Here is a 55,575-nt window from a genome sequence, read left to right as displayed (position 1 = left end):
TTGCCGCCCACGTAGACCTCGGGCTCGCCGTTCTTGTCGGTGTCGATCGCGGTGAGCGCGGAGCCGAAGTGGTCGTTGCTGTCGGAGGTGCTGGGGACGCCCACGGTGTTCTGGGTGAGGGTCTGCGCGCCGGCGGTGGTGATGCCGGTCCTGCTGCCGCGCAGCACGGTGAGGGCGCCGGACCGGGCGGTGGTGGTCTCGTCGCCGGCGGTCTCGTACGGCGCGCCGACCAGCAGGTCCGCGGATCCGTCGCCGTCGGTGTCGGTGATCGCCAGGGTGCTGCCCCACAGGTCGCCCAGCTCGGCGATGCCCGGGACGCCGATGGAGGACTGGGTGAGGAGCCGGGCGGGCGCGGTGGTGTTGAGGCCCTTGGGGCCCCCGTAGTTCACGCTGACGGCATCCCGCTCGATGTCGCTCCGCGTCGCGGTGAGGCCGACGGCCAGGTCCAGGTACCCGTCGCCGTTGAGGTCGCCGAAGGCGGAGCCGGTGACGTGCGAGTGCCCCGCGTACTGCTTGAACGTGCCGCTGCCCTTGACCAGGCCGGTGCGACTGCCCTTGAGGACCTTGCTCTTGGGTTTGTCGCCGCGGTCGTCGCGGTCGCCGCTGACGATGACGTCGGCGAACCCGTCGCCGGTGACGTCCGCGACGAAGAGGGCGCGGGGGCCGCCCATCTTGTCTTCCTTCTCGATGTCGCGGAAGACGGTGGACGCGGGCCTGCCCGTGCTGCGGTCGACCGGCCCGTACAGGACGCTCAGGCCTACGGTGGGGCCGCCGTGGGAGCGGATGACGAGGTCGGCGGTGCCGTCGCCGTTGACGTCGCCGCTGCCGAAGGCGCCGTCGAGCAGGGTGGGGTCGGTGGCCGTGTGGTTGCCCGCGGGGAGGGTGGTGGAGGCGCCCGTGATACCGCTCGGGGAGCCCCAGAGGATCAGGTTCTTGTCGATCCAGCGGATGTACAGGTCGTCGTGGCCGTCGCCGTCGAAGTCTCCGTGGGCCGCGACCTCGTGCCACTTGCCGTCCTCGACCGGGTGGTCGGGGACGCCGGGGGTGGCCTGGCTGACGGCCGGCTGGTCGTACCTCAGTCCGGTGGCCGAGCCGTAGGCGACGGTGAAGGCGCCGGCCCGCTTGACGCCGTCGACGGTTGCGGTGTGGGCGCCGATCGCGAGGTCGGGGTAGCCGTCGCCGTTGAAGTCGGCGGTGTCACGGGCCGTGGACGGGGAGGCGGCCGGGGTCGCGGTGCCGGCGGTCGGGCTGGTGAGACCGATGACGGCGGCGATGCAGGCGGCTGTGGTGAGGAACGTGCGCGTGCGCATGGGCTGGGTGTCCCCCGTGGAACCGATGGGTGGTGGGGTGCGGGCCGGGCCCCTTGGCGGGAGGGGGCCGGCCCGGAGGCGTCGTGTTGCCTACTTGCCGAACCAGGCGCCGAAGTGGGCGCTGCCGTAGCCGCCGCCCAGGTTGAAGGACGTGGCACCGGTTCCGGTCAGGCTCGTGCCGCTGTTCTGCAGCTGCCAGACCCGGCCGACCCAGGTGTCCTCGCCGTTGCCGCCGACGTACAGCTCGGGCTTGCCGTCCTTGTTCGCGTCGAGGAGGGTGACCGCCCTGCCGAAGTGGTCGGACTTCTCCGAGGTGCTGGGGATGCCCGCCGAGTTCTGGGTGAAGACCTGGGAACCGGTGCCGGTCGGGCCGGTCTTGGAGCCGCGCAGCACGGTGACGGCACCGGACACTTCGGTGGTGGCCTCCGTGCCCGACTCCCAGGAAGCACCGACGACGAGGTCGGCGTAGCCGTCCTGGTCGATGTCGCCGAGGGTGACGTCGTTGCCCCAGCGGTCGCCCTTCTCGTTGACGCCCGGGACGCCGGCGGAGTCCTGGTCGTAGACGCGGGCGGGCAGGGTCTTGCTCACGCCGTCGGGGCCGCCGTAGGTGACGGTGATGGCGCCGGTCATCTTCGAGTCGAACGCCTGGGGCCTGCCGACGAAGTCGCGGTATCCGTCCCCGTTGATGTCCCCGAACGAGCCGCCGTAACGCGAGTTGAGCCCGCCGCCCTGGACCGGGCCGGCGGGGGTGCCCTTGAGGAGGAGGGCTTTGAAGTGCCCGCCCTGGGTGCTTGTACCCATCGTCACGATGTCGGCGATGCCGTCGCCGGTCATGTCACCTACGCGGACTCCACTGGCGGACACTTCGTCCATGGCCTGGGTGTCCCGGAACTGGGTGGAGGCCGGCTTCCCGGTGGCGCGGTCGAAGGGGCCGAGCCGCGTGGCCATGCCCCAGTTGGTGTTCGTGGTGCCGACCTGGGCGGGCAGGACGAGGTCGTCCTTGCCGTCGCCGTTGACGTCCCCGATCGCCAGCGAGTTCGTTTCGACCCTGGGTGACTGGATGGTTCCGGCGCCCGCCGGGAGGTCGGTTCCGCCCGAGATGCCGGACGCACTGCCCCACAGCACCAGGACCTTCCCGGAGGAGATGACCGCCAGGTCGTCGTAGCCGTCGGCGTTCAGGTCGCCGTAGGCCGACTCGACGCCCCCGGCGAGGCCGGTGGGCTCGCCAGGGATGCCGGGGGTGGCGCGGCTGATCAGCTGCTGCTTGTCGTGGCGCAGGCCGGTGGGGGAGCCGTAGACGACGGAGACGAGGCCGGCCCCCTTGATCCCGTTGACGGTGGCGCGCGGGGCGCCGACGGCCAGGTCGGCGTAACCGTCGCCGTTGAAGTCGGCGGAGTCCTCGGCCACGGACTTCGCCGTGGCCGCCGGAGCGATGGGTGCGGCCGTGGCGGGGGACGGGCCGGTGACGGCCAGCACGGCTGCGGTGCATGTGGCGGCCGTCAGGTACGTGGTCCTACGCATTGGATCCCCCCGGTGTCCGGTGGCGGCCGCAAGGGCCGTTCCCGGTACGCGACTTGTCGCTGGCGTACGTATGACCGGCGAGTGGGGGGCAGGGTTGTTGTGATCCAGATCACGATGCGCGGTGACGTGTGGAGGGTGGAAAAGAAGCGGGCCGGCTCCCCCCACCCAGGGGGAACCGGCCCATTCGCCTTGCGGTGGCACCGCCATGCAGCACCGCAGGACGCTCAATCACATCCCGGTTTAGCCGAAGCGGCCCGAGATGTAGTCCTCGGTCGCCTGCACGGACGGGTTCGAGAAGATCCGGTCCGTGTCGTCGATCTCGATCAGCTTGCCGGGCTGGCCGACCGCGGAGAGGTTGAAGAAGGCCGTGCGGTCGGAGACGCGCGCCGCCTGCTGCATGTTGTGCGTCACGATGACGATCGTGAAGCGCTCCTTGAGCTCGCCGATCAGGTCCTCGATGGCGAGGGTGGAGATCGGGTCGAGGGCCGAGCAGGGCTCGTCCATCAGGAGGACCTGGGGCTCGACCGCGATGGCGCGGGCGATGCACAGGCGCTGCTGCTGGCCGCCGGAGAGGCTGGAACCGGGCTTGTTCAGGCGGTCCTTGACCTCGTTCCAGAGGTTGGCGCCCTGGAGGGACTTCTCGACGATCTCCGCGAGCTCGGACTTCTTGAAGGAGCCGTTGAGGCGCAGACCCGCGGCCACGTTGTCGAAGATCGACATGGTGGGGAAGGGGTTCGGGCGCTGGAAGACCATGCCGACCGTGCGGCGGACCGCGACCGGGTCCACGCCGGGGCCGTACAGGTTCTCGTCGTCCAGCAGCACCTTGCCCTCGACGCGGCCACCGGGGGTGACCTCGTGCATGCGGTTCAGGGTGCGCAGGAAGGTGGACTTGCCGCAGCCGGAGGGGCCGATGAAGGCCGTCACGGAGCGGGGCTCCACGGTCATCGAGATGTCGTCGATGGCCTTGTGGGTGCCGTAGAAGGCGGACAGTCCGCTGACGTCGATTCGCTTTGCCATGGTGGTCACTTCGCTTTCATTGATCGCGTCAGCGACCGGTCTTGGGGGCCTTCCAGCGGGCGATGCCGCGAGCCACCAGATTGAGGATCATGACGAAGGCGATCAGGACGAGCGCTGCGCCCCAGGCCCGGTCGTAGGAGGCTTCACTGCCGACCTTGTACTGCTCCCAGATGTACAGGGGGAGCGAGGACTGGGCACCTTCGAAGGGGTTGTTGTTGATCAGCTGGGTGCCGAAGACCAGCAGCATGATCGGAGCGGTCTCACCCGCGATGCGGGCCACGGCCAGCATCACGCCGGTGGCGATGCCGCCGATGGCCGTGGGGAGCACGACCTTGAGGATCACGCGCCACTTCGGCACACCGAGGGCCAGGGCGGCCTCGCGCAGCTCGTTCGGGACGAGCTTGAGCATCTCCTCGGTGGAGCGGACCACGACGGGCATCATCAGGATCGACAGGGCCATCGCGCCGGCGAAGCCGGAGGGGCCGAAGTCGAGCATCAGGTACCACGTCGTCAGGATGAACAGACCCGCGACGATGGAGGGGATGCCGGTCATGACGTCGACGAAGAAGGTGACGGCCTTGGCGAGCGAGCCCTTGCCGTACTCGACCAGGTAGACGGCGGTCAGCAGGCCGATGGGGGCCGAGATCGCGGTGGCCAGGGCGACCTGCTCGATGGTGCCGATGAGGGCGTGGTAGACGCCGCCGCCGGGCTCGAAGCTGGTCACGCCGTTCATCGAGTGGCTGAGGAAGTCCCCGTCGAGGACCGTCATGCCGCGGCTGATGGTCGTCCACAGCAGCGAGAGCAGCGGGACGAGCGCGAGGACGAAGCAGACCCAGACGACGGAGGTCGCGACCCGGTCCTTGGCCTGGCGGCGGTTCTCGACGATCGAGCTGGCCGTGTACGTGATGATCACGAACAGGGCGGCCGCGAGCAGACCCCACTGGATCTTGCTGTGGAGGCCGAAGAGGGCGCCGAGGGCGGAGCCGAGCGCCGTCGAGACGACGGCGATGCCGGCCGGGGCCCAGCGGGGCAGGTGGCCCTGCGTCAGGCTGCTGGGGGCGGCGGACTTGGCGGCCCGGGAGGGGCGCGGGTCCTGGAGTGCGTGGCTCATCAGGCGTTCGCCCCCGAGAAGTCCTTGCGACGGGCGATGATCAGCCGGGCGGCGCCGTTGACCAGCAGGGTGAGCAGGAAGAGCACGAGGCCGGAGGCGATCAGGGCGTCGCGGCCGAACTCGTTGGCCTCGTCGAACTTCGCGGCGATGTTCTGCGCGAACGTGCCGCCGCCCGGGTCCAGGATGTGGCCGGAGATCAGGAAGCTCGGGGAGAGGACGGTCGCGACGGCCATCGTCTCGCCGAGCGCGCGGCCGAGGCCGAGCATCGAGGCGGAGATGACTCCGGAGCGGCCGAAGGGCAGTACCGACATGCGGATGACTTCCCAGCGGGTCGCGCCGAGGGCCAGTGCGGCCTCCTCGTTCATGCGCGGGACCTGCAGGAAGACCTCGCGGCTGACGCTGGTCACGATCGGCAGGATCATGATCGCGAGCAGGATGCCGACGGTGAAGAGGGAGCGCGCGACGCCGACCTGGGTCTTGTCGAAGACGTAGGTCCAGCCCATGTACTCGTCGAGCCACAGGTTCAGCCCCGCGAGCTGCGGCACGAGGAAGAGGGCGCCCCAGATGCCGTAGATGATCGACGGCACGGCGGCCAGCAGGTCGATCACGTAGGCGAGGGGGGCGGCCAGCTTGCGCGGCGCGTAGTGCGAGATGAACAGGGCGATGCCGACAGCGATCGGAACCGCGATGGCCATCGCGATGATCGAGCTGACGACGGTGCCGAAGAGCAGGACGGCGATGCCGAAGACGGGGGGATTGGCCGACGCGTTCCAGTCGAACGTGGTGAGGAAGTTGCCCTCGTTGTCGGCCAGCGCGATGGAGGTGCGGTAGGTGAGGAAGACGGCGATCGACGCCATGATCACCAGGAGCAGGATGCCGGAGCCCTTGGAGAGGCCCGCGAAGATCTTGTCACCGGCGCGGCCGGTGGACCTTCCGCTCTTGGAGACAGGCGGAGCCTTGTCTATCTGGGTGGGTGTGATGGAAGCCATGGTCTTTCCGGTCTGGATGGGGGGCAGGCCCCCTGGCGGCGGTGCACCGGATCCCCTGGGTGGAGGGGAGGGTCCCCGGGCCGGTCCGCCCCCCGGACGGGGGGAGCGGACCGGTGGTCCCGGGGGTCTGTATTAGGCGAGCTTCGCGATGACTTCGCGGACCTTGGCGTTGATCTCGGCCGGGATCGGCGCGTAGCCGTTGTCGGTCAGGACCTTCTGGCCCGCGTCGGACGCGGTGTAGTTCAGGAAGGACTTCACGGTCGGGAGGGTCTCGGCCTTGTTGCCCTTGTCGCAGACGACCTCGTAGGTCACCAGGACGATCGGGTAGGCACCCTCGGCCTTGGTGGCGTAGTCGAGCTTCAGCGCCAGGTCGTCGCCGGTGCCGGAGATCTTGGCGGCGGCGATGGCCTTGGAGGCGTTCTCGCCCGTGGCCTTGACCGGAGCGGCAGCGCCGGTGGCGACGTCCACGGTCTTGATGCTCTGCGCGGAGGCGTAGGAGAGCTCGAAGTAGCCGATCGCACCGTCAACGGCCTTGACCTGCGAAGCGACACCGGAGGAGCCGGAGGCGCCGAGGCCGCCCGGGGCCGGCCACTTCTTCGAGGACTCGTACGTCCAGGCCTCGGGGGCGGCGGTCTTGAGGTACTTGCCGAGGTTCTCCGTGGTGCCCGAGTCCTCGGAGCGGTGGAGCGCCTGGATCGCGGTGGCGGGAAGCGTGACGCCGGGGTTCAGCTTCTTGATCGCCTCGTCGTCCCACTTCTTGATCTTGTCGTTGAAGATGTTGGCGATCGTGGGGGCGTCGAGGACCAGCTTGTCCACGCCGGCGACGTTGAAGCCGATGGCGATGGGGCCGCCGACCATCGGAAGGTCGATGCCCTGACCGCCGGTGCAGATCTTCTTCGACTCCTCGACGGCCTCGGGCTTCAGCGCCGAGTCCGAACCGGCGAAGCCGACGGTGCCCTGGTTGAAGGCGACGATGCCCTCACCGGAGGAGGAGGACTTGTAGTTCACCTCGACGCCCGGGCAGGCCGCCATGTAGTTCTTGACCCACAGGTCGATCGCGTTCTTCTGCGCGGAGGAGCCCGAGGCGAGGAGCTTGCCCTTGGCGCCGTCGCACTTGATGTCGCCCACGGCGGCGGAAGGCTTGCCCGAGGCGCCGGCGTCGTTCTTGGTGTTGTCGTCCGAGCCGCACGCCGTGAGGACCAGGGCGCCGGACACGACGAGCGCCCCGAGGGCGGAGGCACGAAGCATGTTCTTGCGCTGAAGCTTCACTTTCGGGTGTTTCCTTCCAGAAGCCGCCGGCCGCTTTCTGAATCGGGGCGGCGTGCGAAGAGGACTACGTCGGTTGCCCGGGTGAATCCTCCGCCTTCGCGGCGACTCGCCCTTGCATCTCCGAAGTTAGGCAGATCAGGTGAAGCGGCCGACCGGGGTAAGTGAACGGACGGTGAACCGTGGCGGACGGGGTGGTGTGAGAGGCCCGTGACGCGACTGGGGGTCATCTTCTGTTATCCCGCCGTTACCGATGCGTGACCCGTCGCGGGTGCGTGCGGCGCCGTTGCGGGTGTGTGCGGCACTGTTGCCGGGGATCAGCCCCCGGATCCCGCGCCTCACACGCCGGCGGGGCCGGATTCGGCCGCCGGCGGCGCCGGGTGGGGGCTGGAGGGGTCACACGCCCGCGTGGCTGGAATCGGCAGGTTGCCAGATGTGCTGGAAGGTGGCGCGGGAGGCTTCGACCTCGTGGCGCTGGTCCGCGTGCAGGACGCCCAGGGCGTACGCCGTCGCCGGGGCGATGCGGGGGGTGCGGGCCGCCGTGGCGGAGGCGGCGGCGGCTTCCGCGGCGTCGCGGTGGCGGGTCAGGGCCTCGCCCGCGGCCGTCAGGCGGGCCACGTCGCCGCCCAGGGCCTCCTGGGCGTAGCGGTGGACGCGCAGCAGGCGGCGCACCTCGTTCCACGAGCCGTCGTGGTCCGCGTCGTACGGGTGCGAGGGCGAGGGGGCGGGGAGGGAGTGCACCGCCGTGGACAGGCGGGAATGAGCCACCTCGGCCAGGGGGACCAGGACCTCGCCCACCCGGCCGCCCGCCGCTACCGGGTCCAGCGGGACCTCGGAGGCCAGGACCGCCACCGCGTCCGCGACCGCGTGGAAGCGGGAGGAGCCGAGCGCCTGCAGGGTCGCGGAGTGGGCCCGGGTGCGGGCCAGGGTGAGCTGGCGCTCCAGCAGGGCGCCCGCGCGGGCCGAGCCCACGGTCAGCGAGCCCGCCGTCCCCCTGGGCGCCGGTACCTCGGGGCTCCCCGACAGCCGTTGCAGGGCGTCCATCAGCCGTGACAGCCGGGCCGCGTAGGCGTGCTCGTCGGCCAGCGTCGCCGAGAGCCAGACCAGCTCGGTGCGCAGTGAATCCGCCCAGGAGGAATCGGCCACCGCCCTGAAGGTGGACAGGGAGCAGGAGATCCGGCGCGCAGCCCCCCGCAGGCTGCGCGCCGCCTCGGTGCCCTCGGCGCCGCCGCTCGCCGCGCCCTCCTCGTGCAGGCGCAGGCCCCGCAGGAACGCGGTGGCCTGCGCACGCAGGTACGTACCGAGCACGGTGCCTGCCGCCGTCGCGGTCAGGTCATGATTTGGCTGAGCCACGCCGGCGCCTCCGGGCGTCAATGAGCATCTCCTGAACGTGCCGCAGCGGCTGGCCCTCGCTGTCCGTGCTGTGCCGGGTCCATTCGCCGTCGGGGCCCAGGTGCCAGGAGGTGGTGAGGTCGGACATGCCGGTTTCCAGCAGCCGGTCCAGTGCCGCGCGGTGGGCCGGGTCGGCGACCCTGACCAGTGCCTCGATACGGCGGTCGAGGTTGCGGTGCATCATGTCGGCGCTGCCTATGTACACCTCGGGTTCGCCGCCGTTGCCGAAGGCGAAGACCCGGGAGTGCTCCAGGAAGCGGCCGAGGATCGAGCGGACCCGGATGTTGTCCGAGAGCCCGGGGACACCGGGGCGGATCGCGCAGATGCCGCGGACCCAGATGTCGATGGGCACGCCCGCCTGCGAGGCCCGGTAGAGGGAGTCGATGAGCGCCTCGTCGACGATCGAGTTCATCTTGAGGCGGACGTACGCGGGGCGGCCCGCCTTGTGGTGGGCGGCCTCCTTGTCGATCCGGGAGATCAGGCCGTCGCGCAGCGAGCGCGGGGCCACCAGCAGCCGGCGGTAGGTCTCGCGGCGCGAGTAGCCGGACAGCCGGTTGAAGAGGTCGGAGAGGTCCGCGCCGACCTGGGAGTCGGCGGTGAGCAGGCCGAGGTCCTCGTAGAGCCGTGCCGTCTTGGGGTGGTAGTTGCCGGTGCCGACGTGGGAGTAGCGGCGCAGCGTGTCGCCCTCCTGGCGGACGACGAGCGACAGCTTGCAGTGGGTCTTGAGGCCGACGAGCCCGTAGACGACGTGGCAGCCGGATTCCTCGAGCTTGCGGGCCCACTTGATGTTGGCCTGCTCGTCGAAGCGGGCCTTGATCTCGACGAGGACGAGGACCTGCTTGCCGGATTCGGCGGCGTCGATCAGGGCGTCCACGATCGGGGAGTCGCCGGAGGTCCGGTACAGCGTCTGCTTGATCGCGAGGACGTCCGGGTCGGCGGCGGCCTGCTCCAGGAAGGCCTGCACGGAGGTGGAGAAGGAGTCGTACGGGTGGTGGAGCAGGACGTCGCGTTCGCGCAGCGCGGCGAAGATGTCGGGCGCGGACGCGGACTCGACCTCGGCGAGGTCGCGGTGCGTGCCGGCGACGAACTTCTTGAACTTCAGCTCCGGGCGGTCCAGGGAGGCGATCCCGAAGAGGGCGGTGAGGTCGAGGGGGCCGGGGAGCGGGTACACCTCGGACGGGTTGACCTTCAGCTCCTGCACGAGCAGGTCCAGGACGCCGGGGTCGATGGACTCCTCGACCTCCAGGCGCACCGGCGGGCCGAAGCGGCGCCGCATCAGTTCCTTCTCGAGGGCCTGGAGGAGGTTCTCCGCGTCGTCCTCCTCCACTTCGAGGTCCTCGTTGCGGGTCACGCGGAACATGTGGTGCGCGAGCACCTCCATGCCGGGGAACAGCTCTTCCAGGTGCGCGGCGATGACGTCTTCGAGGGGGACGTAGCGCTGCGGGGAGGCTTCCAGGAAGCGGGAGAGGAGCGGGGGGACCTTGACCCGGGCGAAGTGGCGGTGGCCGCTGACGGGATTGCGTACGACCACGGCCAGGTTCAGGGACAGGCCGGAGATGTACGGGAACGGGTGCGCGGGGTCCACGGCCAGCGGGGTGAGCACCGGGAAGATCTGGTTGCGGAACAGGGTGAAGAGGCGCGCCTGCTCCTTCTCGGTGAGGTCGGGCCACCGGATGAGGTGGACGCCCTCCTCGGCGAGCTGCGGGGAGATGTCCTGCTGGAAGCAGGCGGCGTGGCGGGCCATGAGCTCGCGCGAGCGGGTCCAGATGAGGTCGAGGACCTCACGGGGCTGCAGGCCTGAGGCCGAACGGGTGGCGACGCCGGTCGCGATGCGGCGCTTGAGGCCGGCGACGCGGACCATGAAGAACTCGTCGAGGTTGCTGGCGAAGATCGCCAGGAAGTTCGCGCGCTCCAGGAGCGGCGTGGCGGGGTCCTCGGCGAGCTCCAGGACGCGCTCGTTGAAGGCGAGCCAGCTGCGCTCCCGGTCGAGGAAGCGGCCCGGGGGCAGCTCACCGGCGTCCTTCTCGTCGTAGGCGTCCAGGTCCGCGTCGAGATCCGGTTCCAGGTCCACGTGCGGGCGGTGGGCGGCTATGGACCCCAGGCGGGCGTGGGCGCCGGTGGCGGCGCGCGCGGCCACGGCCTCGGGGGTCGCGGCGCGGGCGGCGGCGGCTGCGGAGACGTCGGCGGCCGATGGCGCGGAGGGGGACGCGAACTTGTTCGCCGGCTGCTGGGTGGGTACCTCGGAAGGGGCTGCGCTGGGCTTGTGGCTCATGACTCCATTCTTCCGCGCGCGCGGGAGGACAGGCGCGTCGGAAGTGTCGGCCGTCAGTCGGAGTCGGGGCTGCATGCGGTCAGCTTCGCGACCGCGCATTAATGCGCGGTTAATGGCGTATGGCTTCCAGGGTCCGGGAGGACGGCTGGGGGAGGTGCGGGGGTCGGCTCCGTGCCGACCGGGAGAGGGGGAGCCGCGGCTGCGCCGGCGAGGCGGGGGCTGTCACCGCCCGGGGTGGCCCCGGTGGGGTCGCCGGGGGGTCCGGCGGGCCGGGGGTGCGTCCGCGAAGCCCGCGCCGGGGGCCTGGGGGCCTGCGGGTGCGTGGGGGCGGGGGGTGTTCTAGCGTCGGTAGGAGGGAGGGATGTCCTGCCGAGTCGGTCCGGTACGGGGACCGGGCCCGGGGCCGTACGCGGCCGTGCGTGCTCGGCGCCGTTCCCGCGTGGTCCGGTACGTCGTGCTGGGCCCGGCACGCCCCGGTACGCCGAGGCAGGTACGGGTCGCGGTGCGGCCGCGCGGTGATCCCGGAGAGCAGGTACGTCCCATGCGCACGTCGACCCGTATCGCAGGTGTCCTCACCGGTCTGACCCTCGCCCTGGGCGGCGCGGCCCTGACGGCTCCCACCGCCCTGGCCGCCCCCGCGGACGTCTCGGCCTGTATCAACCACGTCGAGCGGGAGCTGAAGGGCGGCGAGGCTCCGGCATCCGTCCGCGCCTCCTGCTACATCGCGCTGACCGGGGCCCAGGACGAGTGTGTGACCGGCCTGACCGAGGGCAGCGGGGTGACCAAGGCGACGGCGGAGAGCGCCTGCAAGCTGGGCGCCGAGTAGCCGAGTAGCCGAGTAGCCGAGTAGCCGTGGGCCGGGGAAGGCCCCCCGGCCCACGGCTCCGGACGCGGGTCAGCTCTCCGTGCGGTACATCAGGTCCACCTCGTGGGTGGAGAAGCCGAGGCCCGCGTACACGGCCAGGGCCGCCGGGTTGTCGGCGTCCACGTAGAGCATCGCCGTGGGCAGGCCCGCCCCGGCCAGGTGGCGCAGGCCGATCGCGGTGAGGGCCTTGCCGAGGCCGCCGCCCTGCGAGCCGGGGCGCACACCGAGGACGTAGACCTCGCCCAGCTGCTGCTCGGCGTGCACCTTCGTCCAGTGGAAGCCGACCAGTTCGCCGTCGCGCTCGGCGAGGAAGAAGCCGGCGGCGTCGAACCAGGGCTGCGCGATGCGGTCGTTCAGGTCCCGCTGCGTGAGCGAGCCCTGCTCGGGGTGGTGGGCGAAGGCCGCCGCGTTGACGGCCAGCCAGGCGGCGTCGTCGGCGCCGGGCACGAAGGTGCGTACGGTCACGCCCGCGGGGAGGACGGCCTCCGGCAGGGGCGCCGCGTCCGCGCCGAGCGGGCGGCGGAGCTGGCGCAGTTCGCGGAACAGGGTCAGCCCGAGCACCTGCGCGAGGTGACGCGCCGCCGACTTGCCGCCGTGCGCCCACACCCGGATCCGCTTGCCGGAGGCGGCCAGCAGGGCGCTGCCCAGCGCCCGCCCGTGCCCGCGCCCGCGCAGCGCGGGGTGGACGACGAGCTCGGCGGCGGGGGCCTCCACCGGGTCGGTGTCCTCCAGTTGCCCGTACGCGGTGAGCCGCCCGTCGGCGGTCAGGAGGAAGTGGCGGATCCCCTCCCGCGCTCCGCCGCGCAGCTGGAGCCGGCCCTGCTCGGACACGGCGGTGGTGCCGTCGGTGCGGGCCGCGTCCTCGATCAGGGCGAGAACGGCGTCGGCCTGTTCGTCCGTCAGTTCGTCGAGGGTCTGGATCTGCCGTCCCGGCTCCAGGACCACTGCTGCGTCGTCAGTCATGGAACCGAGCCTACGACCACGGTGGGGGAGCGGTGGGGTGCGGCCCGGACCGGCGCCGGGACCGGCGCGCGGTCCGTCCCGCGAACGGCCTGCCGACGGGCCTGCGAAGGGGCTCCGAAAGGCCTCTGAAGGGCCCGTCCGACGGCACCGCCGCCGGCTCCCCGTCGGTTGCGTGTAACCAGCTCGATACCCGGTACCCCTGTCGCGCTACGCGCGTTGACTCTAGGCTTCGGCAGACCTCCCGAGATGTATCGCTGTCCACAAAGGGGAACAAATGTCAGCGACGCCACAACGGCACCGCCGAACCCGCCGGTTGGCCCTCTCCGCTCTCGCCGTGGCCACGGCCGGCGGTGCGATGATCGCCGCCGCCCTTCCGGCCGGAGCCGCGAGTGGTGACGGATACGGCCGTGACAACGGCCGCACCGTCGACGTACAGATGCTGTCGTTCAACGACTTCCACGGCACCCTGGAGCCCCCGCAGGGCTCCTCGGCCTACGTGAACGACGGCACCGCCACGCCCATACTCGCGGGCGGTGTCGAGTACCTCGCCGCCCGTCTGCGCGAGGCCCGCAAGGGCCACAAGTACTCCGTCACCGCCGCGGCCGGTGACATGATCGGCGCCAGCCCGATGGTGTCGGGCCTCTTCCACGACGAGCCGACCATCGAGGCGCTCAACGGCCTCGACCTGGACGTGAGCAGCGTCGGCAACCACGAGTTCGACGAGGGCAAGACCGAGCTGCGCCGCATGCAGTACGGCGGCTGCCACCCGGTCGAGGGCTGCTTCGAGTACGGCAAGGAGTTCGGCGGCGCCGAGTTCAAGTACCTCGCCGCGAACGTGGTGGACGAGAAGACCAAGCGTCCGATGATGAGCCCCACGTACGTCTGGAAGCAGGGGGACGTGAAGATCGGCTTCATCGGCGTCACCCTGGAGGGCACCCCCGACATCGTGACCGCCGACGGGGTCAAGGGCCTCAAGTTCGGCGACGAGGTCGAGACGATCAACAAGTACGCCGAAGAGCTGAACAAGCAGGGCGTGAAGTCGATCGTGGCCCTGATCCACGAGGGCGGCCTGCCCGCGAGCGGCGCGTACAACTACGACTGCAACGTCCCGGGCGCCGGCGCCGGCGTCTCCGGGGCCATCGTCGACATCGCGAAGAACGTCTCGCCGAAGGTCGACGCCCTGGTCACCGGTCACACGCATCAGGCGTACGCGTGCAACATCCCCGACCCGGCGGGCAACCCGCGCACGGTCACCTCGGCCGCCTCCTTCGGCCGGCTGTTCACGGACACCACCCTCACGTACGACCGCGCGACCAAGGACATCGTCCGTACGCCGGTCGCCTCGCCGCTGGTGGTCCAGAAGGTCGTCAACCGGAAGGATCCTGCCGGGGACATGACCACGCTGATCGAGCGCTGGAACGCGCTGGCCGCGCCGATCGCGAACCGTCCGATGGGCTACGTCTCGGCCGAGATCGCGGGCCGCGGCTCGAAGGAGTACGAGAAGCCGCTCGGTGACGTGATCGCCGACGCGCAGCTCGAAGCCCTGGCCCCGGCGGCCAAGGGCGGCGCCGAGCTCGCCGTCATGAACCCGGGCGGCATCCGTGGCGACCTCGCCTACAAGGCGGGCGGCAGCGAGGGCGACGGGGTGGTGACGTACGGCGAGTCGTACACGGTGCAGCCGTTCACGAACATGATGAACGTCGTGGACCTGACCGGCGCCCAGCTGGTCACGATGCTCCAGCAGCAGGTCAGCGGCCCGGTCAACGGTCCGGGGCCGAAGATCCTGCAGATCTCCAAGGGCTTCTCCTACACCCTGGACACCACCAAGGCGGGCGCGGACCGCATCGTCGTGGACTCGGTGAAGCTGAACGGTGCGGCCATCGACCCCGCCCGGACCTACCGGGTCGCGATGAACGAGTTCCTCGCGGGCGGCGGTGACGGTTTCACCGTCCTGAAGGAGCACAAGAACAAGCTGGTCGGAGCGTCCGACCTGGACGTCTTCAACGCCTACCTGACCGCGCACTCCTCGGCGACCGCGCCGCTGGCCCCGCCGGTGGCGGACCGGATCACGGTCATCAAGTAGCACCCTGAGCAGTACCTGAAGCAGTACCTGAAGCAGGATCTGCCTCTTGAGGGGCGGTGGGCCATCGGCCCGCCGCCCCTTCGGCGTTCCCGGGCGCCCTACACCCCGGCCAGGAAGCCGCGTACGGCCTCCGCGAGGCCCTTCGGGTCCTGGAAGGGCACGAAGTGCTCGGTGTCGAGGCCGGCGTACGAGGTCCCGGGGCGCCGGGCGACCATCGCGTCGGCCAGTTCCCGGGGGAGCACGTCGCTGCGCAGTCCGTGGACGAGCAGCGCCGGGCAGCTGCTCGCGAGCCAGACGTCCCAGCGCGAGGTGTCGTCCCCGGCGAGGGTGGCCAGAGTGGCCGCGGGGTCGAACGGCAGCCGCCAGCCGGTGTCGTCCGGGAGCGGGCGCAGGAAGGGCCCGGTCCCCTCGGCGAGCGGGCCGAGGGCGGCGAGGAGTTCCTCGCGGGTGGGCGCGGTGTACGGGAGGTCGTGCAGGAAGTCCCAGAAGGACGGGCCGTCCTGGCGCGGGCTCTCCACCGGGGCGTCGACGTTGATCAGGGCGGACACCAGGTCGGGGCGGGCGGCGGCCAGGTGGTAGGCGTTGATCCCGCCGAGGGAGAAGCCGAGGACGGGCACGGGGCCGCCGGGGGCGAGGTGTTCCAGCAGGGCGGCGGCGTCGGCGGCGTAGCCCGCGCGGCTGTACTCGGGGGCGTGGCCGGAGTCGCCGTGGCCGCGCTGGTCGGGGGCGATGACCCGCCACTCCTCGCCGAGGTCGGTGGCGAGGGCGGTGAAGTGGGCGCCCTCGGAGAGCCCGCCGTGGAGGGCCAGCAGCGGGCGGCCCGGCCCGCCGAAGTCCAGGTAGGACAGGGTGCGGTCGTCGATCTTCAGCTCGTGGCGCATGGCGTTGCTCTCCCCGTGTGTGCTGTTCGGGCGTGCTGGTCGGTGCCCTGTGGCCAGGCTGCCAGGATTTGGGCAAGCGCGCAATACGCTCGTGTAGGGCACTTGCCCAAAACGGGGCGCGGATACGATCCCGGCATGGGAAATCGCGAGGACCTGCTGGCCGGAGCCCGGCGCTGCCTGGAGGAGAAGGGCTATCTCCGGACGACCGTGCGCGACATCGCCTCGGCCGCGCAGGTGAGCATGGCCGCGATCGGCTACCACTTCGGCACCCGCGAGGTGCTGCTCAACCAGGCGCTGTTCGCGGCCATGGACGAGTGGGCCGCGGGATCGGGCCGGCTCGCCGGGCAGGGCGACACCGCGCGGGAGCGCTACGCCGACACCTGGGACCGCAAGATCCGGGACTTCGGCGAGATGCGCTGGCTCTGGACCGCCTCCGTCGAGGCCTTCGTGCACGCGCAGTCCTCACCCGAGCTGCTCGCTGTCCTGGCCGAGGGTCAGCGCCGCAACCGCCGCATGGTGGCCGCGCAGTTGCGCGGAGTCCCCGTCGAGGAGGTCGCGGAGGAGGACGTACGGAGCCTCGGATCGGTGCACATCGCGCTGCTGACCGGGGTCATGGTGCAGTGCCTGACCGACCCGGAGCACGCGCCGGACGGCCGGTCCCTCGCCCAAGGGCTGCGCGCGATGGCGGAGTTGCTCGAAAGCTGATTCCTACCCGTGGGTAGTAATGCATGGCTCCGCACGCCATAATCCGGGCCACCACTGGGTCGGCAAAGGGGCGGGCATGGGCGTGGGCACGGGCATCGGCGTGGGCACGGATACGGGTACGGGTACGAGCGCGGCTACGGGGCTGCGCCGGCGCAGCTTCCTGGCGGGGGCGGCGGCCCTGGGCGCCACCGGCGTTGTCGCCGGGCTCGGCGCGGCCCCGGCGACCGCCGCGGCACTCTCCACCCAGGACTGGATGAGCGGCCTCGGCGACTCCACCGCCCTCCAGCGCATGACCATCCCCGGTACCCACGACTCGGGCGCCACCCGGGGCGGGCTCTACGTCGCCTGCCAGAACACCTCCATCGCCGACCAGCTCGGCTCCGGGATCCGCTTCCTCGACGTCCGCTGCCGGGTGACCGGCGGATCCTTCGCGATCCACCACGGCGCGTACTACCAGAACCTGATGTTCGGCGACGTCCTCGCCGCCTGCTGGAACTTCCTCGCCGCGCACCCCTCCGAGACCGTGCTGATGCGGCTCAAGCAGGAGTACTCCGAGGAGAGCAACGCCACCTTCCGAGCCGTCTTCGACGACTACCTGAACAACCGGGGCTGGAGCCCGCTCTTCAAGATCGCGGACTCGCTGCCCACCCTCGGCCAGGTACGCGGCAAGGTGCTGCTGCTCCCCGACAACGGCGGCCTCCCCGGCGGCCTGCGCTACGGCGACGGCAACGTCTTCGACATCCAGGACGACTACATGGCCGAGCCCTTCGCCAAGCGCGGCAAGATCGAGAACCACTTCCGCAAGGCCGTCCAGCAGCCCGGCAAGTTCTTCATGAACTACACCAGCACGGCCGCGGCCCTGCCGCCCCGCTGGAACTCCGACCGCCTCAACCCGCAGGTGCACGCCTTCGTCGACGGCTCCGAGCTCACCGGCCGGACCGGGCTCGGGATCGTCCCGATGGACTTCCCGAACACCCGCTCCGGCCTGGTCGCCTCACTGATCCGGCACAACTGACGCCTGCGCGGGCGGCGGAGTCGGGGCGCCCGGGATGCTGAGGACCGCCTCCGTGCCCGGGCCGCCGTCCGCCGGGGCGCGGAGCTCGGCCGTGCCGCCCGCGCGCTGCACCGTACGGGCCACGATCGACAGGCCCAGGCCGCTGCCGGGCAGGGCCCGGGCGGACGGGGAGCGCCAGAACCGCTCGAAGACGTGCGGGAGGTCGTCGGCCGGGATGCCGGGGCCGCGGTCCCGTACGGTCAGCTCGCCCGCGCGCAGCGACACGGTGACCGTGCTGCCGGGCGGGCTGAACTTCACCGCGTTGTCCAGGACGTTGACCACCGCCCGCTCCAGGGCCGCCGCCTCGCCGCGTACGTACCAGGGCGCCAGGTCCGAGTCGAAGTCCAGCTCCGGACCGCGCAGTCGGGCCCGGGACAGCGCCGCGCCCGTGATCTCGTGCAGGGCCACCACTCCGAGGGGGCCGGGGGCGGCCGCGTCCGGGCGGGACAGCTCCTGCAAATCGCCGATCAGCGAGGCCAGTTCCGTCATCTGCGCCTTGACCGAGGCCAGCAGCTCCTTGCGATCCTCCGGCGGGATGGCCCGGCCCGTCTCCTCGCTGCGCGCCAGCAGCTCGATGTTGGTGCGCAGCGAGGTGAGCGGGGTGCGCAGCTCGTGCCCGGCGTCCGCGATCAGCTGGGCCTGGCGTTCCTGGGAGGAGGCGAGGGCGGCCGTCATGGAGTTGAAGGAGCGCGACAGCCGGGCGATCTCGTCGTCGCCCTCGTCGGGGATCCGGACGGTGAGGTCCTCGGTGCGCGCGATGTGCTCGACGGCGCCGGTCAGTTCGTCGACCGGGCGCAGGCCCGTACGGGCCACCCACAGGCCGGCGACGCCCGCGCCGAGGATGCCGACGGCGGAGACGAAGAGGAGGACCCAGGCCAGGGTGGACAGGGGTTCGGTGACGTCCGAGAGGGGCTTGGCCACCGAGATGGCGGCGATGGAGTTCTGCCCGACCGGGCCGGAGGACAGTTCCACGGGCTGGGTGTAGACGCGTACGGGGGTGCCGTCCGTGGTCTTGCCGTCGTACAGGGTCGCTCCGCGCACCCCCTTGGCGACGTCGAGGTCGTAGCCGGTGACCGGGAGGGTGTTCTTCCCGTCCACCCAGCAGCGGCCGCCCGTGGGCAGCACGATCTGCACGGGTGCGCTCAGGTTGTTCTCCCAGGGGCCGGGCGCCTTGTCCCGGCACCCGAGCCCGGTCAGCGTCTGGCTCGCCTGCGCACGGGCGTTGGTGGAGCGCAGCGAACTGTTCAGCTGCTCGTTCAGCTGGGTGCGGACCATGAACCAGCTCACGCAGGCCACGGCCGCGACCGCCAGTGCCACCGCGACGGTGACCAGCAGGGCGAGCCGGGAGCGGAGCGGGAGGCCGCGGAATCTGGCGGTGGGGCTCACTCCGGGCCGCCGGTGTCGCCGGCCCCCGCCGCGCGCAGGACGTAGCCCACGCCGCGCACGGTGTGGACCAGGCGGGGCTCGCCCCCGGCCTCGGTCTTGCGGCGCAGGTACATCACGTACACGTCCAGGGAGTTGGAGCTGGGCTCGAAGTCGAAGCCCCATACGGTCTTGAGGATCTGCTCGCGGGTCAGGACCTGGCGCGGGTGCGCGAGGAACATCTCCAGCAGGGTGAACTCGGTACGGGTCAGCTCCACGGGGCGGCCGCCGCGGGTGACCTCGCGGGTGGCGAGGTCCATGCGCAGGTCCCCGAAGGTCAGCGCGTCGGCGTCCTCGGACCGGCCGTCGCCGCCGGCGGGGGCGGCGTAGGAGCTGCGGCGCAGCAGGGCGCGCACGCGGGCGAAGAGCTCGTCCAGCTCGAACGGCTTGACCAGGTAGTCGTCGGCGCCCGCGTCGAGGCCGGTGACGCGGTCGCCGACCGTATCGCGGGCGGTCAGCATCAGGACCGGCGTGGTGCTGCCTGCGGCGCGCAGCCGGCGGGCGGCGGTCAGGCCGTCCATCCGCGGCATCTGGATGTCCAGGATGATCAGGTCGGGGGCGTACGAGTCCGCCTTGTCGAGGGCGTCGAGCCCGTCGACGGCGGTCTGCGTGCCGTACCCCTCGAAGGCCAGGCTGCGGCGCAGGGCCTCGCGGACGGCCGGTTCGTCGTCGACGACGAGGATGCGCTGCTGGTCGCCTTCGGCGCTCATACGGGGTCCCCCCAGGTGGTGGTCGGTCTCCTACCAGGCTCGCACGGGCGGGCTGGAAGTCGGGCTAGAAGGAGGTCCCGAACCCGTTCGCGGCGTTGTTGCCGGAGTTGTTGTTGCCGTTGTTGCTGCTGCCGTCGCCGCCCGGGCCGCCCTTGCGGAGGGAGGGGAGGTCGGCCTTGATGGTGTTGACGGGGATGGCGAAGCCGAGACCGACGCTGCCGGCGGAGCCGCTGCCGCTGGAGGGGGAGTAGATCGCGGAGGGCATGCCCACGATCTCGCCGTTCATGTTGACGAGGGCGCCGCCGGAGTTGCCGGGGTTGAGGGAGGCGTCCGTCTGGATGGCCTTGTACGAGGTGGTGTCCGTGCCGGTGTTCCCGTTGAACTGCTGACCGCCGTAGGAGAACGGGAAGCCGCCCTCGGGCGACTGCTGCTTCTGCTCGGACTTGGGGACGTTCACCTCGCGGTCGAGCGCGGAGACGATGCCGCTGGTGACCGTGCCGGTGAGGCGGTCGGGGGAGCCGATGGCGACGACCTCGTCGCCGACCTTGAGGCTGTCGGAGTTGCCGAGGCTGGCCGGCTTGAGGCCGCTCGCGCCTTCGAGCTTGATGAGGGCGAGGTCCTTGTCCGGGTCCGTGCCGACGACCTTCGCGCTGTACTTCTTGCCGTCGCTCATCGTCACCTGGATCTGGCTCGCGCCGTCGATCACGTGGTTGTTGGTGACGATCTCGCCGTCGGCGGTGATCACGATGCCGGAGCCGGTGCCCTGCCCGGAGGTGGTGCGGGTGTCGATGCGGACCACGGAGGGGCTGACGTTCTCGGCGACGCCGGTGACGGTGCCCTTGTTCGACTGGGAGATGGTGCTGCCGTTGACGCCGGTGCCGGTGCCGTCGGTCTTGTTCAGCATCTGCTGGACGGCGGCGGCCGTTCCGCCGCCGACGACGGCGGCCGCGAGGGCCACGGCAGCGAGGAGGGCGACCGGGCGCTTGGCACGGGCGTGGCCCTGCGGGGCGGCGGCGGCCGGGGCGGCCTCGCCCCAGGTGGCCCAGCCGCCGTTGCCGGCGCCGCCGCTGCTCCGGGGGACGGTCTCGCCCTGGATGACCGGGGGAGTGTGGGCCTGGTGCCAGCCGGGGGCGGGTGCGGCCGGGGGGTAGGCCGGCGGCGGCGGGTACGCGGCGTCCTGTGCGAGCCGGTCACGACCGCGCTGCCAGTCCTCGCCCCAGGGGGCGGGCTGCTGGGGGCGGTTTTCCTGGGGGTACTCGCCTTCGCGGCGGAGGTTCTCGGTCATGGATACGACTCTGTCCGCCGATGATGAGAGCTTCCTGAGTCCCCGCTGAGAAGCCCGACAGAACCGTGTATGCCCGATATAAGCCCGGGCTGGGCCCGTGTGCCCTTGGGTGCCCTCGGGTGGGCCGAGTTGGCCGGGCGGGTCGGGGTGGCTCGGGTGCCCCGCGTGGGCCGAGTGGGCGGGGTCGGGCCGGGTGGGCCGGGTGCGGGCGGTCGGGCCCTGCGGGGCGAAGTCCCCTACTCGCCCTTCGCCCATCCCCCAGACTCCGTCCGGGGGGACCCCCAGCCGGGCTGCGCCCGGACCCCCTGGGGCTCCGCCCCAGACCCCGCGCCTCAAACGCCGGCGGGGCTGGATGTATCCAGCCCGTCCGGCGTTTGAGGACCGGGTCCGGGCAGAGCCCGGGGAACGGTGGAAGGGCGGGTAGGGGAACTCCGCCCCGCAGGGCCGACCCAGCCGCACCCGCCCACCGGACCCGGGGCCGGACGGCGGTGGCAAGGACCCCGCCCGGCCACCGTCGGATGGAGTCCGGCGCAGCGGTGCGAGCGGCGCATCAAGAGGGGGCGCGGCCAGCGCTTAGCGGCAGCCGCAGGAGCGGCGGATGACCAGGGCCGACGGGAACTGCTTCAGGCGTTCGCGGCGGGAGCCCGCCACCCGCAGGGCGTCGTCCAGGACGAGGTCCACCGCTGCGCGGGCCATCGCCGGGCGGTCCGAGGCGATCGTGGTGAGGGGCGGGTCCGTCAGGGCCGCCTCCTTGACGTCGTCGAAGCCGGCCACCGCCAGCTGCTCGGGCACGTCGATGCGCAGCTCCCGCGCGGCGCGCAGGACGCCGATCGCCTGGTCGTCCGTAGCGCAGAAGATGGCCGGCGGGCGGTCCGGCCCGGCCAGCAGCTCCAGGGCGACCTTGTACGCGTCGTAGCGGTTGTACGGGGCCTGGAAGAGCCGGCCCTCCACCGAGCGGCCGGATTCGAGCATGGCCCGCCGCCAGCCCTCGACGTGGTCGGCCACCGGGTCGCCGACCTCGGGGGTGCTCTCGACACCGCCGAGGCAGGCCACGTACGGGTGCCCGTGTTCGAGGAGGTGCCGGGTGGCGAGCTGCGCGCCGCCGATGTCGTCCGTGACGACGGCGACGTCGTCGATGGCCTCGGGGCGCTCGTGGAGGAGGACCACGCGGGCGTCCCAGGCCTCGATCTCGGAGGCGGCCTGCTCGCTCATGCCCTGGCTGACCAGGATCAGGCCGGAGACCCGCATCCCGAGGAAGGCCCGCAGATAGTGGACCTCGCGCTCGGTGCGGTAGTCGGAGTTGCCGACCAGCACCATCTTTCCGCGCTCGGCGGCGGCCTGCTCGACCGCGTGCGCCATCTCCGCGAAGAACGGCTGACGGGCATCGGGGACGATCATGCCTATGAGGTCGGTGCGGCGCGAGGCCATCGCCTGCGCGACCCGGTCCGGGCGGTAGCCCAGCTCCTTGATCGCGGCGAGGACACGCTCGCGCGTGGCCGGGGCAACCGGCCTGGGTCCGTTGTTGATGACGTAGCTCACGACGGCGGTAGAAGTACCCGCAAGTCGTGCCACGTCATCCCGCGTCACCTTGGCCACGCGCGGAAGTCTACGCGGGGTGACCTACCTCTGGGCAGGGCGTCCGGAGGAGGTCATTCCCACAGCCTTCCCACAGGACCCCTAGTCCATCCGGGTGAGTGCCGCGGCAGCCCGCGCGGAGGCCTCGGCCGCCGCCTTCGTGGCCGCCTGCGCGGCCGCTTCCGCCGCCGCCCGTTCCACCTTCTCCGGGGTGACGAAGCGGTACCCGACGTTGCGGACGGTACCGATCAGCGACTCGTGCTCGGGCCCGAGTTTCGCGCGCAGACGCCGTACGTGCACGTCGACGGTGCGGGTGCCGCCGAAGTAGTCGTAGCCCCACACCTCCTGGAGGAGCTGCGCACGGGTGAAGACCCGGCCCGGGTGCTGGGCGAGGTACTTCAGGAGTTCGAACTCCTTGAAGGTCAGGTCCAGGACCCGGCCCTTCAGCTTCGCCGAGTACGTCGCCTCGTCGACCGACAGGTCGCCGTTGCGGATCTCCATCGGGGAGTCGTCCGAGCCGAGCTGCTGGCGGCCGGTCGCGAGGCGCAGCCGCGCCTCGACCTCGGCCGGTCCCGCGGTGTCGAGGAGGACGTCGTCGATGCCCCAGTCGGCGGTGACGGCCGCGAGGCCGCCCTCCGTGACGACGAGGATCAGCGGACAGCCGGGCCCCGTGGAGCGGAGCAGCTGGCACAGCGACCGCACCTGCGGCAGGTCGCGGCGGCCGTCGACGAGGATCACGTCGGCGCCCGGGGTGTCCACGAGGGCGGGGCCCTCGGCGGGGGCCACCCGGACGCTGTGGAGCAGCAGGCCGAGGGCCGGCAGGACCTCGGTCGAGGGCTGCAGGGCGTTGGTCAGGAGCAGGAGTGAGCTCATGCCCGACCACCCACCCGGGTCGGACGGTACTGCTGGTGGTGCTGGTCGTGCTGGTGGTGTGCGTGCGCAGGTGCGTGCGCCGGTACCCCTACTGCCCGTACCTCTACTGCCTGCACCTGCACTTGCACGACGGTTCGCTGGTCCATCACGTCGGTTCCTCCTCGGTCCCGTCGAGGACGTTCGCGGCACTGCTTCGTACGACTTGCCGGGTGTCCGTCCGTCCCCGCGCCCTGAGGCCCGGATGGACACCACTGTTCTCGGTCCGTTCAACGTGCTGAAAGCACAAAAGGACCCGGGGGCTACGTTGCCCGGATCCTCTCGCCAGCAGAATAGCCCACCCTCCCGGGCCGGGCCGAGGCTTCTGAGCGTTCCACTTCTGTGGTCCCCACCACCCCCGGGGTCTGGATATGCGCCGGTTTCACCGTATCGGTGGACCCGGTGCGGGCCGCCCGGGCGCACGCGGGGCGCGCGGAGGCACGCCGGGATCGGGGGCGGGAGGGTTCATGATGGAGGCCGACGGCAGAGCGCCGACGAGAGGAGCGTGCAGTGGCAACCGGAACCATCCGCTACTGGGCGGCGGCCAAGGCCGCGGCCAAGACGGCGGAGGAGCCGTACTCGGCGCGGACACTGGCCGAGGCGCTCGACGCCGTGCGGGAACGCCACCCCGGGGAGCTGACCCGGGTCCTGCTGCGCTGCTCCTTCCTCGTGAACGAAGAGCCCGTGGGCAAGCGCCCGCACGATTCCGTCGAGCTGACCGAGGGGGGCACCGTCGAGGTGCTCCCGCCGTTCGCGGGCGGGTGAGCGGAGCCCCATGAGCACGCCTGAGGAACAGCAGCAACAGCAACAGCAACAGCAACAGCAACAGCTACAGCAACAGCAGCAGCTACAGCAACAGCAGTTTCTAGAGCAGCAGCAGCAACAGCAGCAGCCGGATCCGTACGGGACCCAGACCTGGCAGTCCCCGACGTGGGACACCTCGTACCAGCCGGTGCAGGCGCCGCTGGACGGCGTACCGGCGCAGTACCCGGTCGCCCCCGAGGGCTGGTTCCGCGAGGAGCCGCAGGGCCAGGCGCCCGTCTCCGGGCAGGAGTGGGGGCAGCAGCAGGCGTACGCGGACCCCTACCAGGATCCCTACGCGGCTCCGGCCTACCCGCAGACCCCGGCCCCCGACCACTGGTTCCGCGACGAGGCGCAGGCCGCGCAGGCGCAGCAGGCCCCTCAGGCGCAGCAGGCTCCGCAGGGCGAGCCCGCGCAGCAGTGGGGGGACGCGGCGTACCCGCAGCCCTACCCCGGCCCGTCCGACCCGTTCCAGGCGGAGGCACAGGCAGCCCAGGTCCAGGCTCCGGCCCCCGGCCAGGAGTGGGCCGCGGAGTCGGCCCCGTACCTCCCGCAGCAGGCCGCCCAGGCCGCGGACGGGGCTCCCGCCGCGCACCCGGTGGCGGGCGACGGAGCGGCCGGTGGGGCTGCCGGCGGAGCGGCCGAGGAGGAGCCCGCCTGGTCGCCGCCCACCCTCGCCGGCAACACGCTGCGCGCCGTGGACCCCGCCCAGGCCCGCGCCGAAGGGCGCTCTCCGATCATCGATCCCGGTCCGCAGGCGGCCATACTGACGGCCGCCCTCGGGCTGGTCATCGCGGCCGCCGCGGCGCTGAGCGAGTTCGCGCTGCTCGCGCCCCTGATCGCCCTCCAGGGCCTCACCGCGGCGGGCTGGTTCCGGCTCAACGGCATGTGGCCGGCCCGTCAGGGCATCGCCCTGGCCTTCGCCGGGGCGGTCGTCGCCGATGTGGCGGTGCTCGCGGTGGACGAGCCGTACGGCCCCGGCGCGATCATCGGCACCCTCGGCGCCTGGGTGCTGCTGACGCTGGTGCTCCAGCTGCGCAGCCACGCGGATCCGGACGAGCGGATGTACGGGCTGATGGCCTCGGTGGCCTCGGCCGCGCTGGCCATCGTCTGCGCCGGCTACCTCGCGGCCGACCCCGACGCCGTCAGCGTGGGCGCCGCCGCCGTGGCGGTGGCCGTCTTCGCGCGGGCGCTGCCGCTGCCCACCGCGCCCTCGGTCGGCGTCTCGCTGGCCGCCGCGGCCGGTGCGGGCATCGCCGTGGGCGGGCTGACGTCCGTCGGAGCGGGCGGTGCGCTGATCGGCCTGGCGGCCGGGGTGTGCGCGCTGATCGGGCTGCGCGTGGCGGCGTACGACTACCCGTCGAAGTTCGTCCACATGACGGCCGGTGTCGCGCTGCCGCTGGCCGCGGCGGCCCCGGCGGTCTACCTGATCGGCAGGGTGGTGGGCTGAGGCCCGGGCCTTCGCCTCCTGGCTTCCCCTCCTGAACGCCCGCCCCGCTCACCGGGGCGGGCGTTGTCACACCTCCGCCCGCCCCACGACACCCCCACCCCACCCCACCCCCACCACACCGCCACCCCACCTCGCGCCAACTCACAGCGCCCTCACGGCCGGTCATGGTCCACTGGGCCGTCGTACCAATCGTCTGGGGGGTGGGCACGTGCGTGTCCTGCGTGTCGTTGTGATCATCGGAGTGGTCCTCGGCGGCCTGTTCGTCGGGGTGGACCGCTGGGCCGCCGGCTATGCCGAGAACCGGCTGGCGGATCAGATACGGGCCCGGCAGGGCCTGTCCGGCGTGGAGGCGGACATCCACGGGTTCCCCTTCCTGACCCAGCTGCTCACCCGGGACCTCGACCAGGTCGACCTGACGGTGGCCGGCGTGGACGTGGCGACCGCGGACGGCCGTACGACGCACCTGTCCGGGCTGCGGGTCGCCTTCCGCGGGGTGGAGCTGAACGGCGACTACAACGGCGGCACCGCCCAGTCCGCCAAGGGCTCGGCCCTCGTCACGTACGCCGACCTGACCGCGGCCGCCCAGCCCGGGGTGACGGTCGCCTACGGCGGGGCGCCGGGCAAGGTGAAGGTCACCGCGAGGCTGGAGTTCCTCGGCAGGACCCTCAGCCGCAGCGTGGTGTCGACGGTCTCCCTCGTCGACTCCGGCGACGGGAAGGGCCCGACGATCGTCCGGGTCCGCGCCGACGAGGTGCCGGGCGAGGGCCTCCCCGGGATCGAGGCCGTGGTCCGCAAGAAGACCGACTTCGACCGGCGGATCGGCGCCGGCCTGCCGTCGGGGGTCCGGCTGACGGGGCTGACCTCTGACGAGGCGGGCGTGGTGCTCACCCTGGGCGGTAAGGATCTCGCTCTGGCCGGATAGTGAGACGGATGGGTCTGATCCGCAGCTGGGAGGGCCGTACGGGGCTTCTGCCGCCCCCCGCCCGAAGATCCACAAGAGGTCTCATCCCACTATTCGGACGATCCTGTCTCGGAATATGACACGGCGGTGACAGGGCGGCCGATTCGTCCCTACGATCCATGGCTATGAAGCATCAGCAGGCGGACCTCACGAAGCGACGGGCAGTAGACCTGTGTCGCGTCGCCGCCATGCTCTGTCGATCCATGTGACGTGTGAGCGCATCCCGCTCCATAGCCGGACGACGGCCTTCCGCTTTCCCGTGTGACCACCTCTGCCTCCCGCCCTCCTGAAGCCTCCCCGCAACAGGATCCGCGAGCGCACCCGGACGCACGCTCCCAGCACCACCAGCAGCACCCCGCCGCACACTGCCCCGGAGGAGAACATCATGAGCCGCAGCGACGTCCTCGTAGACGCCGACTGGGTCGAGGCCCACCTGAACGACGCGAACGTCGTCATCGTCGAGGTGGACGAGGACACGTCCGCGTACGACAAGAACCACATCACCAACGCCGTCCGGATCGACTGGAAGAGCGACCTCCAGGACCCGGTCCGCCGTGACTTCGTGGACCAGGAGGGCTTCGAGAAGCTCCTCTCCGCCAAGGGCATCTCCAACGACGACACCGTCGTCCTCTACGGCGGCAACAACAACTGGTTCGCGTCCTACGCCTACTGGTACTTCAAGCTCTACGGTCACCAGGACGTCCGCCTGCTCGACGGCGGCCGCAAGAAGTGGGAGCTCGACTCCCGCGACCTGGTCGACGGCACCGAGGTCCCCAGCCGCCCGGCCACCGAGTACAAGGCCAAGGCCCAGGACACCTCGATCCGCGCCTTCCGTGACGACGCGGTCGCCGCGATCGGCACGAAGAACCTGGTCGACGTCCGCTCGCCCGACGAGTTCTCGGGCAAGCTCCTCGCGCCGGCGCACCTCCCGCAGGAGCAGTCGCAGCGTCCGGGTCACATCCCGAGCGCCCGCAACATCCCGTGGTCGAAGAACGCCAACGACGACGGCACCTTCAAGTCCGACGAAGAGCTGACGGCCCTCTACCAGGCCGAGCAGGTCGACCTGGCGAAGGACACCATCGCCTACTGCCGCATCGGTGAGCGCTCCGCGCTCACCTGGTTCGTGCTGCACGAGCTCCTGGGCCAGGAGAACGTCAAGAACTACGACGGCTCGTGGACCGAGTACGGCTCGCTGGTCGGCGTGCCGATCGAGCTCGGCGCCAACAAGTAGTTCAAGACACCAAGCATTCCGGGCATGCGACGCCCGTAGTCATACCTCTCTAGGACAGGACAGAGAACATGTGTGGAGCAAAGATCGGCGGACCCGACCTCTCGACGCTGAAGCCCGGTGAGACGGCCATCCAGGGCCAGGTCACCAAGGACGGCGAGCCCATCAGCGGCTACGTCCGTCTGCTGGACTCGACCGGCGAGTTCACCGCCGAGGTCCCGACCTCGGCCACCGGCCAGTTCCGCTTCTACGCGGCCGAGGGCTCCTGGACGCTGCGCGCACTCGTGCCCGGCGCCCAGGCGGACCGCGCCGTGGTCGTCGTCGAGTCCGGCGGCGTCACGGACGTGGCGATCGCGGTCTGAGCACCGCACCTGCATGACTGCACAACCGCATGACCGCGTGACTGCATGACCGGCCGAAGGGCCGCACCCCCGGGGGTTGGACGCCATCGGATCGGGGTGCGGCCCTTCGTGCTGTTCCGAGCCTCCCCGGGAGCGGGGTCCGGTTCTACCCTGGAGGCATGTACGCCCGGCGCCGGCGCGCCTACTTCCTGCTCATGGGCGGATGCCTGTTCCTCTTCGTCTCCGCCTGGTCCTTCGTGCGCCTGTGGTCCGTCGAGGCCGCCGTGGCGATGTGCGTGGTCGCCATGGTCATTCCGCCGGTCGCCGCGATGGTCGCGAACCGGCGCGGTCCGGACGACCGGTGGTGGGACGACCCCTCGGGCGACCGGAAGTCCGACGAGTGGTGGGACGAACTGGACGGAAAGCCGCGTCGCGAGGATTGAAACCCGTTGAGATAAAACTGTAATAAGGATGATCACAACATCTCCCTACGCGAGGGTGTCTTCTGTGTACGCGGGCGATCGGTCCGCGACTCCAGTCCTGTGGGGGGACTTCTTTTGGAACACGAACAGACCATCCCTGACCAGCGGAAAGAGGCGGAGAGCGCCCCGGAACCGGGCACTCCGGACGCAGCTTCGGCCACTCCCGAAGGCACTCCCGAAACCGCTCCCGGCACGGCCCCCGACGCAGTTCTGGAGGCGGCTCCGGCCACTCCCCGCGTCCGACGCGGCCGCCGCGCGGTCCTCCTGATCGCGGGCGCCGCCGTACTCGGCGTCCTGGCGGGCACGATCACCGGCTACGCGATCCAGTACGACCGCGAGCCGACCCCGCTGGCTCCGCTGGCGCAGGCGGACCTGGTGGCCCCGAAGGCGCTCGCGCCCGACGACGCCACCACGAACAAGACGATCAATGCCAACCGCTGGCACAAGACGGACGACGACCTCGCGAAGCTGCTGATCGAGGCACCGCGCGGGGCGAAGACCGAAGCGGCGGGCTACGAGCCCATCGAATACTTCGCGACCTTCTTCAAGAAGCCGGACAGCCAGCTGGAGTACCTCGCCGAACAGGACATCCGGCGGATCGCCGCGGTGAGCTGGGCGGTGAACGACACGACCTTCGTGTACGTGCGGCTGATCCAGTTCAACGAACGCTCCGGGGCGGACAGCTACCAGACGGGTCAGTCCAGGTACATGCCCGAGGCCGAGTACGCGGGCAACAGCGGCGTCCTCATTCCCGGTCTTCCTTCGGACCTCGGGCGCGTCTGGGTGGACTCCAAGGCCGACGAGAAGCCCGGGTACCTCCCGATGCGCGGAGCACGCGCCATCGCCCGGCGAGGCGACATCGTGCTCGACATCCACTACACGAACAACCGCGGCAAGGTCAGCGAAAGCGATGTCGTGGACCTGGCCAAGCGACAGCTGGAGCGACTGTGACCGAGCCGCAGAACGACGCGAAGGCGGCTCAGGAGGAGACGCCGGCACAGGCGTCGGCCCCGGCCCCTGCCCCGGCACTTGCTCCGGCCCCGGCTCCGGCCCCGGCCCCCGAGGCGGAGGCAGTCGCCCCCCTCGCTCCGCCCGCGAAGCCCGCGCGCAAGGTCAACCGCAAGGCGGTCGCCCTGATCGCCGTCGGCGTGGCCGCAGCGGTGCTCGTGAGCGGCGGCGTCTGGGCGTCCTCCGCCATCGCGGACGCCGACCGGGACGCGCCCGCCGCCTACTGGGTCCCCTTCGGTGAGGACCTCCCGAAGCGCGAAGCCCCCGGCTCCGTGCCGACGAACGCCCTCTTGGGCAAACTGCTGCCGATTCCGGCCGGATTCGTCCTGGGGCCGGACCTGGAGGAGGACGGCAACAACTTCTTCGTCTCCGGCGAGAAGGCGGTCGAGGGCTTCAAGGAGACCCGCAGCGGCCTGACCAGCGCCGAGCGCAAGGACCGCGACAAGATGCTGGCCAACCTGAAGCTCAAGGGGCTGGCAGGACGCAGCTACGTGAACGAGCGGACCAGCTGGTTCGCCGAGATCCGCATCATGCAGGCCGACCCGAAGGCCGTGGGCGCGTTCTCCGAGGTCAGCAAGAAGTTCCTCGACTTCACGGGTGACGGCCGGCAGGCGCCGAAGGTGGACGGGTTCCCGGACGCCAAGTGCTCGTTGGAGGCGATCGGCGAGAAGAAGAAGGAAAAGATCGACTCGATCGACTGCGTGGCCGTCGAGGGCGACGTGATGGTCACCTTCCGCGCGTACGGGCCCAAGCCCTTCGCCACCGCCAACGCCGTCGCGCTCTTCCAGAGCCAGATGAAGCACCTGAAGTCCCCCGGGGAGTCCGCGTGACCGAGCAGAACACCACCGGAGCCGTACCGGAGCTCCTCGACGCCGCCGCACCGCAGCCCACCGCGGGCGAGCAGGGGGCGGCCGCCGCCGCCGCGTTCGCCGCGGACCCGCTTGCGGCCAACCCCTTCGCGGCCCCGGAGGCCCCGGAGGTCCCGGCCGCGCCCAAGGACCGCCGCAAGCTGTTCGCAGCACTGCGCTGGACCGCCGCCGTACTCGTCTTCGGCGCCGTCGGCACGGGTGTCGCGTACGGGGTCGCCCAGCCCGAGCGCACCGACATCCCGGGCCTGTCCACCAAGGCCGACGGCCGCTGGACGTTCCCGGCGCTGACCAAGCCGGTGCTGCCGCCGGGCGCAGCCCTGCCGTTCGCCGAGGACAACCCGGGCGGCATCCACTACGCGGGTCTCACCGAGCTGCTCCTGCCGGCTCCCATCGGGTCGGCCCCCGACTCCACGCTGAAACTGGAGAAGGACGGGGTGGTGACCGTCGACACCCTCCTGGAGGAGTACGGGGCCGCGGCCCGCGAGAAGATGAAGGAGCAGTTCGGCAACGAAGGACTGCGCCAGATCGCCGCGCGCGGCTGGACCACCCCGGACGGCACCCGTACGCGGGTCTACCTGCTGCGCTTCCACACGCCCGAGTTCCTGGGCGCCTTCAAGGGCTGCGGCGTCGACACCAGCATCGGCAGTGCCGCGAGGCTGGAGATCGACACGGCCTGGCGCAATGCCAAGTCCTCGCAGCGGCACCCGCTGGGGGCCCGGACCTCCGGGTACAGCACGCAGGGCAACACCAGCGAGGTCGTCCTCTACCAGGAGCCCAAGCCCACGGGCGACGAGCAGACCAAGCTGGGCTGCATCCAGTCCGGAGACATCCAGGCCCTCGTCCTGCAGACCCGCAAGGGCGAGGTGGCGACCGTGCCCTTCCACCAGACGGTGATCCTCCAGCACCAGCTGCTGGGCTGAGCGGGGCGGATCGCGGGAGCACGTCGTACGGGCTACCTCACACGGTGCCCCGGTCCCCAGGCCAGTAGGCTTGGGGACCGGCCCCGTAACGCCACCCTTCACTCCGAGGAGCACCCCGTGCTTGAGGCAGTCTTCACCTCCCTGCTGGTCCTGGTCTGTGTCGGCGTCCTCGCCTTCTCCGCCCTGGCCGTGAAGAAGCTGTACCAGGGCCAGCGCTGATCCCCTCGGATCTGCCGCCTACCGCCCCGGATACCGGAACCCCTCCCACAGATCGCCTGAGCTGAGCAGCCATTCATGATCCAGATCCCGTCCGACCTGAACCCCGGTCTCGTCCCCCTCGTCTTCCTCCTCGGCAACTGGGAGGGCGCCGGCGTCTTCGACTTCCCCGGTGAGGAGAAGTGCAACTTCGGCCAGGAAGTCGTCTTCAGCCACGACGGCCGGGACTTCCTGGAGTACACCTCCCACACCTGGGTGCTCGACGCCGAGGGCAACAAGGTGCGGCCGCTGGAGTCCGAGTCGGGCTACTGGCGCATCGACAAGGACCGCAAGGTCGAGATCGTCATGGTCCGCGACCAGGGCGTCGTCGAGGTCTGGTACGGCGAGCTCGCCGACAAGAAGCCGCAGATCGACGTGGTCACGGACGCGGTCGCCCGCACCGCGGCCTCCGGCCCGTACAGCGGTGGCAAGCGGCTCTACGGCTACGTGAAGAGCGACCTCATGTGGGTCGGCGAGAAGGCCACCCCCGAGGTGGAGCTGCGCCCCTACATGTCGGCCCAGCTGAAGAAGGTCGTCACGCCGGAGGAGGTCGCGGAGATGGCGCGCAACCTTCCGGACATGCCGGACGACGGCATCGCCTTCTTCCGCTAGAGCGCCCCGGCAAGCGTGCGCAGGAGCCCCCGGCAGCCTCGGCCGCCGGGGGCTCCCGCACGTGCGGTGCCTTCCCGTACGGCCTCCCCGCTCCCCCCGCGGCGGCCCGAGGCCTACACTGGCCGGGTGGTGACCACCGACAGCACCGAGAACCTCGCCGCCGCCGACAGCGGTGACTGGAAGAGCGACCTGCGCCAGCGCGGATACCGCCTGACCCCGCAGCGCCAGCTCGTGCTGGAAGCCGTGGACGCCCTGGAGCACGCCACCCCGGACGAGATCCTCGTCGAGGTGAGGAAGACGGCCTCCGGGGTCAACATCTCCACGGTCTACCGCACGCTGGAGCTCCTGGAGGAGCTGAAGCTCGTCTCGCACGCCCACCTCGGGCACGGGGCCCCCACGTACCACCTCGCCGACCGGCACCACCACATCCACCTGGTCTGCCGCGACTGCACCGAGGTCATCGAGGCGGACGTGGACATCGCCGCCGAGTTCACGTCCAAGCTCCGCGACACCTTCGGCTTCGAGACCGACATGAAGCACTTCGCGATCTTCGGCCGCTGCAAGACCTGCGCCGCCAAGCAGCGCTAGGACTGTCAGGGGCGGGGTCGTAGGCTGGTGGCATGACCAGCAGCCCCTTGCTCCATCTCCCCGGCGCCGTGCAGGCCGAAGGCCGCGACGAGGGCGTCGCCGCCCACTACGGAGAGCTGTACGGAGAACAGCGCACGCTCGCCGACGGCCGCGGCTTCGTCGACCTCTCCCACCGCGGGGTCGTCACCGTCACCGGCTCGGACCGGCTGAGCTGGCTGCACCTGCTGATCACTCAGCACGTCACCGCCCTCCCGGCCGGCGAGGCCACCGAAGCGCTGATCCTCTCCGCGAACGGCCACATCGAGCACGCCCTCTACCTCGTCGACGACGGCGAGACGATGTGGATGCACGTCGAGCCCGGCACCCAGGAGGCGCTCATCGCCTACCTGGAGTCGATGATCTTCTTCTACCGCGTGGAAGTCGCCGACCGTACCGCCGAGTTCGCCCTCGTGCACCTGCCGGCCGGCTCCATCGCCGAGGTCGCCAAGGACCTCGCCGTACGCGAGACCCCGTACGGCCGCGACGTGTTCCTGCCGCGCGACGCACTGGAGGCCTTCGCCGCCTCCCACGGCCCGGCCGCCGGACTGCTCGCGTACGAGGCCCTGCGCGTCGAGGCGCACCGGCCGCGGCTCGGCCTGGAGACCGACCACCGCACCATCCCGCACGAGCTCGGCTGGATCGGCACCGCCGTGCACCTGCAGAAGGGCTGCTACCGCGGCCAGGAGACGGTGGCCCGCGTCCACAACCTGGGGAAGCCGCCGCGCCGGCTGGTCTTCCTGCACCTGGACGGCTCCGAGGTGCTGCTCCCCGCGCACGGCGCGCCCGTACGACTGGCCGCGGACGGGGAGGAGGGCCGCCAGCTGGGCTTCGTGACCACCTCGGTCCGCCACCACGAGCTGGGCCCGATCGCACTCGCGCTGATCAAGCGGAACGTCCCGGTGGACGCCCCGCTGCTGGTGGGCAAGACGGCCGCCGCGCAGGAGGTCGTCGTAGCGCCGTGACCGCCGTTACCGCAGTGAGCGCAGTGACCGCCCCGCGCTAGATGTCGATGACGATGGTGAACGGGCCGTGGTTGGTCAGCGAGACCCTCATGTCCGCGCCGAACCGGCCCGTCTCCACCGTCGCACCCAGCGCCCGCAGCTGCGCCACGACCGCGTCCACGAGCGGCTCGGCGAAGGCCCCGCCGGCGGCCGCGTTCCAGGTGGGGCGGCGGCCCTTGCGGGCGTCTCCGTAGAGGGTGAACTGGGAGATCACCAGCAGCGGCGCGTTCACGTCGCTGCAGGACTTCTCGGCCTCCAGGATCCGCACCGACCAGAGCTTGCGCGCCAGCAGTTCCGCCTTCTCCGGGGTGTCGTCGTGGGTCACCCCCACCAGCACGCACAGCCCCTCCCCGACGATCTCCCCGACGGTCTCGCCGGCCACCACGACGCTCGCGCCGTCCACCCTCTGCACCACTGCTCGCATGACACCTGTGTACCAGGCGTGCACCCGTCCGGGGCCGATCGGGTGGAGTGGGACTGCGTCGGTACCACGGGGAGTGGCACGATGCACGCAGGCGGTGCCCCCAGCACCGGTCGAGGGGACGGACACGAACGCATGAACACTTCTGGTACCTCCGCACCTGCTTCTGCGCCCATCGCAACCGTGGGCTCCGCGGCGCCCGTCGCACCCATGGCGTCCGCGGCGGCCGCCGAGACCCCGGCGCCGCGCCCGCCCGCGCAGCGGACCGGGGCCGCGGACGCCCCGCCGACGCCGACCACCGCGCTCGGCCTGCCCGAGCTGCGCGGACTGCGCCGCGACGCGCAGCGCGACGAGGCCGACCTGAGCTACGTACGCCGGCTGCTCCAGGGCCGCATCGACATCCTGCGCGCCGAGCTGGCCCGGCGTACGGACCCCGAGGCGCCGGTGGTGGACCGGCTCTCGGAGATCCTCGCGGACGCCCCCTCAAGCCGCAGCGCCTCCGCCCGGCACGTCACGCTCGGCACCCCGCACGGGGAGGAGTACCGGCTGCTGGCGGCCGAGATGCTCTCCGACGTGGAGCTGTCGGACCTGGGAGCGCGCACGGACGAGGAACTCCACGAGGGCATGGGCAAGTTGGTGCGCTACGAGCAGCAGGTCTCGCGCCGCCGCCAGCAGCTCCAGCGCACGGCGGACGACTGCAGCGCGGAGATCACCCGGCGCTACCGGGAGGGCGAGGCCCAGGTGGACGACCTGCTGGCCTGAGGAAGCGGCGGGGGCGCGGGGCCCGCGGGGGCCCGCGGAAAATACGGGCGACGGGGGCGGGCCGGTCCGATTAGCGTGGGTGGCTATGAGCGCTGACGTCCGGCCGATCGCCGCATCCGAGCTTCCCGACTGGCTGCGTGCCCAGCAGACCGGTTTCCTGAACGCGAAGCATCCGACGGCCGAGGATCACGCTCAGCTGGCCGGACACGTCGACTGCGCCCGGACCCAGGGCGGGTTCGACGCGGACCACGGGCGGTGCGTGGCGACCTTCCGCTCCTTCGCGCAGGAACTGACCGTGCCCGGCGGGGGGTTCGTCCCGTCGAGCGCCGTCACGAACGTGACCGTGGCGCCCACGCACCGCAGGCAGGGTCTGCTGACCCGGATGATGGCCGCCGAGCTGGCCGCCGCCCACGCGCGCGGCGACGTGGTGTCGACGCTGATCGCCGCCGAGTACCCGATCTACGGGCGGTACGGGTACGGGCCCGCCACCTCCGCCTCGGAGTGGGAGATCGACGTACCGCGCACCGGACTCGACCCGCGCGCCGCCGTCCCCGGCGACGGCGGCAGGATCGACCTCGTGGACGAGGCCGAGGTGCGGGAGCTGGGCCCGGCCCTGCACGAGCGGTTGCGGGCGGCCACGCCCGGCGCGGTGAGCCGCGACGCCCGCTGGTGGCGGGTGACCACGGGCGCGGAAGCGTTGTCCCACAACCCGTACACGCCGTCCTTCCATGCGGTGTACCGCACCGCGGCGGGCGAGGTGGCCGGCCTGGTCCGGTACACCTGCGACGACCACTGGACCGATGCCAAGGTCCCGCACAACACCGTGCAGGTACGGCAGTTGCTCGCCCTCACCCCGGACGTGGAGCGGGCGCTGTGGCACTTCCTCTGCTCCATCGACTGGGTGGTCAAGGTCCGCACCGGCTACCGCGCCCCCGACGACCTCGTCGCCCGGCTGCTGCCCGACCCGCGCGCCGCCCGGCTGGTGACCTCGGCGGACTGGCTGTGGGTGCGGCTGCTGGACGTCGTACGGGCCCTCGGCGCGCGGACGTACGCCGTGCCCGGGGTCCTGGTCCTGGAGGTCGCCGACCCGTCCGGGCCGGCGGGCGGGCGCTACCGGCTGGACGCGGGCGCGGGGGACTGCGTACGCACGGAGGAGCCGGCCGATCTGCGCCTGGACGTGGGCACACTGGGGGCGCTGTACCTGGGCGACGAGTCGGCGGTGCGGCTGGCGGCGCTCGGCGCGATCACGGAGGAGCGACCCGGGACGCTCGCGCTGGCGGACGCGGTGTTCCGCACGGCGCGCAGGCCGTGGTGCCCGGACATCTTCTGATCCCCGTATGGGTGTCGGGGCGGGTGGCCGGGCGGGTGGCCGGGCGGTCGGCCGGGCGGGCGGGAAACTGGACGGACGAGGACTGAGGTACTTGGCAACACTGGTGGAAGCCCTGCGCGCGGCCGGCTGCGTCTTCGCGGAGGAGGAGGCGGAGCTGCTGACGGCCGCCGCCGAGGACGCGGGGCACCTGGAGGGGCTGCTGGCCCGGCGGGTGGCCGGCGAACCGCTGGAACACGTCGTCGGCTGGGCGGAGTTCTGCGGGCTGCGCATGGCCGTCGGCGAGGGGGCCTTCGTGCCGCGCCGGCGCAGTGAGTTCCTCGCGGGGCAGGCGGTGGAGGCGGCCCGGCCCGGCGCGGTGGTCGTGGACCTGTGCTGCGGGGTGGGCGCGCTCGGCGCCGCCGTGGCCGCGCGGGTGCCGGGGGCCGAGCTGCACGCGGCGGACATCGACCCGGCCGCACTCGCCTACGCCCGGCGCAACGTGGCCCCGTACGGCGGCCGGGTGTGGGAGGGCGACCTCTACGTACCCCTGCCCGCCGGGCTCCGCGGCCGGGTGGACGTCCTGGTGGTCAATGCCCCGTACGTCCCGACCGGGGAGATCGCGCTGCTGCCGGCGGAGGCCCGCGACCACGAACCGCCCGTCTCCCTGGACGGCGGGGCGGACGGCCTGGACGTCCACCGCCGGGTGGCCGCCGGCGCCCCGCCCTGGCTCGCGCCGGGCGGCAGCCTGCTGATCGAAACGAGCACCCGCCAGGCCCCGGTCACCTCCGCGGCCCTGACGGCGGCGGGCCTGTCGGTGCGCACGGTGACCTCCGAGGAGTACTACGCGACGGTGGTCGTCGCGACGGCGCCGTAGGCGGGGGGTTGTCTCCCTTCCAGACGGCGAGTTCGCCGCCCGGAAGGGAGACGAAGCGCCATCCGTCGGGGCCTGCGATGTGCCATGCCTCGTAGGAGGGATCCGCAGGGCAGTTCAGATGCGTACCCGTGCCGAACACCAGGCGCAGGGCGCCGGACTTGAAGGCGACCGCGGAGCGGATGTCCGCTCCGAACAGGGCGAGTGCCGCCGCGACGTCCTGGGTCTGCGGATCGAGGACAGACGGCGGATTGGTTCGGATGGACCCGTGCGAGAGGCTGACGGGCCCCTCAAGGGTGACCTCCCAGGCAGAGTCGAGGACCAGCGTGAGCCGGAAGTCCACGACGATCTTGGTGACGGGCAACCCCCGCAGGTTCAAAATCCATCGGTCGTCGTCTTCGACGGGACCTTGTTCGGTGCTCATCGGTAAACCTTGACCGATCTGCGATGCGGTAGCCATGCCCTTTTCGTCACGCCGGGAGGGCGCCCCCCAGTGGTGGGAGTTATTGCAAGCAGCTGCTTGCAATAGTTAGCAAGGTGCGGCAGGATCGGGGCATGGCATCGCTCAACGTCGGGAACCTCGGCGAGTACCTGCGCGAGCAGCGGAGGCAGGCACAGCTTTCGCTGCGGCAGCTGGCCGATGCGGCGGGGGTGTCGAATCCGTACCTCAGTCAGATCGAACGCGGGCTGCGCAAGCCGAGCGCGGACATCCTGCAGCAGCTCGCCAAGGCGCTGCGGATCTCCGCCGAGACGCTGTACGTGCAGGCCGGAATCCTGGACGAGCGGGACCGGGACGCAGTGGAGACGACGGCCGTGATCCTCGCCGATCCGTCCATCAGCGAGCAGCAGAAGCAGGTGCTGCTCCAGATCTACGCGTCCTTCCGCAAGGAGAACGCCGCCGAGGCCGAGGCGAAGGCAGCGGCCGAGGCCGGGGATGAGGCGGCTGGAGCCGAAGCCGCCGCCGACGGCGGCAGTGGCGATGCCGATATGCGCCGTACGAGCTGAGTACGCACTGAACACGCAGAGCACGAACTGAGACCGTGATCCGGGAGGACCACCACATGGCCATCGCCGATGACCTGAAGAAGACCCTCACCGACCCGACCCCCCTCTACTTCGCCGCCGGCACCGCCGACCTCGCCGTGCAGCAGGCCAGGAAGGTGCCCGGGCTGATCGAGCAGCTGCGCGCCGAGGCCCCCGCGCGCATCGAGGCCGTGAAGAACACCGACCCGAAGGCCGTGCAGGAGAAGGCCAAGGAGAAGGCCAAGGAGGCGCAGGAGGCGGTCACCGCCACCGTCGCCGAGGTGTTCGGGTCGATCGACGCGAAGAAGCTCGGGGAGACCGCCCAGGACCTGGCGCTGCGCGGGGTCGGCGTGGCCGCCGAGTACGCGGTCAAGGCCAAGGAGGCCTACGACAAGGTCGCCGAGCACGGTGAGCAGACCGTACGGGCATGGCGCGGCGAGGTCTCCGAGGAGATCGTCGACATCGCCGTGGTCGTGGAGCCGGAAGCCGCCGAGCCGGTGGCGGAGCCCGCCGCCGAGCCCGCGCCGAGGAAGGCTCCGGCCCGCAAGGCCGCGGCCAAGAAGGCCGCCGCCGAGCCGGCCGACGAGAGCTGAGATGCGCGCGACGGACCGGGCACCCGATGGGCGTCCGGTCCGTTGTGGTTTGAGAAACGGGCTCTGCCGGTAGCGTGGAGGCAGGCGGCATCCGGCGAGCGAGGCGTGAGAAGGCGGTCAGACGATGTTGATGAACGGGTTCAATCAAGGGGTGCTTCCGCTGTTCGGGTACGCCATGCTCCTGCTCGCCGTGGTGGCCTTCGTGATGGCGCTGACGGCGCGCGAGGACGCGTACCGGGCGGCGAGCAAGCAGACCAAGACCTTCTGGCTGGTCATCCTCGGCATCACCGTGCTCGTGGACTTCTTCCTCGGGATGCTCTTCCTGCAGATCGCCGGCCTGGTCGCCAGCATCGTGTTCTTCGTCGACGTGCGCCCCGCCCTCAAGCAGGTCTCGGGCGGCGGCGGTGGCGGCCGACGGGGCGGCAGCAGCAGTGACGGGCCGTACGGGCCCTACAACGGCGGACGGTAGGCCGATAGGCCAATAGGCGGGTAGCCGGGTAGGCCGGTAGAAGGCCTGCCCGGCCCGTCAGCCCTCGGCGCGGGAGAGGAGGACGACGGCGACGTCGTCCGTCAGCTCCCCGCCGTTGAGGCGGCGGGCTTCGGTCACGGAGGCTTCGAGCAGGCCTTCGCCGCTCAGCCCGTCGGCCAGGTGGCGGTTGATCATCTCGACCATGCCGTCCTGCCCGAGCCGCTCCTTGCCCTGGCCGATGCGGCCCTCGATCAGGCCGTCGGTGTAGAGCATCAGGCTCCACGTACCGCCCAGCTCCACCTGGCGGCGCGGCCAGCGGGCCTTGGGCAGCAGGCCGAGCGCCGGGCCGCTGTTCTCGTACGGGAGCAGCCGCGCGGGGCGTCCCGGCCGGGAGATCAGCGGCGCCGGATGGCCCGCCAGGCACAGGCCCGCGCGCCGGCCGTCCGGGGCGATGTCCACCGTGCAGAGCGTCGCGAAGATCTCCTCACAGGGTCGCTCGACTTCGAGGACCTGCTGGAGGGTGGAGAGCAGGTCGTCGCCGCACAGGCCGGCCAGGGTCAGCGCCCGCCAGGCGATGCGCAGCTCGACGCCGAGGGCGGCCTCGTCCGGGCCGTGGCCGCAGACGTCGCCGATCATCGCGTGGACGGTGCCGTCGGGGGTGCGGACGGTGTCGTAGAAGTCCCCGCCGAGGAGCGCGCGGCTGCGGCCGGGGCGGTAGCGGGCGGCGAAGCGGAGGTCGGAACCTTCCAGGAGCGGGTGCGGGAGCAGTCCGCGCTCCAGGCGGGCGTTCTCCTGGGCCCGAAGTTTCGATTCTGCGAGCTTGTACTGGGCGATGTCCGCCCGTTTTCTCTCCACCGCGTAGCGGATGGCGCGGCTGAGCAGCCGCCCGTCGAGCTCGTCGCGGAACAGGAAGTCCTGGGCCCCCACGCGTACGGCCTCCGCGGCGCGCTCCGCGTCCTCCTCGGAGGTGAGCACGAGGACGGCGTGCCGCGGGGCGATGCGGAGCACCTGGCGCAGGGCGCCGAAGGGATCGGCGACGTCCGCGGCTCCGCCGCCGTGCGGGAGCGCGAGGTCGAGCAGGACGCAGTTCACGTCCGGGGTGAGCAGCCGGGCCGCCTCCGTGAGGTTGCGGGCGCTGCGCAGCCGGATGCGGTGGCCGTCGGCGTCGAGGATCTCGGGGACGGTGAGGCCGCCGGCGGGGTCGTCCTCGATCACCAGCAGGGTGAGCGATGACGTGGCGCCCGGGCCGCTCTCGGTGCCCGGGATGTCCCTCTGCCGCGGTACGGGTACGGGCATCGTCTCCGGTTCCTTCCCGCCCCCTCGGGGGTTCGCTCGTCCGGCGACCCTAGCGGCGGGACGAGGGAAGCGGAATGGCGGGTCCGGCTCGGGGCTCCGGCATATGCCGTTATCGGGGGGGAAAGTCCGCGTCGACGAATGACCAACGTCACGGCGGAGGCCTACGACGTCCCGCCCACCGAGACGTGCCGCCGACGTACCGCCGCCGGGGGCGGCACGTCCCCGAGGACGGTGAGCCCCCGGAGGCGCTGCCTGTCGGTGAGCGGGCCGTCGCTACGCGTCCGGCCTGACCACGGCCTTGATCGGCATGGAGCCCGCGCCGGCCATGGTGACGTTGCGGCCGGGGCGGGGGGAGTGGACCATCGCGCCGTCCCCGACGTACATCCCGACGTGGCTCGCGTCGTCGAAGTAGATGATCAGGTCGCCCGGCCGCATGTCCTTGACCGCGACCTTCGGCAGCCGCAGCTGCTCCTGCGAGGTGCGCGGGATCCGCTTGCCCGCCGCGAGCCAGGCCTGCGAGGTCAGCCCGGAGCAGTCGAACGAACCGGGTCCCTCCGCGCCCCACACGTACGGCTTGCCTATCTGGGCGGCCGCGAACTGCACGGCCCGCTTGCCCGCGTCGGTGGCCGCGGATCCCGAGGAGCCGTCGATCGGGCGCGTGGACAGCCAGTCGTTCTGCGCCTTGCGCTGCGCTTCCGCCTCGAGCTCCAGCAGCCGGGCCTTCTGCTCGGCCTCCAGCTTGCTCTCGAGGTCCTCCGCCGCCTTGATCTTGTCCTCGACCTGCTTCTTCGCGAGTTCCTGCTTGACCCGGTTGGCCTCCAGGGTCTCCCAGTGCGCGCTCGCGTCCCTCGCGTACTGCTGCAAGTCGCTCTGGGTGCGGTTCAGTTCGGAGAGCAGGTCCGAGGTGGCCTTCTCGCCCTGGCGTAGCCGGTCGTTGCCGTCCAGGAACTGCGCCGGGTCGTTGCTCAGGGCCAGTTGCGCGCCGGGCGGCAGCCCGCCCGAGCGGTACTGGGCACGGGCCGCGGCCCCCGCGCGGCCCTTCAGGGTGGTGATGCGGTCCTGGCCCGCGAGGACCAGGTTGGCGATCTCCACGATCTTGTCGGACTGCGTCTTGGTCTCGCTCTCCGCGAGGTTGAAGGCGTCCGTGGCGGCGCCCGCCTCGCGGTAGAGGCCCTCTATGTCCTTGCGGACCTGCTCCAGGGACTTGCCCTGCTGGGGCTCCGGCGCGGCGAACGCCGTGCCGGCCAGTGCGCCGGGCGCGGACAGCAGCGCCATCGCGCAGAGCAGAGTGAGGGCGATCGAACCCCGTCGTCGTTTCCTCATGGTCCCCCCAGACACCGGATTGACTAATCGTCAGTAACTTGTGATTGCCTTCGGGATGGTGCCACGAGTCGGTGAATTCCAACACCCTTGTGGATATCCATCCGATGCGTCCCGATCGCCCCCGCGGCCCCCCTGGCCACAGTCTCCACGGCCTCAACGGCCTCCACGACAGGCACGGCAGCCACGACTGGCACGGCAGCCACTGCCGCCCCCCGTCACCCCGAAGGCCTCAACGCTTCCCACCGCACCGTCAGTTCCCCCTGACGCCACCGCACCGGCCCGTCCGCCAGCGGCCAGTCCCCGGCCAGCGCCCGTGCCGTCCGGATCCACCGCTGCCGCGCCCCGTAGGAGGCGTACGGGGCCGCCGCCGCCCACGCCCGGTCGAAGTCGCGCAGGAACGCGTGCACCGGCTCGCCCGGCACGTTGCGGTGGATCAGCGCCTTCGGCAGCCGCTCCGCCAGGTCCGAGGGGCGCTCCAGGGAGCCCAGCCGGGTCGCGAAGGTCACCGTGCGCGCCCCTTCGGGCCCGAGCGCGACCCAGACGTGGCGCCGCCCGATCTCGTCGCAGGTCCCCTCCACCAGCAGCCCGTCGGGAGCCAGCCGGGCGCACAAGCGCTCCCACACCGCCTCGACCTGCTCCTCGTCGTACTGGCGCAGCACGTTCGCCGCCCGGATCAGCGCCGGCCGGACCCCGCCGTCCAGCGGCACCTCGAAGCCGCCGTGCCTAAAGCTCAGGCCCTCCCGCTCGTACGGCTTCGCGCCCGCGACCCGGGCCGGCTCGATCTCGATGCCGACCACCCGCACCCGCGGGGCCGCCTCCCGCAGCCGCGCCAGCAGCTCCACCGCGGTCCAGGGCGCAGCCCCGTAGCCGAGGTCCACCGCGACCGGGGCCTCCGCGCGCCGCAGCGCCGCCCCGTGCGTGGCCGCGATCCAGCGGTCCATGCGGCGCAGCCGGTTCGGGTTCGTCGTCCCGCGGGTCACCGTGCCGACGGGGCGACGAGGGGGAGGGGTGGAGCGGGAGGCCATGTGCAGAGAGTAAGCGGAGGGCTCCCGCCCGATAAAAATCCGGCGCGGCAGCAGGAAAACCGTCCGTCCCGGAATGCGGGGGACGGCCACCCGGGTTGCACTCCTAGAAGAGCGCCCACAGCGCTCTCCGTGTCATGCCGCCGAGCGAGAGGAACTGCTCCCTTGAGCCAGTACGTGTCCCGCATCGGCGGCAGCATCGGCGGCCGCTTCGCCGCCGCCCGCGCCGGCACCCGCCACGAGCCGCCGCGCCTGCGCCTGCCCGCCGCCGTCGGCGGTCACCGCAAGCCGCGCCGCGTCGCCATGCTCAGCGTGCACACCTCACCGCTGCACCAGCCCGGCACCGGCGACGCCGGCGGGATGAACGTCTACATCGTCGAGCTGGCCCGGCGCCTCGCCGCGATCAACATCGAGGTCGAGATCTTCACCCGGGCCACCGCCGGCGGCCTGCCGCCCGTGGTCGAGCTCGCGCCCGGAGTCCTCGTACGGCACGTGGACGCGGGCCCGTACGAGGGCCTCGCCAAGGAGGAGCTGCCGGCCCAGCTGTGCGCCTTCACCCACGGCGTCATGCAGGCCTGGGCCCGCCATCGGCCCGGCTACTACGACCTGGTCCACTCCCACTACTGGCTCTCCGGCCACGTCGGCTGGCTCGCCGCCGAGCGGTGGGGCGTCCCGCTCGTGCACGCCATGCACACCATGGCCAAGGTCAAGAACGCGGCGCTCGCCGAGGGCGACACCCCCGAGCCCGCCGCCCGCGTCATCGGCGAGACGCAGATCGTCGACGCCGCCGACCGGCTCATCGCGAACACCGCCGAGGAAGCCGACGAGCTCGTACGCCACTACGCGGCCGACCCCGGCAAGGTTGCCGTCGTCCACCCCGGCGTGAACCTCGAGCGCTTCACCGTCGCCGACGGCCGCGCCGCCGCCCGAGCCCGCCTCGGACTGCCGCAGGACGCCGTCATCCCGCTCTTCGCGGGCCGCATCCAACCGCTCAAGGCCCCCGACATCCTGCTGCGGGCCGTCGCCGAGCTCGTCGACCGGGAGCCGGCGCTGCGCACCCGGCTGTTCGTACCCGTCGTCGGCGGGCCGAGCGGCAGCGGGCTCGCCAAGCCGGAGGGGCTGCAGAAGCTGGCCGCGAAGCTCGGCATCGCGGACCTCGTGCACTTCCACCCGCCGGTGGCGCAGGACGCGCTCGCGGACTGGTTCCGGGCGGCGTCCGTGCTGGTCATGCCCTCGTACAGCGAGTCCTTCGGACTGGTCGCCATAGAGGCGCAGGCCACCGGCACGCCGGTGCTGGCCGCGGCCGTCGGCGGGCTCCCCGTCGCCGTCGACGACGGGGTCACGGGGATCCTTGTACCCGGCCACGATCCGGTCGACTACGCCCGTGAGCTGCGGCGCTTCGTGGACGAGCCGGGCCTCGTGGACCGGATGGGCGCGGCGGCCGCGCGGCACGCGCAGTTCTTCGGCTGGGACACCGCCGCGAGCGGCACGGCCGACGTGTACACGGGGGCGATGCACGATCACCGCCGTCACGTACGCTCCCACCATGGCTGACGCTCACCCCACCGACGCCGCTGACGGCACGGACGGCACCGACACCGCGGCGATCATCGAAGCGACGCTGACCGGCGCGGAACTGAGCTGGGAGAGCCCCGCACCGGGCTCGTACGTGGTCCAGCTCCCCGGCACCCGCAAGCTGAGCACCACCTGCTCGCTCAAGGCCGGCAAGCACTCCCTGTCGGTCAACGCCTTCGTGATCCGCCACCCGGACGAGAACGAGGCGGCCGTCCACCGCTGGCTGCTGGAGCGCAACCTCAAGCTCTACGGCATGGCCTACGCGGTCGACGCGCTCGGCGACGTCTACCTGACGGCCCGCCTCCCCCTGTCGGTGATCACCCCCGACGATCTGGACCGGCTGCTCGGCACGGTCCTGGAGGCGGCCGACGGGGCCTTCAACACCCTGCTGGAGCTGGGTTTCGCGAGCGCGATCCGGCGGGAGTACGAGTGGCGGGTCTCGCGGGGCGAGTCCACGCGCAACCTGGACGCCTTCAAGCACCTGACGCAGCCGTCGGCCTGATTCAGCCCCGCCGGCGTTTGAGGCGCGGGGTTCCGGGGGCGGCGCCCCCGGGAGCGGCGCCGCACGGTGCTCCGCCCGAAACCCCGCCTCAGACGCCGGCCGTACCGGGGACGACGGCGGCCGGAGCCGGCTCCGCCACCAGGGCGGCTGCCGGGGTCGGCTCCCCGGCGACGACGGCCACCGGGGTCGGCTCCGCCGTGATGACGGCCACCGGGGTGGGCTCCGCCGAGGCGGCAGGCCCGGTGGAGGCGCCCGGCTCCGCTCCCGGCTCCCCCTCGGGGAGCCCCCGCATCAGCAGCCAGTAGCCCAGCGCCGCCACCGTGCCCAGGACCGCCGTCGCGCCCCACAGCCACGCCGCGCCGAAGTGCTCGATCGCGAAGCCCGCCATCAGCGGGGCGATCAGCGAGGCCACCGCCCACGACATCGTGTACATGCCCTGGTAGCGGCCGCGCCCGTGCAGCGGGGAGAGCCGCGCGACCAGGCCCATCTGGGTCGGCGAGTTGATGATCTCGGCCAGCGTCCACACGCAGACGGTCAGTGCCAGGCTCCACACCGAGCCGCCGAAGGCCGTCAGCCCGAACCCGTACCCGGCCAGCAGCGCCGAGATCACCAGCAGCTTCTGCGGATCGCGGTGCTCGATGAACCGGGTGACCGGGATCTGCAGCAGCACGATCAGCACGCCGTTGACCCCGATGACCAGCCCGTAGTCGGCCGTCGAGAACCCGGCCGCGCCCATCGCGAGCGGCAGCCCGAACGAGCCCTGCATGAAGATCAGCGAGATCAGGAACGACAGCCCGACCACACCCATGAACCGCCCGTCCCGCAGCACCGTCCCCAGGCCGATCTCCGGCTCGGCGGCGGCCTTCTGCGCCGCCGTCTTCTCCGGCCGGGACTCCGGCAGCTTGAGGTAGACGAGCACCGCGCAGACCAGCGTCAGGGCCGCCTCGCCGAGGAACCCGGCCAGGTAGCTGTGCTCCGCGACGAAGCCCGCCACGGTCGCGGAGACGGCGAAGCCGAGGTTGATGGCCCAGTAGTTCAGCGCGAAGGCCCGTACCCGGTCCTCCGGGCGGACGATGTCCGCCATCATCGCCTGCACCGCGGGCCGCGAGGCGTTGGAGGTCATGCCGACCAGCAGTGCCACCGCGGCGATCGCCGCCGGGTGCTCCATGAACCCGAGAAGCGCCACCGAGAACGCGGTCGACGCCTGCGCCGCCATCAGCGTGGGACGCCGGCCCAGCCGGTCCGTGAGCACCCCGGCGACGAGCGAGGACACCACGCCGCCGAGCCCGTGCAGGGCCACCACAAGTCCCACGAAAGAGGCCGAATAGCCCCGCTCCAGGGTCAGGTACAACGTCATGAATGTGGCGACGAAGGCCCCGAGCCTGTTGACCAGCGTGCTCGTCCAGAGCCACCAGAACTCCCGGGGCAGACCCGCCACGCTCTCGCGGGCGGCCCGTCTCACACTGGCAACGGACATAAGGAATCCCCCCGGAGATGTAAGCGTCCCTCTACTCGTTCGGACCCTACGGAAACCGGCCCTCCGGAGCCACTGGATTGACGGCTGCCGTCAATCGGGGGACCGTCCCACATGCCGTACACACCGCGCGCGAGGGTACGGGTGTGTCCATTAGGCTCGTACGCATGGCCGACGCACCGTACAAGCTGATCCTCCTCCGCCACGGCGAGAGCGAATGGAACGCGAAGAACCTGTTCACCGGCTGGGTGGACGTCAATCTCAACGAGAAGGGTGAGAAGGAGGCGATCCGCGGCGGTGAGCTGCTCAAGGACGCCGGTCTGCTCCCCGATGTCGTGCACACCTCGCTCCAGAAGCGCGCGATCCGCACCGCGCAGATGGCGCTGGAGGCAGCCGACCGCCACTGGATCCCGGTCCACCGCTCCTGGCGCCTGAACGAGCGCCACTACGGCGCCCTCCAGGGCAAGGACAAGGCCCAGACCCTCGCCGAGTTCGGCGAGGAGCAGTTCATGCTGTGGCGCCGCTCGTACGACACCCCGCCGCCGGCGCTCGAAGACGGTACGGAGTTCTCGCAGTCCGGGGACCCGCGCTACGCCTCCATCCCGCCGGAGCTGCGCCCCCGTACCGAGTGCCTCAAGGACGTCGTCGTCCGCATGCTCCCGTACTGGTACGACTCGATCGTCCCGGACCTGCTGGACGGCCACACCGTCCTGGTCGCCGCGCACGGCAACTCCCTGCGCGCGCTGGTCAAGCACCTCGACGGGGTCTCCGACGCCGACATCGCGGGCCTGAACATCCCGACCGGCATCCCGCTCTCCTACGAGCTGGACGCCGACTTCAAGCCCCTCAACCCGGGCGGCACCTACCTCGACCCGGACGCCGCCGCGGCCGCCATCGAGGCCGTCAAGAACCAGGGCAAGAAGAAGTAGCAGCAGCGACCCTGCCCCCGACCTGCGCACACCGCGCGGATCGGGGGCATTCGTCTGTTCCCGTAACTCGTACAACCGTTCCGGCCCAACGGGAGTCATAGGGGCGGACATTGGATCGAGTTCTGGGGGAACCGGCCGTGAGGCGCCACATCCATCACTCCGTCGCAGTCATTGCGGCACTCACCACGCTCACCGGAGGCCTGCTGGCCGCCACGGGCACCGAGGCCGAAGCGGCTGTGACCGGGCCCGCGGCCACCCGGTACGCCGACGACTTCAACGGCGACGGGTACCACGACCTGGCGATCGGCGCCCCGAACTCCGCCGTGAACGTCACCGGCACGGACGGTGTCACCACCCCGGTGTACGCCGCGGGTTACGTGACCGTCTCCTACGGCGGCAAGTACGGCGCCCAGAAGACCGGCCTGAAGGTCATCACCCAGAACAGCCCCGGCATCCCGGGCGACCCGACGGCGAACCGGGCCTTCGGGGCGGTCCTCACCAACGGCGACTTCAACGGCGACGGCTACGCCGACCTCGCCGTGGGCACGCGGGCCGACCAGGTCACCCTGATCTGGGGCAGCGCCACGGGACTCAAGGGCGCCACCACGATGGCCGACCCGCAGAAGAAGCCCGGCTACGGCGTCGTCCTGAAGGCCGGCGACTTCACCGGTGACGGGAAGACCGACCTGGTCGTCGGCTACTCCACCTCGCTCCGGCTCTTCCGCGGCCCCTTCAAGGCGGACGGCTCGCCGCTCTCGACGCAGTCGGTGGACCTCGGCCGCGACTACCCCGTCTTCGGGGCGGAGGACGCGCAGAACCGGATCGCGGTGGGCCGGATCAACAAGGGCGCCATCGACGACCTCGTCGTCCTCGGCGAGCGCAGGAACTACGACGAGGCGATGCGGGGCCGGGTGCTCCTCGGCGGGACGTCCGGACTGCGCTTCACCCCGGTCACCATCCGCGGTGGCGGCAGCCTCGCGATCGCGGACTTCGACAAGGACGGCTACGGCGACATCGCGGTGGGCGACTCCGCGACCCAGATCGACACCGACTACGGCGCGGGCGTCGTCCGGGTCAACTACGGCTCCGCCAACGGCGTGGACGACACCCGTGGCGTCCGGACGTTCACCGAGGACAGCGACGGTCTCCCGGGCACCGTGGAGAAGTACGACCGCTTCGGCAACTCCGTCGCCGCGGCCGACCTCAACCTGGACGGCTACCCCGAGCTGATCATCGGCGCCCTGGGCGAGCGCAAGGCCACCTGCGAGCACTGCTACATCACCGGCGGCGGCTTCTACGTGCTGAAGGGCACGTCCAAGGGCGTCACCGGCATCGGGGCCGCCTGGTACGCGCACAACGCGCCCGGCCTGCCCACGCCCGCCGGCACGTTCCGCATCCCCTCGCTGCTCAAGGCCACCGACCTGAACAACGACAAGCAGCCCGAGCTCACGTTCGCGGTCGCGGCGGGCGTCCCGCAGGTCTGGTCCGTCGGCACGAAGGACGGCAAGGTCGCCGGGACCGCGCCCACCCGCGTCGTCAACCCGCCGGTCGACTCCCAGGTCAACACCGGCAACCAGTTCGGCGTACTCGTCCGCTGACGGGTCACGGACGACGAGGCCGAGCCCGTACAACCGTTCCGGCCCAACAGTGGTCTTGGGTACGGACATTCGATCGAGTTTCTTGGGGGAACCGGCCGTGAGACGCCACATCCGTCACTCCGTCGCGATCGTCGCGGCGCTCACCACACTCACGGGAGGCCTGCTGGCCGCCACGGGCACCGAGGCTGAAGCGGCCACGGCCGCGACCGGGCCCGCGGCCACCCGTTACGCCGACGACTTCAACGGCGACGGCTACCACGACCTGGCCATCGGCGCCCCGAACTCCGCCGTGAACGTCAAGGGCGCCGACGGGGTCACCACCGCGGTGGCCAATGCCGGCTACGTGACCGTCTCCTACGGCAGCAAGTACGGCGCCCAGAAGACCGGCCTGAAGGTCATCACCCAGAACAGCCCCGGAATGCCGGGCGACCCGAAGAAGGACCAGCGCTTCGGTGAGGTCCTCACCACCGGCGACTTCAACGCCGACGGTTACGCGGACCTTGTGGTGGGCACCCGGGACAACTACGACCGGGGCACGCGGCCCGGCCACGTCACCCTGATCTGGGGCAGTGCCACGGGGCTGAAGGACGCCATCTCACTGGCCGACCCGCTGAAGAGGATCGGCTTCGGCGTCGTCCTGAAGGCCGGTGACTTCACCGGTGACGGGAAGACCGACCTCCTCGTCGGCTACTCCACCACGCTCGAACTGTTCCGGGGCCCCTTCAAGGCGGACGGCTCGCCCGTCTCGACCCACCGGCTGGACCTCGGCCGCCAGTACCCCGTCTTCTCGCCGGGAGAGGCGCAGAACCGGATCGCGGTGGGCCGGATCAACAAGGGCGCCATCGACGACCTCGTCGTCCTCGGCGAGAGGCAGGACCTGAGCGCACCGATCCGGGGCCGCGTGCTCTTCGGCGGGACGTCCGGACTGCGCCTCACCCCGGTCACCATCCGGGGCGGCAGCAGCGTCGCCGTCGCGGACTTCGACAAGGACGGCTACGGCGACATCGCGGTGGGCGACCCGGAGATCCAGATCGACACCATCCGCTCGGCGGGTCTGGTCCGGGTCAGCTTCGGCTCCGCCACCGGCGTGAACGAAGCCCGCGGCTACCAGACGTTCACCGAGGACACCTCCGGCATCCCCGGCGGAGTCGGCACGGGCGACCGGTTCGGCCAGTCCCTCGCCGCGGCCGACCTCAACCTGGACGGCTACCCCGAGCTGATCATCGGCGCCACGGGTGAGCGCAAGGCCAACTGCGGCTGGGACTGCGACGTCACCGGCGGCGGCCTCTACGTGCTCAAGGGCACGTCCAAGGGCGTCACCGGCACCGGCGCCACTTGGTACGCGCACAACGCGCCGGGCCTGCCCGCCCCCGCCGGCACCTTCCGCATCCCCTCGCTGCTCAAGGCCACCGACCTGAACAACGACAAGCAGCCCGAGCTCACCTTCGCCGTCGCGGCGACCGTCCCGCAGGTCTGGTCCGTCGGCACGAAGGACGGCAAGATCGCCGGGACCTCACCCACCCGCGTCGTCAACCCGCCGGTCGACTCCCAGATCACCACCGGCAGCGAATTCGGCGCACTGGTCCGCTGACCGGGTCCTCCGGGCCGAAGCCCCCCACCCGCCGGTCCCCGGAGGGTGGGGGGCTTCTCGTTGTCCCGCTCAGGCGCCGCCGGTCACACCGGGGACGACGAAGCGCCTGTGCAGGGGGGAGATGGCCACCTGAGGGTCTCCCTGGACGCCCAGTTCCCCCTTGATCACGGGCGTGATCCGGTCGGCGATGAACCGGGTGAAGTGGTCCTCCGACTCCCAGACGTCGTGCGCGTGGAAGCCGTCGTCGGCGAACCAGCTGGTGTGCAGCACCAACCCGTCCGGAACGTCATCCTCCCAGCCCACGCGGGCGCGGGCGGCGTCGTACAACTCGGGTGTGAGCTCGGGCCACGCAAGGTTCATCGCGATTGGCACGGCGGTTTCTCCCAGTCACCTCGGGTGCCGCGGGCTGCGCGGCACGGCATGACGACGCTAAGCAGGCCGGGAGGGCCGGGCACTTCGGAGCGGGCATTCGGACGCAGTGGGCGGCGTACGGGGCCAGGGGGCGCCGAAGCGGTGTGACATCAGTGTCCGGCGGCCGTCAGGGCGCGGGGCGGGGGAGCGGCCCCCGGTCCGTCGGCGGGCCCGGTGGGCGGGGTCGGGTCGCGCGTTCGGCGATCCTGCGGTCCATCTCCGCGCGCCGCGCGGCCGCGTTGCTGCCGTCGAGCTGGCCCGCGAAGGCGCGGTACGCCGCGGCCACGAGTGTGTCCGGAGCGTTCGGGTGGGCGCGTGCGATGGCCCACAGGGCGTCCTCCGTCTGGCTGTCCAGACCCGTCTCGGTGCGCACTCCGCGCCCCGACAGCACGTTCGTCAGGACGCTCTCGAAGTTGCGCCGCAACTGCTCCTGGCTGGGGTGGCCGAAGCGCATGACCGTCTCCGTCTCCGTCTCTCGATGGGACCGATGCGAAGGGCCCCGGCCGACGACTGCCGGACGGGGCCCTTCGCGTACGGGTGACCAGGCGGGCGGCCTCAGCCGCCGCACTGGCAGGGGGCGCCGGACTGGCAGCCGCAGCCGCAGCCCGAGCCGCAGCCGCAGGCCGCGAGCAGGGGCAGGCGCAGGCGCAGCCCCTCCGGGGGCTGCGCTTCCTGCTCCGGGGTGATGGGGACGGGGGAATCGGGCATGGATCCTCCTCGTAGGCGTTGTGCCTTCGCCTCATTCATGCCCAGCCCGGCCCCCGCGTCAACGGCGCATTGGGGGCTCGTTGTTGATCGGGGCGCCGCTGATCCGGCCCCCGCCGCCCCCGCCGGCCCCGCGGCTCAGACGCCCTCGACCTGCGTGGGCGCCTGGAGCTCGTCCGCGTGCTCGCCCGTCACCAGGTAGACGACGCGCTTGGCGACCGACACCGCGTGGTCCGCGAAGCGCTCGTAGTAGCGGCCCAGCAGCGTGACGTCGACCGCCGTCTCGATGCCGTGCTTCCAGCGGTCGTCCATCAGGTGCTGGAACAGGGTGCGGTGCAGCTGGTCCATCTCGTCGTCGTCCTGCTCCAGCTGGAGCGCCAGGTCGACGTCCTTCGTGATGATGACCTCGGCGGCCTTCGCCATCAGCCGCTGCGCGAGCTGCCCCATCTCCAGGATGGTCGCGTGCAGGTCGCGCGGGACCGCCGTGTCAGGGAAGCGCAGCCGCGCGAGCTTGGCCACGTGCTGCGCCAGGTCGCCGGAGCGCTCCAGGTCGGCGCTCATGCGCAGCGAGGTGACGACGATGCGCAGGTCGGTGGCGACCGGCTGCTGGCGCGCGAGCAGCGCGATGGCACGGGCCTCCAGGTCGTGCTGGAGGTCGTCGACCTTCTGGTCGGCGGCGATGACGCTCTCGGCGAGCTTCAGGTCGGCGTCGAGCATGGAGGTCGTGGCCCGCCCGATGGCGGAGCCGACCAGCCGGGCCATTTCGACCAGGCCTTCACCGATCGAGTCCAGTTCCTCGTGGTACGCGTCACGCATGTCTCGTGTCCCTCTCTCGACCTACTACTACTGCCGTACTGCTGCCCGGGGCGGGCCGGTGCGGCCATCGGCCCCACGTTGCCACGGTGAACCTCGAACGCGACCGACTCCGGCATCCCAAGTGAATCAGCACGGTCGTCAGGGTGAACTCTGGGCGACGACTGTTCGAGGTGCCACCCGAACGGCTGTGGAAGTGTCCCCTGGCCTGCTTAACCTGGAGTCATGGACGTGAACGCGGCGGTCGCCGCAGCTGCAGCGATTGCCGGTCTTTGCACCGGTGTGATCGCGATGCTGGCGTTCCGCTGGAGCGAGCGCGACCAAGCCCGCCCCACCCGGAGCTCCATGCGCCCCGACATCAACGCGGTGCTCCCACCGGGAGTGGACACTGTCCTCTCCGTACTCCGCTCCTCCGCCGTCGTGCTCGACGAGGGGGACGCGGTGGTCAAGGCCAGCTCGGCGGCATATGCCCTCGGCCTGGTCCGCGGCGGCAAGCTGGCCGTGGAACCCATGCTCCACATGGCCCGCGACACCCGGCGCGACGGGGAGATACGCCAGGTCGAGCTCGACCTGCCCCGGCGCGGCACCGGCCGCGGAGAAGCGCTCGCCGTCTCGGCGCGCGTCGCCCCGCTCGGCTCCCGCCTGGTGCTCCTCCTCGTCGAGGACCTCACCGAGGCCCGCCGCATCGAGGCCGTACGCCGCGACTTCGTCGCGAACGTGTCGCACGAGCTCAAGACCCCGGTCGGCGCGATCTCCCTGCTCTCCGAGGCCGTCATGGACGCCTCGGACGACCCCGAGGCGGTGCACCGCTTCGCCGGCCGCATGCAGATCGAGGCCACCCGCCTGATCAACCTCGTACAAGAACTCATCGACCTCTCCCGGGTACAGAACGACGACCCCCTGGAGGACGCGGAGCCCGTCCGTGTGGACACGCTCGTGGCCGAGGCCATAGACCGCTGCCGCCACACGGCCTCCGCGAAACAGATCACCATGGCCGCCGGCGGCACCGCCGACCTGCGGGTATGGGGCAACCGGGGGCAGCTCGCGGCCGCCCTCGGGAACCTGGTCGAGAACGCCGTCAACTACAGCCCCGCCCGCACCCGCGTCGGCATCGCCGCGCGCCGGGTCACCGCGCCGGGTGGAGACTTGATCGAGATAGCCGTGACCGACCAGGGCATCGGCATCCCGGAAAAGGACCGCGAGCGCATCTTCGAACGCTTCTACCGTGTGGACCCGGCCCGCTCCCGCGCCACGGGAGGAACCGGCCTGGGCCTTGCGATCGTGAAGCACGTAGCGGCTTCGCACGGCGGGGAGGTGTCGGTCTGGAGCTCGGAGGGTCAGGGTTCCACGTTCACCCTGCGACTCCCCGAAGCGGCCGCGCCGGCCCCGGCGACGGCCTCCGCACCCGCCAACACCCTGCTCGAACCTCACACCGCACCAGCCATCCCTGCCCCGGAGGTCCTTCCGTGACCCGAGTGCTAGTCGTCGAGGATGAGGAATCCTTCAGCGACGCCCTGTCCTACATGCTCCGCAAGGAGGGCTTCGAGGTCGCGATCGCCGCGACCGGGCCCGACGGGCTCGACGAGTTCGAGCGCAACGGCGCCGACCTCGTCCTCCTCGACCTGATGCTCCCCGGCCTGCCCGGCACGGAGGTCTGCCGGCAGCTCCGGGGCCGCTCCAACGTGCCCGTGATCATGGTGACCGCCAAGGACAGCGAGATCGACAAGGTCGTCGGGCTGGAGATAGGAGCCGACGACTACGTCACGAAGCCCTTCTCCTCGCGGGAGCTGGTCGCCCGCATCCGCGCGGTCCTGCGCCGCCGCGGCGAGCCGGAAGAGGTCACCCCGGCGGCCCTGGAAGCGGGCCCCGTCCGGATGGACGTCGACCGCCACGTGGTCACCGTCGCCGGCGCCAAGGTCGACCTCCCGCTGAAGGAGTTCGACCTGCTGGAGATGCTGCTGCGCAACGCGGGCCGCGTACTGACCCGCATGCAGCTCATCGACCGGGTCTGGGGCGCCGACTACGTCGGCGACACCAAGACCCTCGACGTCCACGTCAAGCGCCTGCGAGCCAAGATCGAGCCCGACCCGGGCGCACCCCGCTACCTGGTCACGGTCCGCGGCCTCGGCTACAAGTTCGAGCCGTAAGCCGCAGACGGCGGGTCCGTCCCCGTCGCCGGTCGGAGGCCGGCGCAGCGTCCCGAAGCCCGGGAGGCCCCTCTGGGGCCGAGCGGTGCGAGGGGCGCGTGTGGGAGGGGCTCGAGCCCGACCCGGGCGCACCCTGCTACCTGGTCACGGTCCGCGGCCTCGGCTACAAGTTCGAGCCGTAAACCGTAAGCCGTAAGCGCACGTACGCGCACGTACGAGAACGGCCCCCGTCCGCATCGAGCGGACGGGGGCCGTTCCCGTTGAATACGGTGCTTCGCGCCTCAGTGACCGGCGGAAGCGGACGCGGACGCAGATCCGGAGGGGGACCCGGACGGGCTGCTCGCGGGCGAGCCCGAGGGGGAACCGGACGGCGACGGCGAACCGGACGGGGAGCCCGAGGGGCTGCCGGACGGGGTGGCGCCCGGGACGGCCGCGGCGGCGGTCGGGCCGTAGCCCGCGTACATGCCGGTGGCCGGGACGACGAAGCCCTCGAGCTCGACGTCACCCGTGGTGCTCAGCTGGAAGACGATCTTCTGGACGTTGCCGTCCACGACGTCGGCGCCGCCCGCGATCAGGGCGGACGCGTTGCCCTTGCCGCCCAGGACGACGGAGCCGCCGGCCGGGATGACCACCTTGGAGCCGCTGCCCGCGGGCTTCAGCGTCACGACGGCCTTGCCACCCGGAAGGGTGATGCCCTCGAGCGTCTGCTCCTTGGTGCCGGTGTTGAACACCGTCGCGGAGACCGCGGCCGGGCCCTTCTTGTCCTTCTCCTGGGTGATCACCAGAGCGTTCTGGACCTTGATGTCGCCCTTGGTGGTGGCGGCATTGTCCGGCTTGACCTGGAGAGTCGGAGCGT

Annotated in this window: 56 protein-coding genes (2 of these 56 only partly in view); 30 read left to right on the top strand and 26 right to left on the bottom strand. The window is 71.6% G+C overall.

Annotation, left to right across the window (positions count from 1 at the left end):
• The 8 genes from ACODT5_RS36460 to ACODT5_RS36425 all read right to left on the bottom strand — a co-directional run.
• A protein-coding gene (locus tag ACODT5_RS36460) for a VCBS repeat-containing protein (RefSeq protein WP_422523337.1) crosses the window boundary here: on the bottom strand, nt 1–1,310 show its 5' portion. 148 nt of this gene lie to the left of the window's left edge; only the first 1,310 of its 1,458 coding nucleotides appear in the window; its start codon is at nt 1,308–1,310; its stop codon lies off the left edge, out of view.
• 90 nt (nt 1,311–1,400) lie between these two features.
• Nucleotides 1,401–2,831, bottom strand: a complete 1,431-nt coding sequence (locus ACODT5_RS36455) for an FG-GAP-like repeat-containing protein (protein WP_422523336.1) — start codon at nt 2,829–2,831, stop codon at nt 1,401–1,403.
• Between the two features lie 240 nt (nt 2,832–3,071).
• The gene (gene pstB, locus ACODT5_RS36450; RefSeq protein ID WP_422523335.1) at nt 3,072–3,848 is read right to left on the bottom strand and encodes a phosphate ABC transporter ATP-binding protein PstB; all 777 of its coding nucleotides are present in this window, start codon (nt 3,846–3,848) and stop codon (nt 3,072–3,074) included.
• A gap of 28 nt (nt 3,849–3,876) precedes the next feature.
• On the bottom strand, nt 3,877–4,959 hold the full coding sequence (gene pstA, locus ACODT5_RS36445) for a phosphate ABC transporter permease PstA (RefSeq protein WP_422523334.1): 1,083 nt from the start codon (nt 4,957–4,959) through the stop codon (nt 3,877–3,879).
• Complete coding sequence (gene pstC, locus ACODT5_RS36440) at nt 4,959–5,948, bottom strand: phosphate ABC transporter permease subunit PstC (RefSeq protein WP_422523333.1); 990 nt, start codon at nt 5,946–5,948, stop codon at nt 4,959–4,961. Before pstC ends, pstA begins: the two co-directional genes overlap by 1 nt.
• A gap of 132 nt (nt 5,949–6,080) precedes the next feature.
• Nucleotides 6,081–7,217 (bottom strand): phosphate ABC transporter substrate-binding protein PstS, encoded by a 1,137-nt coding sequence (gene pstS, locus ACODT5_RS36435; protein WP_422523332.1) that lies wholly within the window; start codon nt 7,215–7,217, stop codon nt 6,081–6,083.
• Between the two features lie 393 nt (nt 7,218–7,610).
• The gene (locus ACODT5_RS36430) at nt 7,611–8,567 is read right to left on the bottom strand and encodes a CHAD domain-containing protein (protein WP_422523331.1); all 957 of its coding nucleotides are present in this window, start codon (nt 8,565–8,567) and stop codon (nt 7,611–7,613) included.
• Nucleotides 8,548–10,878, bottom strand: a complete 2,331-nt coding sequence (locus ACODT5_RS36425) for an RNA degradosome polyphosphate kinase (RefSeq protein ID WP_422523330.1) — start codon at nt 10,876–10,878, stop codon at nt 8,548–8,550. The genes ACODT5_RS36430 and ACODT5_RS36425 overlap by 20 nt, the downstream gene beginning before the upstream one ends.
• Nucleotides 10,879–11,419: 541 nt before the next feature.
• Here ACODT5_RS36425 and ACODT5_RS36420 point away from each other — a divergent pair.
• Nucleotides 11,420–11,704, top strand: a complete 285-nt coding sequence (locus ACODT5_RS36420) for a hypothetical protein (protein ID WP_422523329.1) — start codon at nt 11,420–11,422, stop codon at nt 11,702–11,704.
• A gap of 69 nt (nt 11,705–11,773) precedes the next feature.
• On the opposite strand, the gene mshD is transcribed toward ACODT5_RS36420, so the two are convergent.
• Complete coding sequence (gene mshD / locus ACODT5_RS36415; RefSeq protein WP_422523328.1) at nt 11,774–12,706, bottom strand: mycothiol synthase; 933 nt, start codon at nt 12,704–12,706, stop codon at nt 11,774–11,776.
• 274 nt (nt 12,707–12,980) lie between these two features.
• Between mshD and ACODT5_RS36410 the strand changes: the two genes are divergently transcribed.
• A complete protein-coding gene (locus tag ACODT5_RS36410; protein WP_422523327.1) occupies nt 12,981–14,789 on the top strand; it encodes a bifunctional metallophosphatase/5'-nucleotidase in 1,809 nt (602 codons plus the stop codon).
• A gap of 98 nt (nt 14,790–14,887) precedes the next feature.
• Here the strand turns inward: ACODT5_RS36410 and ACODT5_RS36405 are convergent, their stop codons facing one another.
• A complete protein-coding gene (locus tag ACODT5_RS36405; RefSeq protein ID WP_422523326.1) occupies nt 14,888–15,670 on the bottom strand; it encodes an alpha/beta fold hydrolase in 783 nt (260 codons plus the stop codon).
• Nucleotides 15,671–15,805: 135 nt separating this feature from the next.
• Between ACODT5_RS36405 and ACODT5_RS36400 the strand changes: the two genes are divergently transcribed.
• Both ACODT5_RS36400 and ACODT5_RS36395 read left to right on the top strand, forming a co-directional pair.
• On the top strand, nt 15,806–16,375 hold the full coding sequence (locus tag ACODT5_RS36400; RefSeq protein WP_422523325.1) for a TetR/AcrR family transcriptional regulator: 570 nt from the start codon (nt 15,806–15,808) through the stop codon (nt 16,373–16,375).
• Nucleotides 16,376–16,451: 76 nt separating this feature from the next.
• Nucleotides 16,452–17,390, top strand: a complete 939-nt coding sequence (locus ACODT5_RS36395; protein WP_422523324.1) for a phosphatidylinositol-specific phospholipase C — start codon at nt 16,452–16,454, stop codon at nt 17,388–17,390.
• Here the strand turns inward: ACODT5_RS36395 and ACODT5_RS36390 are convergent.
• From ACODT5_RS36390 to ACODT5_RS36370, 5 genes are all read right to left on the bottom strand, one after another.
• The gene (locus ACODT5_RS36390) at nt 17,370–18,815 is read right to left on the bottom strand and encodes a sensor histidine kinase (protein ID WP_422523323.1); all 1,446 of its coding nucleotides are present in this window, start codon (nt 18,813–18,815) and stop codon (nt 17,370–17,372) included. The genes ACODT5_RS36395 and ACODT5_RS36390 overlap by 21 nt on opposite strands.
• Nucleotides 18,812–19,561: a response regulator transcription factor gene (locus ACODT5_RS36385; protein ID WP_422523322.1), complete on the bottom strand. Its 750-nt coding sequence runs from the start codon at nt 19,559–19,561 to the stop codon at nt 18,812–18,814. Before ACODT5_RS36385 ends, ACODT5_RS36390 begins: the two co-directional genes overlap by 4 nt.
• Before the next feature lie 64 nt (nt 19,562–19,625).
• On the bottom strand, nt 19,626–20,846 hold the full coding sequence (locus ACODT5_RS36380; protein WP_422523321.1) for a S1C family serine protease: 1,221 nt from the start codon (nt 20,844–20,846) through the stop codon (nt 19,626–19,628).
• 573 nt (nt 20,847–21,419) lie between these two features.
• Nucleotides 21,420–22,442, bottom strand: a complete 1,023-nt coding sequence (locus tag ACODT5_RS36375) for a LacI family DNA-binding transcriptional regulator (protein ID WP_385371146.1) — start codon at nt 22,440–22,442, stop codon at nt 21,420–21,422.
• An 81-nt stretch (nt 22,443–22,523) separates the two neighbouring features.
• A complete protein-coding gene (locus tag ACODT5_RS36370; protein WP_243339450.1) occupies nt 22,524–23,294 on the bottom strand; it encodes a response regulator transcription factor in 771 nt (256 codons plus the stop codon).
• Between the two features lie 546 nt (nt 23,295–23,840).
• On the opposite strand from ACODT5_RS36370, the gene ACODT5_RS36365 reads away from it, so the two are divergent.
• The 13 genes from ACODT5_RS36365 (at nt 23,841) to ygfZ (ending at nt 33,846) form a co-directional block, all read left to right on the top strand.
• The gene (locus ACODT5_RS36365) at nt 23,841–24,095 is read left to right on the top strand and encodes a MoaD/ThiS family protein (RefSeq protein ID WP_112449116.1); all 255 of its coding nucleotides are present in this window, start codon (nt 23,841–23,843) and stop codon (nt 24,093–24,095) included.
• A 10-nt stretch (nt 24,096–24,105) separates the two neighbouring features.
• Entirely contained in the window at nt 24,106–25,581 is a 1,476-nt protein-coding gene (locus tag ACODT5_RS36360) for a hypothetical protein (RefSeq protein WP_422523320.1), read from the top strand.
• A gap of 208 nt (nt 25,582–25,789) precedes the next feature.
• The gene (locus ACODT5_RS36355) at nt 25,790–26,503 is read left to right on the top strand and encodes an LmeA family phospholipid-binding protein (protein ID WP_422523319.1); all 714 of its coding nucleotides are present in this window, start codon (nt 25,790–25,792) and stop codon (nt 26,501–26,503) included.
• A gap of 158 nt (nt 26,504–26,661) precedes the next feature.
• Nucleotides 26,662–26,751, top strand: coding sequence for an Ms5788A family Cys-rich leader peptide (locus ACODT5_RS36350; RefSeq protein WP_350875872.1), 90 nt, complete (start codon nt 26,662–26,664; stop codon nt 26,749–26,751).
• Between the two features lie 176 nt (nt 26,752–26,927).
• Nucleotides 26,928–27,773, top strand: coding sequence for a sulfurtransferase (locus tag ACODT5_RS36345; protein WP_112449118.1), 846 nt, complete (start codon nt 26,928–26,930; stop codon nt 27,771–27,773).
• Nucleotides 27,774–27,841: 68 nt separating this feature from the next.
• Nucleotides 27,842–28,132 carry a DUF1416 domain-containing protein gene (locus ACODT5_RS36340; protein ID WP_243339454.1) on the top strand — a complete coding sequence of 97 codons (291 nt, stop codon included), beginning with the start codon at nt 27,842–27,844 and terminating at the stop codon, nt 28,130–28,132.
• A 158-nt stretch (nt 28,133–28,290) separates the two neighbouring features.
• Complete coding sequence (locus ACODT5_RS36335) at nt 28,291–28,554, top strand: DUF3099 domain-containing protein (protein WP_385371159.1); 264 nt, start codon at nt 28,291–28,293, stop codon at nt 28,552–28,554.
• Nucleotides 28,555–28,668: 114 nt separating this feature from the next.
• Nucleotides 28,669–29,544, top strand: a complete 876-nt coding sequence (locus ACODT5_RS36330) for a hypothetical protein (RefSeq protein ID WP_422523318.1) — start codon at nt 28,669–28,671, stop codon at nt 29,542–29,544.
• Nucleotides 29,541–30,431, top strand: coding sequence for a hypothetical protein (locus tag ACODT5_RS36325; RefSeq protein WP_422523317.1), 891 nt, complete (start codon nt 29,541–29,543; stop codon nt 30,429–30,431). Before ACODT5_RS36330 ends, ACODT5_RS36325 begins: the two co-directional genes overlap by 4 nt.
• Nucleotides 30,428–31,390, top strand: coding sequence for a hypothetical protein (locus tag ACODT5_RS36320; RefSeq protein ID WP_422523316.1), 963 nt, complete (start codon nt 30,428–30,430; stop codon nt 31,388–31,390). Before ACODT5_RS36325 ends, ACODT5_RS36320 begins: the two co-directional genes overlap by 4 nt.
• Before the next feature lie 294 nt (nt 31,391–31,684).
• Nucleotides 31,685–32,257, top strand: coding sequence for a heme-binding beta-barrel domain-containing protein (locus tag ACODT5_RS36315; RefSeq protein WP_422523315.1), 573 nt, complete (start codon nt 31,685–31,687; stop codon nt 32,255–32,257).
• Nucleotides 32,258–32,383: 126 nt separating this feature from the next.
• Nucleotides 32,384–32,845 carry a Fur family transcriptional regulator gene (locus ACODT5_RS36310; protein ID WP_385371172.1) on the top strand — a complete coding sequence of 154 codons (462 nt, stop codon included), beginning with the start codon at nt 32,384–32,386 and terminating at the stop codon, nt 32,843–32,845.
• A 32-nt stretch (nt 32,846–32,877) separates the two neighbouring features.
• Nucleotides 32,878–33,846 carry a CAF17-like 4Fe-4S cluster assembly/insertion protein YgfZ gene (ygfZ, locus tag ACODT5_RS36305; RefSeq protein WP_422523314.1) on the top strand — a complete coding sequence of 323 codons (969 nt, stop codon included), beginning with the start codon at nt 32,878–32,880 and terminating at the stop codon, nt 33,844–33,846.
• Between the two features lie 37 nt (nt 33,847–33,883).
• Here ygfZ and dtd read toward each other — a convergent pair whose 3' ends face one another.
• A complete protein-coding gene (gene dtd, locus ACODT5_RS36300) occupies nt 33,884–34,309 on the bottom strand; it encodes a D-aminoacyl-tRNA deacylase (RefSeq protein WP_243339461.1) in 426 nt (141 codons plus the stop codon).
• Between the two features lie 132 nt (nt 34,310–34,441).
• On the opposite strand from dtd, the gene ACODT5_RS36295 reads away from it, so the two are divergent.
• The 3 genes from ACODT5_RS36295 to ACODT5_RS36285 all read left to right on the top strand — a co-directional run bounded on the left by ACODT5_RS36295 (nt 34,442) and on the right by ACODT5_RS36285 (nt 37,251).
• A complete protein-coding gene (locus ACODT5_RS36295) occupies nt 34,442–35,068 on the top strand; it encodes an RsiG family protein (RefSeq protein ID WP_422523313.1) in 627 nt (208 codons plus the stop codon).
• Nucleotides 35,069–35,153: 85 nt separating this feature from the next.
• Entirely contained in the window at nt 35,154–36,398 is a 1,245-nt protein-coding gene (locus tag ACODT5_RS36290; protein WP_422523312.1) for a GNAT family N-acetyltransferase, read from the top strand.
• Between the two features lie 91 nt (nt 36,399–36,489).
• A complete protein-coding gene (locus tag ACODT5_RS36285; RefSeq protein WP_422523311.1) occupies nt 36,490–37,251 on the top strand; it encodes a putative protein N(5)-glutamine methyltransferase in 762 nt (253 codons plus the stop codon).
• On the opposite strand, the gene ACODT5_RS36280 is transcribed toward ACODT5_RS36285, so the two are convergent.
• A complete protein-coding gene (locus tag ACODT5_RS36280) occupies nt 37,157–37,672 on the bottom strand; it encodes a DUF6188 family protein (protein ID WP_422523310.1) in 516 nt (171 codons plus the stop codon). The genes ACODT5_RS36285 and ACODT5_RS36280 overlap by 95 nt on opposite strands.
• Before the next feature lie 131 nt (nt 37,673–37,803).
• Between ACODT5_RS36280 and ACODT5_RS36275 the strand changes: the two genes are divergently transcribed.
• From ACODT5_RS36275 to ACODT5_RS36265, 3 genes are all read left to right on the top strand, one after another.
• The gene (locus tag ACODT5_RS36275; protein ID WP_422523309.1) at nt 37,804–38,253 is read left to right on the top strand and encodes a helix-turn-helix domain-containing protein; all 450 of its coding nucleotides are present in this window, start codon (nt 37,804–37,806) and stop codon (nt 38,251–38,253) included.
• Nucleotides 38,254–38,309: 56 nt separating this feature from the next.
• Nucleotides 38,310–38,864, top strand: coding sequence for a hypothetical protein (locus tag ACODT5_RS36270; RefSeq protein WP_422523308.1), 555 nt, complete (start codon nt 38,310–38,312; stop codon nt 38,862–38,864).
• A gap of 124 nt (nt 38,865–38,988) precedes the next feature.
• Nucleotides 38,989–39,333, top strand: a complete 345-nt coding sequence (locus ACODT5_RS36265; RefSeq protein WP_422523307.1) for a DUF2516 family protein — start codon at nt 38,989–38,991, stop codon at nt 39,331–39,333.
• A 57-nt stretch (nt 39,334–39,390) separates the two neighbouring features.
• Here ACODT5_RS36265 and ACODT5_RS36260 read toward each other — a convergent pair whose 3' ends face one another.
• The 3 genes from ACODT5_RS36260 to ACODT5_RS36250 all read right to left on the bottom strand — a co-directional run bounded on the left by ACODT5_RS36260 (nt 39,391) and on the right by ACODT5_RS36250 (nt 42,977).
• The gene (locus tag ACODT5_RS36260; RefSeq protein ID WP_422523306.1) at nt 39,391–40,629 is read right to left on the bottom strand and encodes a PP2C family protein-serine/threonine phosphatase; all 1,239 of its coding nucleotides are present in this window, start codon (nt 40,627–40,629) and stop codon (nt 39,391–39,393) included.
• Nucleotides 40,630–40,902: 273 nt separating this feature from the next.
• The gene (locus ACODT5_RS36255) at nt 40,903–41,952 is read right to left on the bottom strand and encodes a C40 family peptidase (protein WP_422523305.1); all 1,050 of its coding nucleotides are present in this window, start codon (nt 41,950–41,952) and stop codon (nt 40,903–40,905) included.
• Nucleotides 41,953–42,167: 215 nt separating this feature from the next.
• Entirely contained in the window at nt 42,168–42,977 is an 810-nt protein-coding gene (locus ACODT5_RS36250; RefSeq protein WP_422523304.1) for a class I SAM-dependent methyltransferase, read from the bottom strand.
• A gap of 162 nt (nt 42,978–43,139) precedes the next feature.
• On the opposite strand from ACODT5_RS36250, the gene mshA reads away from it, so the two are divergent.
• Together mshA and ACODT5_RS36240 are read left to right on the top strand one after the other, a co-directional pair.
• Nucleotides 43,140–44,528 (top strand): D-inositol-3-phosphate glycosyltransferase, encoded by a 1,389-nt coding sequence (gene mshA / locus ACODT5_RS36245; protein ID WP_422523303.1) that lies wholly within the window; start codon nt 43,140–43,142, stop codon nt 44,526–44,528.
• Nucleotides 44,521–45,051, top strand: coding sequence for a type III secretion system chaperone family protein (locus ACODT5_RS36240; protein WP_422523302.1), 531 nt, complete (start codon nt 44,521–44,523; stop codon nt 45,049–45,051). The genes mshA and ACODT5_RS36240 overlap by 8 nt, the downstream gene beginning before the upstream one ends.
• Nucleotides 45,052–45,139: 88 nt before the next feature.
• Here ACODT5_RS36240 and ACODT5_RS36235 read toward each other — a convergent pair whose 3' ends face one another.
• Complete coding sequence (locus ACODT5_RS36235) at nt 45,140–46,528, bottom strand: MFS transporter (RefSeq protein WP_422523301.1); 1,389 nt, start codon at nt 46,526–46,528, stop codon at nt 45,140–45,142.
• Between the two features lie 164 nt (nt 46,529–46,692).
• On the opposite strand from ACODT5_RS36235, the gene ACODT5_RS36230 reads away from it, so the two are divergent.
• The 3 genes from ACODT5_RS36230 to ACODT5_RS36220 all read left to right on the top strand — a co-directional run bounded on the left by ACODT5_RS36230 (nt 46,693) and on the right by ACODT5_RS36220 (nt 50,643).
• Nucleotides 46,693–47,454, top strand: a complete 762-nt coding sequence (locus ACODT5_RS36230; RefSeq protein WP_422523300.1) for a phosphoglyceromutase — start codon at nt 46,693–46,695, stop codon at nt 47,452–47,454.
• A gap of 137 nt (nt 47,455–47,591) precedes the next feature.
• The gene (locus tag ACODT5_RS36225) at nt 47,592–49,052 is read left to right on the top strand and encodes an FG-GAP-like repeat-containing protein (RefSeq protein WP_422523299.1); all 1,461 of its coding nucleotides are present in this window, start codon (nt 47,592–47,594) and stop codon (nt 49,050–49,052) included.
• A gap of 97 nt (nt 49,053–49,149) precedes the next feature.
• Complete coding sequence (locus tag ACODT5_RS36220) at nt 49,150–50,643, top strand: FG-GAP-like repeat-containing protein (protein WP_422523298.1); 1,494 nt, start codon at nt 49,150–49,152, stop codon at nt 50,641–50,643.
• 69 nt (nt 50,644–50,712) lie between these two features.
• On the opposite strand, the gene ACODT5_RS36215 is transcribed toward ACODT5_RS36220, so the two are convergent.
• The 4 genes from ACODT5_RS36215 to phoU form a co-directional block, all read right to left on the bottom strand.
• A complete protein-coding gene (locus ACODT5_RS36215; protein ID WP_422523297.1) occupies nt 50,713–51,015 on the bottom strand; it encodes a hypothetical protein in 303 nt (100 codons plus the stop codon).
• 166 nt (nt 51,016–51,181) lie between these two features.
• Nucleotides 51,182–51,508 (bottom strand): hypothetical protein, encoded by a 327-nt coding sequence (locus tag ACODT5_RS36210; protein ID WP_422523296.1) that lies wholly within the window; start codon nt 51,506–51,508, stop codon nt 51,182–51,184.
• Between the two features lie 101 nt (nt 51,509–51,609).
• On the bottom strand, nt 51,610–51,762 hold the full coding sequence (locus tag ACODT5_RS36205; RefSeq protein ID WP_243339483.1) for a hypothetical protein: 153 nt from the start codon (nt 51,760–51,762) through the stop codon (nt 51,610–51,612).
• Between the two features lie 135 nt (nt 51,763–51,897).
• Nucleotides 51,898–52,575, bottom strand: a complete 678-nt coding sequence (gene phoU, locus ACODT5_RS36200; protein ID WP_030858619.1) for a phosphate signaling complex protein PhoU — start codon at nt 52,573–52,575, stop codon at nt 51,898–51,900.
• Nucleotides 52,576–52,797: 222 nt separating this feature from the next.
• Between phoU and phoR the strand changes: the two genes are divergently transcribed.
• Together phoR and phoP are read left to right on the top strand one after the other, a co-directional pair.
• Nucleotides 52,798–54,042: a two-component system sensor histidine kinase PhoR gene (phoR, locus tag ACODT5_RS36195; protein WP_385371252.1), complete on the top strand. Its 1,245-nt coding sequence runs from the start codon at nt 52,798–52,800 to the stop codon at nt 54,040–54,042.
• 5 nt (nt 54,043–54,047) lie between these two features.
• Nucleotides 54,048–54,719, top strand: coding sequence for a two-component system response regulator PhoP (phoP, locus tag ACODT5_RS36190; RefSeq protein WP_466527820.1), 672 nt, complete (start codon nt 54,048–54,050; stop codon nt 54,717–54,719).
• A gap of 281 nt (nt 54,720–55,000) precedes the next feature.
• Here the strand turns inward: phoP and ACODT5_RS36185 are convergent, their stop codons facing one another.
• On the bottom strand, nt 55,001–55,575 hold the 3' portion of the coding sequence (locus tag ACODT5_RS36185; protein ID WP_422523295.1) for a DUF461 domain-containing protein. The gene runs 88 nt beyond the window's last position; only the last 575 of its 663 coding nucleotides appear in the window; the start codon falls outside the window, past its right edge; it ends in the stop codon at nt 55,001–55,003.

It is taken from the genome of Streptomyces tatrensis, assembly GCF_049310065.1.
GTDB lineage: Bacteria > Actinomycetota > Actinomycetes > Streptomycetales > Streptomycetaceae > Streptomyces.
This window is presented reverse-complemented; position numbering and strand designations above follow the sequence as displayed.

Excerpts from the sequence above, each read along its gene's own strand:
- ACODT5_RS36340 (WP_243339454.1), top strand. The coding sequence starts at position 27,842 with ATGTGTGGAGCAAAGATCGGCGGACCCGACCTCTCGACGCTGAAGCCC.
- ACODT5_RS36410 (WP_422523327.1), top strand. The coding sequence starts at position 12,981 with ATGTCAGCGACGCCACAACGGCACCGCCGAACCCGCCGGTTGGCCCTC.
- ACODT5_RS36240 (WP_422523302.1), top strand. The coding sequence starts at position 44,521 with ATGGCTGACGCTCACCCCACCGACGCCGCTGACGGCACGGACGGCACC.
- ACODT5_RS36400 (WP_422523325.1), top strand. The coding sequence starts at position 15,806 with ATGGGAAATCGCGAGGACCTGCTGGCCGGAGCCCGGCGCTGCCTGGAG.
- pstA (WP_422523334.1), bottom strand. The coding sequence starts at position 4,959 with ATGAGCCACGCACTCCAGGACCCGCGCCCCTCCCGGGCCGCCAAGTCC.
- phoU (WP_030858619.1), bottom strand. The coding sequence starts at position 52,575 with ATGCGTGACGCGTACCACGAGGAACTGGACTCGATCGGTGAAGGCCTG.
- ACODT5_RS36260 (WP_422523306.1), bottom strand. The coding sequence starts at position 40,629 with ATGCCCGTACCCGTACCGCGGCAGAGGGACATCCCGGGCACCGAGAGC.
- ACODT5_RS36420 (WP_422523329.1), top strand. The coding sequence starts at position 11,420 with ATGCGCACGTCGACCCGTATCGCAGGTGTCCTCACCGGTCTGACCCTC.
- ACODT5_RS36255 (WP_422523305.1), bottom strand. The coding sequence starts at position 41,952 with ATGAGGAAACGACGACGGGGTTCGATCGCCCTCACTCTGCTCTGCGCG.
- mshD (WP_422523328.1), bottom strand. The coding sequence starts at position 12,706 with ATGACTGACGACGCAGCAGTGGTCCTGGAGCCGGGACGGCAGATCCAG.
- ACODT5_RS36290 (WP_422523312.1), top strand. The coding sequence starts at position 35,154 with ATGAGCGCTGACGTCCGGCCGATCGCCGCATCCGAGCTTCCCGACTGG.
- ACODT5_RS36230 (WP_422523300.1), top strand. The coding sequence starts at position 46,693 with ATGGCCGACGCACCGTACAAGCTGATCCTCCTCCGCCACGGCGAGAGC.
- ACODT5_RS36370 (WP_243339450.1), bottom strand. The coding sequence starts at position 23,294 with ATGAGCTCACTCCTGCTCCTGACCAACGCCCTGCAGCCCTCGACCGAG.
- ACODT5_RS36395 (WP_422523324.1), top strand. The coding sequence starts at position 16,452 with ATGGGCGTGGGCACGGGCATCGGCGTGGGCACGGATACGGGTACGGGT.
- ACODT5_RS36275 (WP_422523309.1), top strand. The coding sequence starts at position 37,804 with ATGGCATCGCTCAACGTCGGGAACCTCGGCGAGTACCTGCGCGAGCAG.
- ACODT5_RS36335 (WP_385371159.1), top strand. The coding sequence starts at position 28,291 with ATGTACGCCCGGCGCCGGCGCGCCTACTTCCTGCTCATGGGCGGATGC.
- ACODT5_RS36380 (WP_422523321.1), bottom strand. The coding sequence starts at position 20,846 with ATGACCGAGAACCTCCGCCGCGAAGGCGAGTACCCCCAGGAAAACCGC.
- ACODT5_RS36270 (WP_422523308.1), top strand. The coding sequence starts at position 38,310 with ATGGCCATCGCCGATGACCTGAAGAAGACCCTCACCGACCCGACCCCC.
- ACODT5_RS36315 (WP_422523315.1), top strand. The coding sequence starts at position 31,685 with ATGATCCAGATCCCGTCCGACCTGAACCCCGGTCTCGTCCCCCTCGTC.
- ACODT5_RS36405 (WP_422523326.1), bottom strand. The coding sequence starts at position 15,670 with ATGCGCCACGAGCTGAAGATCGACGACCGCACCCTGTCCTACCTGGAC.
- ACODT5_RS36210 (WP_422523296.1), bottom strand. The coding sequence starts at position 51,508 with ATGCGCTTCGGCCACCCCAGCCAGGAGCAGTTGCGGCGCAACTTCGAG.
- ACODT5_RS36345 (WP_112449118.1), top strand. The coding sequence starts at position 26,928 with ATGAGCCGCAGCGACGTCCTCGTAGACGCCGACTGGGTCGAGGCCCAC.
- ACODT5_RS36250 (WP_422523304.1), bottom strand. The coding sequence starts at position 42,977 with ATGGCCTCCCGCTCCACCCCTCCCCCTCGTCGCCCCGTCGGCACGGTG.
- ACODT5_RS36360 (WP_422523320.1), top strand. The coding sequence starts at position 24,106 with ATGAGCACGCCTGAGGAACAGCAGCAACAGCAACAGCAACAGCAACAG.
- ACODT5_RS36265 (WP_422523307.1), top strand. The coding sequence starts at position 38,989 with ATGTTGATGAACGGGTTCAATCAAGGGGTGCTTCCGCTGTTCGGGTAC.
- pstC (WP_422523333.1), bottom strand. The coding sequence starts at position 5,948 with ATGGCTTCCATCACACCCACCCAGATAGACAAGGCTCCGCCTGTCTCC.
- dtd (WP_243339461.1), bottom strand. The coding sequence starts at position 34,309 with ATGCGAGCAGTGGTGCAGAGGGTGGACGGCGCGAGCGTCGTGGTGGCC.
- ACODT5_RS36455 (WP_422523336.1), bottom strand. The coding sequence starts at position 2,831 with ATGCGTAGGACCACGTACCTGACGGCCGCCACATGCACCGCAGCCGTG.
- phoR (WP_385371252.1), top strand. The coding sequence starts at position 52,798 with ATGGACGTGAACGCGGCGGTCGCCGCAGCTGCAGCGATTGCCGGTCTT.
- ACODT5_RS36425 (WP_422523330.1), bottom strand. The coding sequence starts at position 10,878 with ATGAGCCACAAGCCCAGCGCAGCCCCTTCCGAGGTACCCACCCAGCAG.
- ACODT5_RS36295 (WP_422523313.1), top strand. The coding sequence starts at position 34,442 with ATGAACACTTCTGGTACCTCCGCACCTGCTTCTGCGCCCATCGCAACC.
- ACODT5_RS36235 (WP_422523301.1), bottom strand. The coding sequence starts at position 46,528 with ATGTCCGTTGCCAGTGTGAGACGGGCCGCCCGCGAGAGCGTGGCGGGT.
- ACODT5_RS36385 (WP_422523322.1), bottom strand. The coding sequence starts at position 19,561 with ATGAGCGCCGAAGGCGACCAGCAGCGCATCCTCGTCGTCGACGACGAA.
- pstB (WP_422523335.1), bottom strand. The coding sequence starts at position 3,848 with ATGGCAAAGCGAATCGACGTCAGCGGACTGTCCGCCTTCTACGGCACC.
- ACODT5_RS36280 (WP_422523310.1), bottom strand. The coding sequence starts at position 37,672 with ATGAGCACCGAACAAGGTCCCGTCGAAGACGACGACCGATGGATTTTG.
- ygfZ (WP_422523314.1), top strand. The coding sequence starts at position 32,878 with ATGACCAGCAGCCCCTTGCTCCATCTCCCCGGCGCCGTGCAGGCCGAA.
- ACODT5_RS36350 (WP_350875872.1), top strand. The coding sequence starts at position 26,662 with ATGGCTATGAAGCATCAGCAGGCGGACCTCACGAAGCGACGGGCAGTA.
- ACODT5_RS36205 (WP_243339483.1), bottom strand. The coding sequence starts at position 51,762 with ATGCCCGATTCCCCCGTCCCCATCACCCCGGAGCAGGAAGCGCAGCCC.